The organism is Dehalococcoidales bacterium, assembly GCA_041656115.1.
Taxonomy (GTDB): domain Bacteria; phylum Chloroflexota; class Dehalococcoidia; order Dehalococcoidales; family UBA5627; genus UBA5627.
On record JBBAED010000001.1, the window covers coordinates 115032 to 172702 of the forward strand.

The following is a 57671-nucleotide window of genomic DNA, read 5'->3' on the forward strand; positions in this document are numbered from 1 at the left end:
AATTTTTACCGAAACAAACCGATTACGCTCTTAATGTTACCCCAAGTGCGCCTTGCAGTTTTTTCAGGATTTGCTCAAGGACTTTATCCACCGCGACATCGGTAAGCGTCTGCTCCGCGGATTGGAAAAGCAGTCTGTAAGCAACTGATTTTTTACCGGCCTCAACCTGCTTACCGGTATAAACATCAAAAAGGATTACTTCGTTTACCAAAGAAAACTTTTTAATGATATCGACAATCTGTTTATGGGTTACATTGTTATCCAAAACAAGGGCAATATCCCTAATCACGGACGGGAAACGAGCAATCGGTTTATAACCGCCGGAACGTAAAGCAAACGAGAGAAGCGTTGAAATATTCAGCTCAAACATAAAGATCTTCCCGGTAATATCAAAGGCCGCAGCCACCTTGGGGTGGACCTCTCCGAGAACACCGATTTTACTGCCGCTAACAACAATTTCCGCCTGATGTCCGGGGCGTAAGCTGTCGTCGTCACTTGCTTTAAAATCCGCTCTGACATACAAAGAGGAAAGCAGGCTTTCCGCAACACCCTTTACCGTAAAGAAATCAAACGGCGGGGTATTAGTCGGCCAAACCTTTTCCTGCTCGGGATTATACATCAGCCCACAAAGGATTTCGGGTTCATTCGGCAGGTTATTATCACGCTTAATATAAATGCGATTCAGTTCAAAAATGCGTACCGGGCCTTCTTCGTGCCTTAAATTGGATTCCAATATCGCTAAAAGCCCGCTTCGTAAATTGGTGCGCAGATATTCTTGCTCGGCGCTCATTGCGTTGTACAATTTAACCGGTTCTTTTTGCAAAGCGTTTGAAGCATAAGCCTTCGCCAGCATTTCTACATTGGTTAAAGAATAGTTAATCACCTCATCAAAACCAAAACCGACTAAGGTTTGCCGTACACGGTTTTTGAGGTCCATCAAATAGTTCGGCTCCTGATGAGCAATCGAACCGCTCAGAAGTGTAGTGGGAATATTTTCATAACCGATAATGCGTGCCAGCTCTTCGATAACATCAACTTCAATATTGATATCGCTGCGCCAGCAAGGGGCTTTAACCGAATATTCACTGTCGGATTCGATATTAACCTCAAATCCCAGCCCTTTAAGCGTGGCAAGCACTTGTTCGTTACTGAATTCAACACCGAGAATGCGTTTTATTTCACTGCGGCGCAAAATCAAGGGCTTTTGTTCGTATTTTTGCGGATAGACATCTACAATTCCCTTTGCCGCACAGCCGCCCGCGATTTGCAATATCAGCTGAGTTGCGCGTCGCAGGGCGTAAACGGTTAAGTCGGGGCGAATCCCCCTCTCAAACCGCATACTGGCTTCGCTCACAAGCTTTAGGCTATGACTGGTGTAATGAATACTTGCGGAATTGAAGTTAGCAGATTCGATTAGTATTGAAGCGGCATTTTCCGTTATATCGCTGTTTGCCCCGCCCATCACACCGGCAATCGCAACCGATTTTTCGCCGTCGGTAATCATTAATGTATTTTCGGTTAATTTACGCTCAACGTCGTCGAGTGTTCGGATAACTTCGCCACATTGGGCACGGCGAATAACTATTTTATTGGTTTTTATTTTATCGTAATCGAAACTGTGTAAGGGTTGCCCGTACTCCAACATTACGTAGTTTGTAATATCAACGATATTACTGATTGGGCGAATACCGCAAGCCGTTAAACGCTGCTTAAGCCATTCGGGCGATTCCTCTATTTTGACCCCGGTTATTAAACTTGCCGAATAGCGCGAGCATAAATCTTGGTCTGCGATTGATATTGAAACTTGCCCTTCTATCGCTTCACCGACTTCATCATAAGTTAAATCCGGTAGTTTCACTTTTTTATCGGTAATTGCCGCCACTTCCCAAGCAACACCGATTACGGACAGTAAATCGGGGCGGTTGGGGGTAACATCTATATCAAGAATAATATCGGAAAGAAACTCGGCTAAACCTTTCCCTAAAGGTGCTTCCGGCGCCAATACCAAAATCCCCTCATGTTCATCGGATAAGCCCAGTTCTCTTTCGGAACAAACCATACCGCAGGATTCAACACCGCGAATCTTTGCCGGTTTTAGAATCGATTTTTCTCCGGTATATCCGTCAATCAAATTAGCGCCAATCGATGCATAGGCAATTTTATCGCCGACGGTGAGGTTGGGGGCACCGCAAACTACTGTTTGCAGCCCGCTTCCGGTATCGACGGTGGCAAGTCTTAACCTATCGGCGTTGGGGTGGGGGTCAATAGCAGCAATTTGTCCGATAATAACGCCTTCCCAGCTTTCCCCGATATATCTGATTTCGGATTCGGTCCCCGACATTGTCAGCGCATGTGCCAACTCTTTGGGGGATAAATCTATATCTACATAATCTTTAAGCCACTTAATAGGTATCTTCATAATTAAAACTGCCTCAAAAATCTAAGGTCGTTGCCGTAAAAGAGCCGTATGTCGTCTATTCCGTAACGTAACATCGGAATCCTTTCAATACCCATACCAAAAGCAAATCCGCTGTAAACGGTCGGGTCGATTCCAACCCCTTCCAAAACCCTCGGATGAACCATTCCGGCACCGAGTATCTCCAGCCAGCCGCTGTTACTACATACGCGGCAGCCGACACCTTTACAAACAATACATTCGATTGACATCTCCACACCGGGTTCAACAAACGGGAAGAAATCGCAGCGGAAACGTGCTTTGCGATCCGAACCGAAATAACGGCGGACAAATTCGTAAAGTGTGCCCTTTAAGTCTGCTAAAGTAATCCCTTTATCGACTGCCAATCCTTCAATTTGGGTAAACATTGGGATATGGGTGGCATCAATCGCCTCATATCTGTAAACCTTACCGGGAACAACAATCCGCAGCGGCGGCTCGATTTGCTCCATTACACGGACCTGCATCGGCGAGGTATGAGTCCTAAGAAGCATCGGCCGTTCGCCCTGTTCGTTCTCATAATCCACCCAAAGTGTCTGCATATTATCGCGCGCCGGATGTTCTTTGGGGATATTAAGCATATCGAAGTTATAACGGTCCCATTCTACTTCGGGGCCCTCGACAACCTGAAAACCCATCGAAATAAATATGCGGCACATTTCATCGATAACTTGTGAAATGGGGTGTAGCTGCCCAATCGGCGGCTTGCGCCCCGGCAGTGAGATATCAATGGCTTCTTCGCCTTTGGCGGAAACCATTTTTTCACCAAGCACGGTTTCTTTTTCTTTTAAGATGGCTTCCAGTTCCTGCTTAAGCTGATTGGCGCGACCGCCAACGGTCTTCTTTTCTTCAATAGATAAGGCTGCCAGCCCACGCAAGACCTCATTAAGCCTGCTTTTTTTGCCCATATATTGAACCCGCCATAAATCCAGTTTTTTGTTGTCGTCTATGGCGTCAAGTTCGCAAACGGCTTGCTGTTTCAGTTCTTCCAGTTGTTCTAAAATACTCATTTTCTTTAATTCTTGCTTTGTTTTTATTTGAGGATTATATGCCATTGTGACTGGGAGGGTCAAATTCTGAGAGGTTTTGTTTAGAGTTATGTTGCTTTTTGTTGTCTTGGGCGCTCTTTTTATCATTCTGAGTACCATCTCATTTGTCTTTGCGAGCGCAGCGAAGCAATCTCTAATAAATCAAGAGGTATTCATTTGTTGGAGATTGCCACGTCACTCGCCTAAAGGCTCGTTCCTCGCAAAGACGTTACTATTATTGTCATTCTGAGCTTGTCGAATAATCTGGGGGTTAGCGGATAGTGTAGTGTTCGGTAACGTATTTTAGGACAGGACTATGTCTCTTTTTTGATTCTGAGGGTACCTCATAGTCTATATTTCTCGTCCTCTTAGATCCTTCATTTCATTCAGGATGACAAAGAGGAAAAGCAAGGTGACAAAAAAAGCCCGTTCGCCCTGAGCTTGTCGAAGGGTCCAACGAACGGGTGAAAACGAAGATTACCATCCGACCGCCGTTATGGTTCGACAGGCTCACCACGAACGGCTGAGGTATTTCTTTTTGTCTTTGCGAGTGCAGCGAAGCAATCTCTAATAAATCAAGAGGTATTCATTTGTTGGAGATTGCCACGTCACTCGCCTGACGGCTCATTCCTCGCAAAGACGTTTATAACTTGTCATTCTGAGCATAGCGAAGAATCTAGGGGTTAGCGAATAGTGCAGCGTTCGGCAATGGATTTTATGGTAGGACGATGCCTCTTTCGTAATTCCGAGGCAACCTAATAGCCTACATTTCCCGTCCTCTTAGATCCTTCATTTCATTCAGGATGACAAGGGCGAGATTGCCATGTCACTTGCCTAAAGGCTCACTCCTCGCAAAGACAGTATCGTTTCCTCATAAAAAATTACCCCCTCGTTTTCAGAGGGGGTAATTGATTTCGAATTCTAAATTCAGTTCGGGTTTTTAGTAGGAGCTGTAGGCCATTCTTCTGCCCAACCAGACAGCAAAGATAAATACAACCACAACACCGAGGCCAACCCAAAGCCATGTTAACCAGGCGGGGAATCCACCGCCGACTACAAACGTGTTCACCGCGGAAGGGGATGAAGCGTTACCGGCAGCATCGGTAGCAATCACTCTCCAGTAATAGTGCCCGTTATCAGCCAGTTTTGCCAGTTTTTCGGCATCGGTTAGGGTATAAGTTGTGTTTGATAAATTGCGCTCAATTACTTTACTGTTGAAATTGCTATCGGTTGCAATCTGCAAGGTATAAGTTATCGGCAGGCTCAAATCGCTAACCGCACCCCATTCAAAAGTAACAATCCCTTTCTGTTTGGTGGTGCTTAACGGAGACGTCAATGCCGGTGCGGGGGGCGGGGTTGTTTCCATATCAAAAGTTAATTCAACTGAAGCGATACTGTCGGTTACCCCAATTGCATTCTCACCGCCGTGGCTGGCCGGAATAATAAAGGCAACATTAAAATTGCCTGCGGAGCCAACAACAATCGGAGTGGATGATTGTAAGGCAGCACCATTGTAAGTAATGGTAACGCTCTTGTTGGGGGTAAAACCTTCACCCTTAATAGTAACCTGATTGCCAACGTTGCCGCCGGTCGGACTGATTGTAGCGCTGGCGTTAACCGTAAATTTGACAACTTTAGCGGTAGTCCCATCACTAATAATAAGGGTCTGTTCACCGCCGGCAATCGAAGGAATTATGAACCCGGCAGCAAAGCTGCCATCGCCATCAACAAGCGCTTCATTTACTTTATTGTCACCAATCATAAGCGTTGCTTTTTTGCCTGCCGCAAAATAAGAACCGGTAACGATAATCATATCGCCGACTTCACCTTGGTTGACATCTAAGGTAACGGAAGGCTCAACTATATTGAATTCAACGCTTTTTACGGAACCGGCTGTGACGGTTACATCGTATTTACCGGGGCTCTTTGCGGGAACAATGAAGTTTAACGAGAAACTGCCCTTTGCGCCGGTAGTCACGTCACCGCCGTTTATGTCGATATCGTTGTCTCCGAATTCCAAACCAATATTCGTACTGGCAGCAAAACCGTTACCTTCAACAGTAATTTTCATTCCACCGATACCCTCGGTTTTGTTTATATTTAATTTGGGTTCGACGGTAAAGCTCTTTTCGACGTTACCGACTTTAATTGAATGAACATTGCAAGTACTCTCGGGGATAATAATATCTTTGGTAAACTTTCCGGAAGTACTGACAGTGGCGGTACCGACAGATACGCCGTCAAACAGGATGGTAACTGTGCTTCCGGAAGTGAAAGTATTGCCGTTTACGGTAATTGTATCGCCAACGTTTCCTTTATTTTTACTTAATTCAATTACGGAATTTAAAAGGATTTCAAAATGCCCGGTATAATTAATCGAGCTTTTATTGCTATCCTCAGCTTTAATTGCATAAGAACCGGGGAGCGTAGTTTCGGGAATAACATAGGTAACGGTAAAAGAACCAAAATTATTTGTTCTTTTGTAGGTGCTGTCAACGAGCCATGTTATTTCGGTAGGGGATATAATTGTCCCGTTAAGGAAGAAATTTACACCGCTCCTGTAATCAAATCCTGTACCTTTAATGGTAAGCAATGTACCTGCTTGGCAAACATCGGGCGTTATCGATAAAGATGCCTTTACCGTGTACTTAAACTCAAAGGTTGCTTGAGAATCTTCACCGGTAACTTTAACTTTTTGTTCACCGTTTACTGCATCAGGAACTAAAAGTTCTAAATTGAATGAACCGTCGATACCCGTCCAAGGCTCTCCTATTTCACTGGTTATATCTCTGCCGGCAAATGTCACTATCAGGGCTTCGTCTTTGGCAAAGCCGGTACCGGAAATCACAACTTCATCACCGACAAACCCGCTGGTAGTATCGATTGATGCCGATGCAATGCCGTGCATATAAAATTCGGTAACATATAATATTTTAGTACCTTTGCTTTCCTCAACAACCCCGGATGCAGGCGTGTATTCTGTGACATAGAGATAATAAGTTCCGCCGTGCATAGTGTGCAGTTTGTCTGCACCGTCAGTTAAACTGCTGGGAATTGTTAAAGTGTTAACAAAGGCACTGTCACCGGGTGAAGTGCTTAGAATACCAACCCATTCTTTATAGGCTTTAACTTCGGTATCAATATCGTCCCCAACCTTGGCTTTCTGACTGGAGAAAAACAGAGAAAATCTATGTGCTTGGGAACCGGTTAGTGTAACCGAAAAATTGTCGCCTTTTACACCCTCCGATTTGTTGTAATAGGTGTTGTTGGTAGCATTCCCTTGAATATTTTTAATAACCAGACTGCTAACAGTCGCCGCCGAAGCAATAGAGGCCGGAAGAGCCGTCAGCATCAACGCCAACGTAATAAACACCCCCAGCACTCGTAACATTTTCTTTTTCACTAATTTCCTCCCCAATAAAATTCTCGACAATCAATTCTTGTGTTTTATATCTGTTTTTGTTGTTATACAGAATAAACGTATGAGCCTTTTTTGTCAAGCTAATCCATACGTAATTAATAACGTCCGCGGCTATAAAAAGTTACCTTTTTGGCAATAATATTTTTTGCCGTCCGCTTGTGACAGGACGTTATTGACCTATTTAGAACATTTGTGCTATTTTTATACCACTCGGCAAGATATGAGCTGAAGGAATAGATTACGGAGTTGTAAGTTATGGATATAGATTTACCCGCTAACGCTGAGTCGGACCCGCTCCCCGAAAATTACCATTACAGAGATGAAGGCTGCGAGCTCGCCAATTCCTGCTTAAACTGCCCTTTCCCGCAATGCGTTCTCGAGGAAACGGGCGGAATAAGGAAGTTTCTCAAGGAACAGCGAAACAATGAAATTATAATCCTCTATAACAACGAAAAAAGGGATGTTAAGGAACTGGCGGTTATCTTTAAATTAAGCGTACGCACTATCCAAAGGGCGCTCGCAAACCGACGGCAAGCACACCTGAGCACAACTCGAAAGGAGACCAATGACAAATAACAATTTTAACCCGCAGGTTTTGGAGCAAACGGATTTAACACGGGTTCATAACTATCGCCGAATGCTGGATTTCTATAACGGCAACCAATGGCAAACGGGGAATGCTTACGGTGAAAAACAGCTTTCTTTTAACTATGCGCGGGCGGTTATTGATAAGACGACCGCTTATATGATGGCCGGAGCCTATTGCAAAGCGGATGCTTCGGATGACACCAAAGAGGCAAGGGATAAAGCCGCCGCTGCGGAGAGGGTTTTGGGGCAAATATATGCCGATAATCGCTTGGAGCAGCTTGATTTCGATACCGAGACCGATTGCGCCATATTGGGAGATGCCTGTTATAAAGTAACTTGGGATACGGCAAATAAACGTGTAAGAATCACCGCCCCCGATGTATCCGGTATTTACGCTTGGTGGCCGGGCGACGACAGCTCCAAAATATGGCGTGTTGCCTCCCAATATAGCCTTAGCGCCGATGAAAGCGCCATGCTTTACGGCGTTAAGGTAAAAGAGAAAGCGGTAAAAATAACCGAAGTTTGGACGGAAAATCTCTTTGAATTATGGGTGGATAATAACCTGATTGAAAAGAAAATTAACCCCTACGGGTTTATACCGTTTGTTATTTTCCCAAACTTGCGCGAGCCCAAAAAGTTTTGGGGGAAATCGGATATTACCCAACTGGCGGAACCTCAATGCGAACTGAACCGTGCCATAAGCCAGCTTGCGCGCATACTGGAACTTTCCGGTAATCCGATTGCGGTTTTGGAGAATGTGGAGGAATCCGAAGATATTGCGGTCAGCCCGGGGGCGGTTTGGAACATTCCCGAAGAAGCCAAGGCTTACCTGTTGGATTTATTACAGGGGGGTGGAGTCAACTTGCATATTGAGTATATTAACCTGCTTTACCGTACTTTGCATGACCTCGGCGAATCGCCGCGCGCCACATTCGGCACTACGTCCGGCAATACCTCGGGGGTCGCATTGGAAATTGAAATGCAACCCCTTTTGCAAAAAGTCTGGCGTAAAAGGCTGATTCGCAACACCGTCTACTGCGAACGCAACAGGCTTGCATTAAAACTCTTTTCCAAATACACGGGAGAGGATTTCGGTAATTTAAACTTGCGTATGGTTTGGAGCCCCGTGCTTCCGCGCGATATGGCAGGACTGGCGGCAAACGAACAAATACTGGTTCAAAACGGAATCCATTCCAGGCGTACCGCAATGTCGCAAATCGGTATTAAGCACCCCGATTCCGAATTTAACGATTGGCTTACGGAAAGAGCCTCCATTCTAAAAATGAATAACGAAAACAATCCAAGAACCGCCGGCAAAACGCGAGAGAGGGCAATAAGCGCTGCAAATGAAGGATTTTAAGATTACAGCAGAGGTAAACAAATTGAGTAAATCAGACCAAATACAAACAGAAGATATCTTGCAAGAGGAATCCGAAAAAGATGATTTGAACGACCTAAAAGCAAAACTCGGCGAAGCGGAAAAGATATCCGCCGGAAAAGAACTCAAAATAAATGCGCTGGAAAGGGAAATTGCCGACTTGGCAAAAAGGCACCGGGAGGCTGAAAACAAACTGGCCGATGCGGTATCAAACTATAAAACTTTGGCAATCGGTAATCACGCCGAAATACCGGCGGAGCTGGTGGGCGGGGCAAGTATTGAGGAAATTAACAACTCCTTAATCAGCGCCAAAATATTGGTCGATAAAATCAGGCGCGGGCTGGAAAACGAGGTAATGGCAACGCAGATTCCGATTGGCGCGCCGGTAAGAAGGGATTTTGATATATCAGGTCTGTCGCCGATTGAGAAAATTAAATACGCAATGAATAAGAGTAAGTAAATCCGTTTGCGGAGCACGTTATGGATAGTCCGAAGAGGCTTAACAAATCTGCAGCGGTCAACAATAAATCAGTTAAAAAGGAGAAATAATTTAGTGGCTTTAACATTAACCGAAGCATCAAAATTATCAAATGATATGTTAATACGCGGAGTGGCGGAAACCGTTATTAAAGATTCGCCGATACTGCAAAAACTGCCTTTTATCGAAGTGATGGGTAACAGCTTGACCTATAACCGTGAAAACACTCTGCCCGGTATTGATTTTTACGATGTCGGGGAATCTTGGAAAGAATCCACTCCCACCTTTGAACAGAAGACTGCCACATTAAAAATAATCGGCGGCGATGCCGATGTGGATAACTTCTTAAAGGCGACACGCAGTAATATTCAAGATTTGGAAGCTGCCGTAATCGAAATGAAAGCCAAAGCGTTACGGCATAAATTCGAAGAAATTTTTATCTACGGGGATTCGGAGTTGAACGCAAAGCAGTTTGACGGTATCCGTAAGCTGATTGATACGGAAACAGAAAGTAATCGGGTAATTTCGGTATCGGCAACGGGCGGTTCCCTGACGCTGGACTGCTTGGATGAACTTATTGATGCCGTAAAGGGTGATAAGCCGGATATGCTGCTAATGAGCCGTCGTTTAAGGCGCAAAATCAATTCATTGGTGAGAGGCACCGGCAGTATGCTGGCAACCGAATCCGATAACTGGGGTAATTTTATTCAACTGTGGGACGGGATTCCGATTGGGGTTAACGACTGGATTTTAGATACGCATATCGTGGAAGACGGGGTGGAAACGGCAGTAATCGGCGGAGGGTGTTCTACTATTTATGCACTCCAATTCGGAGAAGGAGCGCTCTGCGGTCTTTCCGGGCCGGGATTTTTACAGGTGGAATCGCTTGGGCAGCTTGAAAACAAAGATGCCTCGCGCACACGCGTCAAGTGGTATTGTTCCATGGCGCTCTTTTCATCGGTTAAGGCGGCGGCTCTGATTGGGGTTAAGGATTAGGACAGAATTGTCTTTGCGAGGAACGAGTGTTTAGCGAATGATGTGGCAATCTAGCTCTTGTCATCCTGAACGAAGTGAAGGATCTAAGAGGACAGAAACACAGGCTATGAGGCGTCTTCTGCAACAAAAAAGAGGCATCGCTCTATCGTATAAAGAGTAACCGAACTGTACACTATTCGCCAACCCCTAGATTCTTCGGCAGGCTCAGAATGACAAAGGAGGAGTCTACAACGACAAAAAGGAAGCCCTAGCCGTTCGTGGTGAGCTTGTCGAACCATAACGGCGGTCGAACAGTAATCCTCGTTTCTTCCCGTTCGTGAGACCCTTCGACAGGCTCAGGGCGAACAAGTTTTTTAACGTCTTTGCGAGGAGTGAGCCGTTAGGCGAATGACGTGGCAATCTCGCTTTTGTCATCCTGAATGAAATGAAGGATATAAGAGGACGGGAAATATAGGCTATGAGGCATCCTCAGAATTATAAAAGAGGAATCGCTCTACCGTATAAAGAGCACCCGAACGGTGGACTATTCGTCGACTCCCAGATTCTTCGGCAAGCTCAGAATGACAATACTAGGAATGCCCCAGCCGTTCGTGGTGAGCTTGTCGAACCATAACGGCGGTCGAACAGTAATTCTTGTTTCTCCCCGTTCGTGGAACCCTTCGACAAGCTCAGGGCGAACGAGTTTTTTAACGTCTTTGCGAGGAGAGAGCCGTCAGGCGAATGACGTGGCAATCTCACCCTTGTCATCCTGAATGAAATGAAGGATCTAAGAGGACGGGAAGCACAGGCTATTAGGTGACCTCGGCAATAAAAAAGTGGCATCGCTCTATCGTATAAAGAGTAACCGAACACTGCACTATTCGTTAACCCCTAGATTCTTCGGCAGGCTCAGAATGACAATAGTAGAAACGTCTTTGCGAGGAGTGAGCCGTCAGGCGAATGACGCGGCAATCTCCTACGAATTTATTAGAGATTGCTTCGCTGCGCTCGCAAAGACAAAGGAAATTGCTCGTCTTTCCGGTCAGGAACGGACTCGCAAAGACACAGAAAACAGAGCGTCCGAAGCAGGAGAACTTGCAAAAACAAAGGAGGAAAACAAAACGACATTAACCAAACTTAAAGAATACGTCAGAATCGATTTGCACGATAACGACTCAAATAACTACCGCTGGGATGACAGCGAGATAGAAAGGCACATCTTACACGCCACAAACGACCTTTCAATCGCCATTCCGCTGCAACGAACAGCAACAATCCCAACAACCGGCGGCTCAAGAGATGTTGATATTTCGCAAATTACGGATAGGATTTCAATCTATGCGGCAGGATATCCGCTTCATCTCTTCCCGCGTTATTATCGCCGCTTTATAGTTAATACTAACGTACTCACGCTTACGGACGGGCCTGTTCCCAACGGTGAGAATATCTGCATCTACTATAAAAAAGCATATTCCGTAACCGAGGCAGAATCCGAAATCCCGTCGCATTTGGAAGAATTGGTTATTTGCGGCGCTTGCGGGTACGCCGCCGTGGAGCTGGCAATCTATTCCGTAAACCGGATTAACACCGGCGGCGATTATACCGCCAAAGAATTCCTGCGCTGGGGTGAAGCGAAAATCAATTATTTTCGAGGCGAGCTAAAGAAACGAGGCCATAACAACCGTTTACGCATAAACCGTTTGTACAGAGCCTATCAGTTACCTTTCCCGAAAATATCGGCGGTTAAGCAATTTTAACCGCCGACCGCTAATTATTTCTTTGTTGTAAATACAACGGCAAAGAGAATCATTACCAATATGACACAAAGGGCATTTAATAAACCGGCAATCGCATTGCCGCCGATAAAACTGTCGGCGAACAGCAGTAAACTGCCGGCTCCGTAAAAGATAGGCAGCAGTAAGTTAACCGATTTATCTTTCCTGGATATCACCTGATAAATCTGAACAATCCAACCGGCAAAGATAAACAAAAATCCAAAATATAACATTGTGTTGCCAACCTCCTTTTACGTATCCTAAAATCCGGCCGATATTCGGGATGTTCCAAATGTATCGGCCAGAAGCATTATATACAAAAACAATAATAATAAACAATTGCAACTAAAGGAAACTATTTTATGAATATTTATAAAGCAATTTGGAAGGTTATCGGCGGCAGGCCGTGGACATATATTTTGCGTGATATTTGGCATAAATACGAAGGCTTATGCATTATCGGGCTGGTGACAATCGGTATATTTCTGGGGCATTGGCTAAGGCCTCACTTACTTTGGATGTTTTTAACTTTTACATCGGGATATATTGCCGGACACCTCTTTTGGGGCAAGGAGTATATTCCCAATCAGAAAGGAGACGAACAAGCGGATGATAAATCTGACCGATAGCCTGTTAAGAGCCCAAAGAGAGCCAAGCCGCATCCCTTACATAAAGCTGGTCGCTTCCAATAAAATAAGCGGAGGATTAAATCTGAAATGGCAAAGGGTTTATAACGGAAACGAAACGGAATATTTTCATGCGCTGGCGGTAACCTCAGACGGTTCGTTAATCCGAGCGAGGATTACCCATCCCGCCGACTCCCGCAAACTTTATATTCAACGGATTGCCAACCCAAACGAAGAACCTGACTTTAGCTTGTGGCAATATACCGGCCAATACAATGCGGTTATTGTTGCCGCCGCGGCACTGGGGGATACGGTATCAGTCTTTTGGATTAAAAGCGACCGTAAAATCCAACAGATTGTAAGCAGCGATTGCGGGATAACCTGGTCGGAAGCCAATATTATCGATTACACCCCGACAACGGCTGTTAACGGCATTTGCGCCGCTTATAAACCGAACGGTGATTTGGCGTTATTTTTTGCCGATCAGACAACCCTTTATATCAAACAAAAAATTAACGGGGAATGGCAACCCAAAGCCGCATGGGATAAAACAAGCGGAGAACTTTCGGGGGTATCGGCGGTTTACGACAGCGATTGGAACATCTTTATTACCGGTAAGGATATTATCGGTAATTTTTGCCTCAGAAGCCTGGTTTACGGAGACGGCGGGGTGTTACCTGTTGGGGGGTGGGGAGAACCGCAAACAATTGCCGAAGCGCCGTCTGAGGGCAGTTTTGGCTACTACTATGCCTTTTTGGATAAGCCCGATCTTTTTAGGTGCTTTTATATTGAAAAATACAGCGGAATTGGATCTTATTCCCGGCCTTTCCATATCCAAACCGCGGAGAACTTCGGTGATAACCTATGGCAAGAGCCGCAACCTTTTGATATAACATCTGAATACGGGCTGGCAATAGCGCACGATAAAAACTATTCTTGGCTGTCTTGCGCTAACGGTGTTTGGAAAGCGCCGCTTAAAACAGAACAAATCGACCTTTCGAGCCGTATTGTTGCCCTTAAACAAAAGACAATTTGCGCCGAAGGCAAGCTAACCGTAGAACTTCTTGGCGGTAATACCGGTTTGGAATTAGAGCCCCCGCTTGAAATCGGCTGCCGGCTGGACTTAAGCCTCGGCTATCTAACCGCAAACGGGTTTGAAAGCGGTAAAACGGAATCTTTTACCCTGCAGGCCTGTGAGTTTATAAACTCCAACGGCTTGGCAAAATTGGTTTTGCATGCAACAAACGGGTGGGGAAAAATAAGCTGCTGGGCTGCCAAACAACAATACCGCTGGAATGCCGAAGGTTCGGAGCAAAATATTCTTGATTTGTTGAAATTTATATTGGCAAGGGCGGGAGTCCGCACCGCGGTTATTTCTGCATCAGAGGCAATCAAAAATTTGTACCCCGATTTTAATATCAACCCCGGAATGAAAGGGGATGACATTATAAACAAATTAATGTCGCTTGTTCCTGACCTGCTTTTTACGGAAGGCGATACCGCTTATATTGTTAATCCTTTAACAAATAGCGAATCATCTTATGTGTATTCCTTTCCTCAAACGGACGGCATTCATCCGATTAACCGTACCGGATACAAAATATCCGCCCCAAGATTTAATCATATTCGCGTTGAGGGGTTTAGTGGTTACAACAATTTGCCGTTAATTGGCGATTATTACGATTACGAAGATATAAAAAAGAGCGGCGAGGGTTTTCTTTCGATTCAAGACGGTAATATCGGCACTGTAAATGATGCCGAAAAGCGTGTGGAATACACTTTTAATAAAGATCGCAGTTTTAACGATTTAGGATATATCGAAGTGCCGACAAACTGCGGACAGCAAATTTACGATGTTATCGGCATAAACGACAGCGTTGCGGGGCTTATAAATGTCAAAAGGCGGGTTATCGGTCTTGAAACCGTTTTTGAAACCCGCATCGGAAAGTATAGCCAAACTTTGCTGTTGGGAAAGGTTTAATTTAGAGGGATATAATTTATGATAATAGGAAAAGCATTGTTAAAGAGTTTTAGCGCCGCAAACCATACCGCGGCGGTAATGCTAAGCGGAAATTATAAAACGATTACGGAAGGGATAAACGTAGCGCGTAATATTTCTGTTGGCGAGATGATTCCCGGAAGATACGTAGCCGTCCTTTTTTATGACAGTTACAGTGCCAAAGATGCACTGATAATCGCTGTTTACGACATACGGTAGAGCGATTCCTCTGTCTTGACTCCGAGGTAACCTAATAGTCTATATTCCCCGTCCTCTTAGATCCTTCATTTCATTCAGGATGACATTTTTCTTCCCGTTCGCCCTGAGCCTGTCGAAGGGTCTCATGAATGGGGGTGGACAAGGATTGCTATCAGCCCGCCGTTATGGTTCGACAGGCTCACCACGAACGGCTAAACTTTTGTCTTTGCGAGACCATTCCCGAAGGGAAGGCGAAGCAATCTCATATAGATAAAATTTGTTGGAGATTGCCACGTCACTCGCCGAAGGCTCCCTCCTCGCAAAGACGTTTCCCTTATTGTCATTCTGAGCCTGTCGAAGAATCTGGGGGTTGGCGGATAGTACACCGTTCGGTTACTCTTTATACGGTAGGGCGATGCCTCTTTTTCGTTTCTGGGGGTACCTAATAGTCTATATTTCCTATCCTCTTAGATCCTTCACTGCGTTCAGGATGACACTACCTTTGTCTTTGCGAGCGCAGCGAAGCAATCTCATATAAATCCGTAGGAGATTGCCACGTCACTCGCTGAAGGCTCGCTCCTCGCAAAGACGTTTCCCTTATTGTCATTCTGAGCGTAGCGAAGAATCTGGGGGTTAAGGGATAGTGCACGTTCGGTAACTCTTTTAAAAAATTATTGGAGAGATATCTGAATCTCCTTGACACGTTACTCGTTTATAACATAAAATTAAATGTTCTTTGCCGGTTCAGCAAAGAGGTGTAGTTGTTTCTACAATAATCAGAACACAAAGGAGGCTGATGCTAGTGGCCACAGTTATGAAGGCCAATGAGGGTGAAAGCTTCGACAGTTTGTTAAAACGGTTCAACAGGAAGGTCCAACAGGACGGAATTCTGTCCGAGGTACGCCGAAGAGGTCGTCACCAGAAACCGTTGACCAGGCGTGCTCGTAAAGAAGCAGCCAGCAGACGTCAAGCAAACAAAGCTGCCAGAGCAAGTAGAAGATAGGAGGCGTTAAGCGGATGTCAGCAGATTTAAAACAAAAACTTAACGACGATCTTAAACAGGCGCTCAGGAGCGGCGATAGGCTCTCGTGTTCTGTAATTCGTATGCTTCTTTCCGCCATTCACAACGCTGAAATTGCAAAGCGCGGTGAGTTGGAAGAAACCGAGTTAATCGGTGTGATTGCCAAAGATGCCAAACAGCATAAAGAAAGTATTTTAGCTTTCAAACAGGGCAATCGTCCGGATTTGGTGGAAAAAGAAGAGGCTGAACTTGCTGTAATTGAAAAATACCTGCCGGAGCAGATGAGCAGGAAAGATGTCGTTACTGCCGCCCGTAAGGTAATTGAAGAAGTCGGTGCTCAGACCCCCAGGGATAAAGGTAAAGTGATGGGGAAACTGGTATCGCAACTGAAAGGCAAAGCAGACGGACAGGTTATCAACGAGGTAGTGAACGAACTCCTCGAACAGTAGGTTTTAAGATTAGTTTAACAAAAAAGAGGGTGTAACAGCCCTCTTTTTTTATGCCCTTTCATTTGTCTTTGCGAGTCCATTCTCGATAGGGAAGGCGATGCAACTCTCCTTCGTCTTTGCGAGCGCAGCGAAGCAATCTCTAACAAATCCGTATGAGATTGCCACGTCATTCGTCTAACGGCTCATTCCTCGCAAAGACGTTTATAACTTGTCATTCTGAGCTTGTCGAAGAATCTGGGAGTTGGCGAATAGTGCACCGTTCGGCTACGGATTCTATAGTAGGACGATGCCCCTTCTTTGATGCAGAGGACACCTCATAGCTTGTATTTCCCGTCCTCTTAGATCCTTCACTTTGTTCAGGATGACAAACCACTCGTTCGCCCTGAGCCTGTCGAAGGGTACTCCGAACAAGGAGAAAACGAGGATTACTATTCGATTGCCGTTATGGTTCGACAGGCTCACCATGAACGGCTAACCTCTTGTCTTTGCGAGCGCAGCGAAGCAATCTCTAATAGATTAAATTCCTTGGAGATTGCCACGTCATTCGCCAGAGGCTCGCTCCTCGCAAAGACGTTTCTATTATTGTCATTCTAAGAAAAAAGAGAGTTTACTCTGAGATTTTACTCTATCTCAAACTCCTCCACCTCTTTCATTAACACATCCACAAAATCCTTCTCATCCACCGTACAGATTTTTTCGCCTCTTCTAAAAAGCACTGCTTTGCCTTTACCGCAAGCGATTCCGATATCCGCATCTTTGGCCTCGCCGGGTCCGTTAACAACACAGCCCATAACGGCAACTGTAATCGGTTTGTTTAATTTAGCCAGTCGCTCTTCGACTTGTTTTACAATCTCAATTAAATCAACCTCTGTCCTGCCGCAGGTAGGGCAGCTCACAAGTACGGCGCCGCGATGCCTCAAATCCAAGCTTTTTAATATCTCGTAGGCGGTAATTACTTCTTCAACCGGGTCGGCAGAAAGTGATACACGAATGGTGTCTCCGATGCCCATGTAAAGCAAGGGGCTTATACCGCAAGCGCTGCGAATAATACCGCTTCCGGAGGGCCCCGATTCGGTAATCCCGATATGCAAAGGATAAGGGATTATTTCGGCAATTTGTTTATAGGCTTCAATCGTAGTCGGAACATTAAAGGCCTTAAGCGAAACCTTTACCAAATCAAAATCTAAGTTTTCGAGTAGTTTGATATGCCTCATAGCCGCAACGACCATCTTTTGGGAAAGTGGGAGCTCAGGGGTTATGTCCTGAGGTAAGCTGCCGGCATTAACCCCAATACGAATCGGGACTTCCCTTTCTTTTGCGGCGTTAACAACGGCTGTCACCTTATCCGCTTCACCGATATTACCGGGGTTGAGGCGTAATCCGTCCACCCCCGAATTAATCGCTTCAAGCGCTAATCTGTAATCAAAATGAATATCGGCGACAAGCGGAATACTAATCTTCTTTTTGATTTCGGCGAGGGCGGTTGCCGCTTCCATATCCGGAACCGCACAGCGGATTATTTCACAACCGTGTTCTTCAAGTTCTTTAATTTGTTTGACGGTTGCTTTAACGTCACGCGTGTCGGTTTTGGTCATTGATTGAACTGCGATGGGAGCATCGCCGCCGACAGTTACATCTCCGATTCTGACTGCTTTTGAAACTCTGCGTTGTACCATTTTCTTATCCCCTTATTCGGCTATTATCCGTGCGATATCCTGAAAAGTGATAGCTATCATTAACATAATCAGCAATACGAATCCGAAGAAATGAATCTTGCCTTCGGTTTCGGGTGCAACCTTTTTACCGCGGCGAATCCATTCCAACAATACAAATATAATTCTCCCTCCGTCAAGAGCCGGCAGCGGGAGCAAATTGATAATCGCTAAGTTTAGGCTGAAAAAGGCGGTCCACTCCAAAAGGGGGCTGATACCCGCACGCGCAACCTGCCCGGTAATTTCCGCAATACCGACCGGCCCTACCAGGTCTGTTGTCGCTCCGGAAACGATAAACATACTAAGAATTCCGTTTTTAAAAAGCACCATTGTTTCAAATGCCTCAACGGTTCCCTTTTTAAACGAAACCCACGGGTTAAAACTTTGTTTTTCAATTATTGCGTTTTCGGTTCTGATAGCAAAGCCGACCGCACCTTGTCCTTCGGGCGGATTCCATCTGGGAACAACGGTTACTGTCTTTTGAGACCCGTCGGTACGTTCCAAAAGAATCTTCATTTCATTCCCAAGGTGCATTTGGATATAACGGCTGACATCGGTGTTATTATTAACGGTTTTACCGTTGATTTCGATTATTTGATCGCCCGCTAAAATACCGGCTGATTCCGCCGGTGAGTTACCGGCTATCTCAACAACGCTTACATTTCCTGTAACGACATTGTGCGGAACCATAAAAGCGATTGTAAGCAGTAAAAACGGCAATATAAAATTCATAATTGAACCGGCGCTTAAAACAAGCAGCCTTGTTCCGATACCTTTGCCGGCGAGGCTGCGTTCCACTTGCGGGTCCTCTTCTCCCGCTATTTTGGTAAAACCACCCAAAGGGACCAAGTTTAGCGAATATTCGGTTTCCCCGTATTTGAATGCCGCTATCCGCGGCGGAAAACCCAGCCCGAATTCTTCAACCTTAACCCCACAAGCCTTGGCGGTGGCAAAGTGTCCCAGCTCGTGCGCTAAAACCACAATTATAAGTACAAAGAAGAAGGCGGCGACGGTTGTAATTAGCCCCATCCCCGGAATTACTATTTCATAACCGGCAAGTTCGGTGGCGATTATCGCAATAATTGCGATAGCAAAATAAGCTAAGGCAGCAACCAGCACTACCGCCAGCGTTAGTTCTTTACGGTTAAAAAGGCGATGCTTATAAATTAAAGCTGCAATTGCCGCAATCGGCAGGAGCAATACAAAAGCGATTAGTATATTCATTATTTACTCAAATTCTCCGCAAGTTCGATGGCTGTAACCCTTGCCCAATCGTCGGCGGCAAAAATATTTTCAAGTGTCGGGTTGTTAATGTTTGCGTGTTTTTCTAAGGTTTTTTCAATTAATTCGGCAATATGGTTAAATTTTATGCGAGATTCCAAAAAGAGCGTCACCGCCACCTCATCCGCTGCGCAAAGTACGGCAGGCATGGTCCCGCCTTCTTTTCCGGCATCGATTGCCAGTTTTAAGCAGGGGAAAACATCGGTGTTGGGCTGTTCAAAATCCAATTTATTAATTTTTCGCCAGTCGATTCTCGGTATTGCGGGATTATCCGACCGCTTGCCGTAAGTAAGTGCATATTGGATTGGTAACCGCATATCAGGAATGCCAAGTTGCGCTTTAACCGACCCGTCTTTAAATTCCACCATTGAATGGATAATACTTTGCGGATGAACCAAGACGCTGATATCTTCGTAGGAAATACCGAATAACCAATGCGCTTCGATAACTTCCATCCCTTTATTAAAGAGGGTTGCCGAATCAATCGTAACCTTTTTACCCATTTTCCAAGAAGGGTGCTTTAAGGCTTGCTCCGGTGTTACCTCGGCCAGTTGCTCCTTTGAATAGCCTCTGAACGGTCCTCCGGACGCTGTTAAAACTATCTTGGCGTTTTCCCTGTCTTCTCCTTCAAAGCATTGCCAAATTGCGCTGTGCTCGCTATCTACCGGTAGAATCTCTGCCTTGTGCTTTTCTGCTTCCGACATAATAACGCTTCCCGCCGAAACCAGCGCTTCCTTATTGGAAAGGGCTATTTTTTTACCGGCTCTGACTGCCGCCAGCGTCGGTTTCAATCCGGCGCCTCCGGGAGTTGCAACCACTACGATATCGGCTTCCGGCAGAGCAGACATTTCCTCCATATTTAGATAACGTGAATCCGAGGAAAGTGTTAGTGCAGGTTTATCGGTACAGTAGTAATATTGGGGGCTAAATTCTTTGATTTGTTCTTTAAGAAGTTGGATATTTCCACCGGCGGCCAGCCCGATGACATTAAATCTATCGGGTAGGGCTCGTATTACATCCAGAGTTTGTTGGCCGATGGAGCCGGTAGAACCCAATATAACCAGATTTGTAATCGCATTAGTCATAGTACTAATATCATACAACAATTGCCGCTTTGAGGCTACGCTGGCGTTTGTTGATGCATGGTCTACCCCAGCCGTTCGTGGTGAGCTTGTCGAACCATAACGGCGGCCGGACAGTAATCCTTGTTTCCCCTCGTTCGTTGGACCCTTCGACAGGCTCATGGCAATCTCGCTCTTGTCATCCTGAACGGAGTGAAGGATCTAAGAGGACGGGGAATACAAGCTATGAGGCTACCTCAGAGTCAAAAAAGGCGACGCTCTACCCTAAAATCCGCAACCGAACGTTGCACTATTCGCCAACTCCCAGATTCTTCGACAGGTTCAGACCCTTCGACAGGCTCAGGGTGCTCGGAATTTGGATTGTCTTTGCGAGGAATGAGCCTTTGGCGAATGACGTGGCAATCTCTCCCTTGTCATCCTGAACGGAGTGAAGGATCTAAGAGACTGTGAAATATAGGCTATGAGGCTACCTCAGAGTCAAAAAAAAGGCATCGTCCTACCGTTTAAAGAGTAACCGAACACTGCACTATCCGCCAACCCTCAGATTCTTCGGCAGGCTCAGACCCTTCGACGGGCTCAGGGTGCTCGGAATTTGGATTGTCTTTGCGAGGAACGAGCCGTTAGGCGAGTGACGTGGCAATCTCCAACGAATTTAATCTATATGAGATTGCTTCGCTGCGCTCGCAAAGACAAAGGAGGATTGCTTCGCCTTCTCTATCAGGAAAAGTCTCACAAAGACAAAAGGGGGCGCCAGAATGACAAAAGGGAATGGTCTAACAAGGATAAAAGAGGGATGTCCCGAAAGATAAAGAAAGAAGAAGTAGCCCTCTAATTAACAAACAGCACTACAAAATAATAGACAATAACCCCGGCAAAGAGCAGACTATCAATACGGTCGAGGAAACCGCCGTGTCCGGGCAGGGTTTTTCCGGAATCTTTGATTGCCATATTGCGCTTAAAAAGTGATTCAAACAAATCACCGAATTGTCCGAATATGCTAACTAAAACAGCCAATAAAATGGCAACTCCGTAATTTATCGGTAATCCAAATAACCATACCAGCCCCAGCCCAATCAAGACAGCCCCCAAAACCCCTCCAAGAGCGCCTTCCGTAGTTTTCTTGGGGCTTACACTGGGGGCCAGTTTATGCTTACCCCAAGTTTTACCGATAAAATAGGCAAAGGTATCCGAGGCGACGTTAACCAACAGTGCAAAAAAGACCCATTCACGCCCCATTTCCAGATCCCTTAGTAAAACAAAATGGCTTAAAAGCCAACCGATATAGAAAATCCCCGCCAGCGTCCAGGCCCAACTCGCAAAGGCATCTCCTTTATTCTTGCGCATTAGCATTCCAAAAATCGGAACCACAACGGCAATTGTGATAAGAATCGGAAGCAGGTTATCGGTTTTGAAATGAGGGGAAATTATAAGAAGGACGGTCATAACTATGCCGAATGCGGTAAAAGGAATCGGTCCGGTAGCGGATTTGGAAACGGTTTTATAGAATTCGGATACGGCTAATGCCCCCCAAACGACAACCAGCACAGTCAGCCAAGGCAGCGGTTGGTCAAACCAAACGGCCCCAATAACCATAGGCAACAATACAAAAGCAGTTAAAAGTCTGGCTTTCAGCATTTAAACCCCGCCGTAGCGCCTTTCCCTTCGGCTAAAAGTTTCCAAAGCCTTTTTAATTTCCTTTTCGTTAAAATCGGGCCATAATACATCGGTAAAGTAGAATTCACTGTAAGCGGATTGCCACAGCAAAAAGTTTGAGATGCGAATATCCCCGCCGGTGCGGATAACCAAATCCACATCCTCTAAATTTTTGGTATAGAGATAACTCTCAAACAGTTCTTCGTTAATATCCTCAACGGGGATTTTATCCGCAACGATATTCTTTGCCGCATTTACAATCTCGGCACGCCCGCCGTAATCAAAAGCTAATGTTAAAGTCATTAAACTGTTATTTTCGGTAAGCTTGATTGCGTCTGTTATTGCTTCTGCGGTTTCCGTAGGGAGGTTGGCAAGGTTTCCGATATGGTTTAGTTTAACCCCGTTTTTATGCAGCTCCGGCAGTTCCTCTTTAATGGATTGCCCTAAAATTTCCAATATCCCCCGGATTTCTTCATTCGGGCGATTCCAATTTTCGGTGGAAAACGAATAGAGCGTAACGTATTTGATGCCGTATTTGGCAAGCGTTTTTATTAGGACAAGTATATTTTTAGTACCGGCGGCATGGCCGGCTTTTCTGGGGAGACCGCGTTTCTTGGCCCACCTTCCGTTTCCGTCCATAATAAAAGCAATGTGGTGGGGGAGTGGGGTGATATCTTTCGCTGCCAATAAAAATACCTCTATATTCTGAACTTAGCTCGCAATACAGAGGTATTATACACTAAAGATGATTATTTCGGAATAGGAATATTCTAAACTTCCATCAATTCTTTTTCTTTGTTGTCTCTGGCCTCATCGGCAAGTGCAACGGAATTATCGGTAATCTTTTGCACCTTATCCAATGCTCGTCTGAGATCATCTTGGGAAATTTCCTTATCTTTCTCTAATTTTTTTAGTTCTTCTGACGCATCTCGGCGCAGGTTGCGAATAATTATCTTTCCTTCTTCAACCCTTGCCTTAACGATTTTAATCAGCTCGAGTCGCCTTTCGTTTGAAAGCGGAGGGACTGCCAGCCTGATTGAAATACCGTCATTGTTGGGGGTAAGCCCAAGGTTGGATTTAAGAATCGCTTTTTCAATTGCCTTCAGAGTGCCGGGGTCCCAAGGTTGGATGATTAACAAATTAGAACCGGAAACGGAAATACCGGCGATATGACTGATAGGCATAGTGGTTTCGGCATATTCAACCCTGACATTTTCGACCATCGCCGGTGTGGCTCTGCCGGTGCGGATACCGCTTAGGTCTTTCTTGAGCACATCCAAGGTGGTCTGCATTTTTTGGTCCATTGTTAACAAAACTTCTTCTATCATATCACTACCCGTCGTTTATTAATGTACCGATGTGTTCTCCCATTACCAGCCTTTCCAAGCTGTTGGGGGCTTGAAGGTCGAAAACGATAATCGGCAAACCGTTTTCCAAGCATAGCGAAAGCGCAGTCGAGTCCATTACCTGTAAGCGCTTGTTAAGTACGTCCAAATACGTCAAATGATCAAACTTTTTAGCGGTTTTATCTTTGAGCGGATCGGCGCTGTAAACACCGTCAACATTATTCTTGCTCATTAGCAGAACTTCGGCCTCAATTTCAATCGCCCGTAGGGCGGCAGCCGTGTCGGTGGTCATATAGGGGTTGCCTGTTCCGCCCGCCAGAATAATAACGCGGCCTTTTTCCATATGCCGAATAGCACGTCGCATTAGGTACGGCTCGGCGACTTGTTCAATAGTAATTGCCGAAAGAGTTCTGGTAACAATCCCTTGCTTTTCCAGCGCATCTTGTAAAGACAGGGCGTTAATAACGGTTGCCAGCATACCGGCGTAATCTGCGGTAACGCGATCGATACCTTGTTTAGCGGCAGTGGCACCGCGCCAGATATTGCCGGCACCTATCACAGCGGCTACTTGGACGCCCATCTCAACAATGTGGCTAATTTGTTTTGCGACTCTTATAACGGTAGAGGCGTCAATGCCGTAGGCAGTGTTACCGCTGAAAGCCTCACCGCTTAGTTTCAGTAAGACTCTTTTGTACTTGGTATCACTCATTTAATACCTACTTATTCCGATAAATCAAATCGTGCTATACGACTAACCTTTATGTTTTCTCCCATTTTGGCGATATTGTTGACGATAATGTCATTGATTGTCAGGGAAGGGTCTTTGATATAGGCCTGTTTTAAAAGACAGACACTGTTTACATCCAATTCGGCTCGGTCCTCTTCGCACATATCGGCAGGGATATCTTCTTCGGAGATATATGCGGGATTCATAGCGGCAACTTGCATTGCGATATTGTGAGCAAGTTCTTTAAATTCGTCGGTGCGGGCAACGAAATCGGTTTCACAGTTAACTTCAACCATCGCTCCGATGCGTCCTCCGCAATGAATATAGGCCTCGACCAATCCCTGTTCGGTGGTTCTGTCGGCCTTTTTGGCGGCTTTGGCAAAACCCTGTTCCCTTAACAGTTCCAGTGCTTTTTCCATATCGCCTTCGGTTTTAACTAAAGCGGCACGGCAATCCATAATACCGGCACCGCATTGTTCTCTTAATTCTTTAATGCAAGCAGCAGAGACTTCCAATGTTTATCCCCCTAATTTTATTAGTTTTAAATTATTTAAGCTTCTTCTTGAGTTTCGGTTGCGACATCCGCGGCATCATCGGCAACAGCTTCTTCGGCTTCGGATGAGACGGGCATGTCACCGCTCCTGCCGGCGATAACGGCATTTGCAATCTTGCCGGTAATCAGCTTGATTGCTCTGATGGCGTCGTCGTTAGCGGGAATCGGATAATCGATTATGTCCGGCAGACAATTGGTGTCGACAACGGCAATAATGGGAATACCCAGTTTTTGCGCTTCGACAATGGCAATTTTTTCTTTAACCGGATCTATAATAAAGAGGGCATCGGGCAGGTTGGTCATTTCTTTGAAACCGCCCATGTTTTTGTTTAATTTTTCGATTTCTTCGCCAAGCTTAGAGGCTTCTTTCTTCGGAAGGCGCGCAAAATCACCTTTTGCTTGCTGATCTTCCAGCTTTACAAGATAATCGATTCTGGATTGAATTGCCGAGAAGTTGGTTAATACACCGCCAACCCAGCGTTGGTTGATGTAGTACATCTCACAGCGTTTTGCCTCTTCCTCAATGATGTCCTGAGCCTGTTTCTTTGTTCCGACAAAGAGGATTTTACCCCCGTCGGCAACCAGTTCTTTAACAAACTTGCAGGCCTCTTCCAGCATTGTCGCTGTCTGTTCAAGGTCGATAATGTGAATCCCGTTGCGTTTAGTGAAGATATATTTCTTCATACGCGGATTCCAATGACTTGTCTGGTGCCCAAAATGCGCACCTGATTCCAGTAATTCTTTAATTGTAGCAGTGTCCGCCAATTTTATCCCTCTTTCTAGTTATGCTTTATTAATATGTTAGTATAACATAATTAACTTTATGTAGTAAATATTCAAAACCGTTTGCCGTTCCAAGTTTACGGTATCCGTCTTTAGGCGCAAACGATTTTACAAGCCCGCTTATGATATACCACAAGAAAGAAATAACCGCAAGCGGTAGCTTTTGGAATGCCCTAGTTTTGCTTTACAAATATGCATTCAATAACCTAAAATATGGTGTCGGGCGATTAGCTCAGCTGGTTAGAGCGCTTGCTTCACACGCAAGAGGTCATTGGTTCAAGTCCAATATCGCCCACCATGTAGTTACAGTAGGGAGAACCTTTTTCCCCGCACTCACTTGAGCCGTTTTTGGCTTGGTTTGCGCATTACATAGCTTTTTTGCTAAACTATTACCTAACTTATGGGCCGTTAGCTCAGTTGGTAGAGCACCTGACTTTTAATCAGGGTGTCACAGGTTCGAGACCTGTACGGCCTACATTCAGATTCCCCTCTTTATTTTCCGTGTTGAAAATTGTGTCAAATTTTTCACGATATCTTTTCGGCTCTGCTTTGGTTATAATTCGTTTACCGGCTGTTTTAGGCTTTTTTACAAGATATTCTCTGTTTAGCAAAAAGATATTGCATCTTTGTGATAATAAGTGTAAATTATAGGCATCAATGAGCACAGAAGATTGGAAGAATAAATTATACTTAGGTGACAATCTGGACATACTCAGAAGATATGTCGCAGATGAGTCCGTTGATTTAATTTATCTCGACCCCCCTTTCAATTCCAACGCTACCTACAACATTCTTTTCCAAGAAAAGAGCGGCGAAAAATCCGCGGCACAAATTACGGCCTTTGATGATACGTGGCATTGGGGACAGGAATCTGAATTTGCTTATCAGGAAATAGTTCGTGATGGCCCAGAAAAACTAGCGAATTTGATTCAGGCTTTCCGTATGTTTTTAGGTCAGAACGATATGATGGCTTATCTGGTAATGATGGCTGAGCGATTAGTGGAATTGCACAGAGTATTGAAACCGACAGGGAGTATTTATCTTCATTGCGATCAAACTGCCAGTCATTACTTAAAATTACTATTGGATGCTATTTTTGGAGCAAATTGTTTCTTGAATAATATTGTATGGCCTAGAACCTACTCCTCTAAAGCACAGTCTAAAAGTCTAGGGCGTTGCCATGATATAATATTTTTATACAGTAAAACTAACACTTTTACTTGGTACCATCAATATGTTCCATATGATGAGGAATATATTAAAAAATATTTTAAATATCAAGACGAGACTGGTCGTAAATATCTTTCTCTAAGTCTTACCCAAAGAGGTGATGGACCTCCAAGAATATTTGGAGACAAACTTATAAAACCACCGTCAGGCATGCATTGGATATGGGGGCAAGAAAGAATTAATGAAGCTTTTAAAGCAGGGTATATTTTCTTTACTAAAAATGGTTTCCCAAGATACAAGAGATTCTATGATGAAATAGAAAATCCAGGAAAGCCAGTTTCTGACGTTTGGGATGATATAAAACCCCTAAATTCATGGCATACTGAACTGTTGGGCTATCCAACACAAAAACCTGAATCTCTGCTTGAGCGTATCATAAAAGCGTCCAGTAATGAAGGAGATTTGGTACTTGACCCATTTTGTGGCTGCGGAACAAGCATATCTGTTGCCGAAAGGTTACATAGACGGTGGATAGGTATAGATATAACTCATCTTGCTATTACCCTAATGCGTAATCGCTTACACGATACCTTTGGTAACGAATTAGCGCCATATGAAATAATCGGTCAGCCTGTCGACCTGGCTAGCGCCAAAAATTTAGCGCAGAAAAGCGAGCACTCGGGGAGATATCAATTCGAGTGGTGGGCACTCGGTTTAGTTGATGCTCGTCCTGCACAGGATAAAAAGAAGGGTGCAGATAAAGGCATCGATGGCTATATCAACTTCTTTGATGATAATTCAGGCAAAGCCAAAACAATTATAGTTCAGGTAAAAAGTGGGCACGTTAGTTCTAGCCATATAAGAGACCTTAAAGGTGTTGTAGAACGTGAAAAGGCACAAATCGGCGTTTACGTAACGCTTGAGGAGCCCACCAAGCCAATGAAAGATGAGGCGGTTGCAGCAGGTTTTTATGAACCCGAGTTCTTCCCGGGTCATTATTATCCAAAAATGCAGATATTAACAATTCAAGAATTATTAGATGGCAAAAAAATAGAATACCCGAGATATGCTCCGGAAGCCACATTTAAAAGAGCGCAAAGATTAAAAAAGGATAACGGCGAAGAGCAAGGCAAGATGTTTTAGTCGCTTTTTTGATAACATTTTGATAACGGATTTATCAAGACCATAAACACCCCGACATCACTCCACCCCCATCATCCGCAACACCTCCGGCAGTTGCCGTTCTTCTAATTCCTTCTCAAAGCGGCAAAAATCAGGCAAAGCGGAAAAGTGGAGTAAGTGCGATAAACATCGGCAATCGGAACTGCCAAATCCGGGAACAGGCATTTGTACGTCCGTTAATCCTTGCAAAATTGAGGTCCATTTACATTCCAGCTTGTCGGGGCTTAAAGAGTACCAAACTTGAATTACTTTATTTTGGCGGAGAAGGTAATCGATATGCCAATGCAGCTTCTTTTCCGCCTTTAAGTGGCGTCCCAGCCTGCTGTTTAGCCCGTTTAGCGCGCTGCCGACATAAATATAATAACCGGCGGGGAATTCATAGGTGCCTAACTTACCGATTGTAAGCAGAGAAGGCCTTTCGGCAAAAATCACCAGAGCGTACGTTCCCGCTTCATCCGTTGTCTTTTTGGGCAAAAGGTCTGATGCTTTACCGTCCATCCGCAAAAGATTATTCCTGCCCGGTACGTCCGATAATAGCATCAATTTCTATTTTAGCCCCCAGCGGCAGCTTGCCAACCTGAATTGCAGTTCTGGCCGGCGGTGCGTCGTTAAAATAGAGGGCGTAGATTTCGTTAAACCGTTTAAAGTCGTTCATATCCGTTAGATAGCAAGTAATTTTAAGCGCCCCTTTAAGAGAAAATCCGGCTTCCTCCGCAATAATCTTCAGGCGGTTTAAAGAGGCCGGGGCTTGTTCTTCAATCCCTCCCTGAACCAAGTCGCCCGTAATCGGGTCAAGCGGTAACTGCCCTGAGATATAAAGCGTTTCGTTATAGATTACTGCCTGCGAATATGGGCCGTTCGGCTGGGGGATTTTATCGGTGCAAAATACCTTTTTGTTCATTTCTATCTCCTAATTTACGGTATTATAACTAATATTTTGATACGTTAACCGTTGATATTTCTCCGCTGACGCTAAAGACAACCCGTTCGCAAATGTTGGTTACCCTGTCCGCAAAGCGCTCCATGTTGTGAGCGGCCCAAACGAGCCAAGTTACTTTGGTTATATCTTTGGGGTGCCCGATCATAAACAGAACAAGTTTGCGGAAGGTTTGGTCGTAGAGCTTATCGACTTGCTCATCACGGTTAGAAATAAGCTTGGCCTTTTCGGCATTGTTTTCTCCGAACGCTTCCAAACTGCCTTCCAGCATCTCAATAGCTCTGGTTGCCATATTATGCAGCTCGGCAGGTGATTTTAAATCGGGTTCTTTGCCAATCATTAACGTTATTTTGGCAATACCTTCGGCGTAATCACCCATTCGTTCCAGTTCGGTAACAATACTGAGCATTGCCACAATTTTACGCAAATCCTTTTCTTCCGGATGCCCCGTGCGGATAAGTTGCATACAGTTATTTTCTAAAACGTATCTTTGGTGGTCTATTTTATTGTCGTTTTTGATAACTTTAGTGGCAAGCGCAACATCTTTTTCTTCCAAACTCAGGGTTGCCTGTGCCATTGCCGTTTTAACCGTATTTCCAAAAGCTAAAACCGCTTGTTCTAAGAGTCTTAATTTATTATCGAAGCTTTCAATATCGCTTAGTGTATCGGCTACCTGAAGCTCATCTCCCGAAAGCCCATCCTCGACGGCTTCGTTGACGCGTGTGCCGGATTCGTCAATCTCTTTGCTGACCGCTTTTAATCTGAACTTTAAGGTTACGCGGTCGATAATCTCAAAAAAGATCCATTTGATTACGATGCTCCCCGCCACAAGGTAGAAAAGGACGAAAATTATGTAAGGGGGCTGGGGCCATATTAAATACATTATCCAGCTCCAGACCAAAGAAAAAACAACCCCCAAAACGACTTTCATAAAATTGATATCGAGCTTGATTTTAAGTGCTTTCATAACTTTTACTCCCTTGTTTGAACTTGAAGTTTTACCGTAATTTTGCACCGGTATCGGTATATTTTGAAAAAGAGGCGTTAGCCTGTCTCTTTTATTATTCAACTAATTTAAAGCGGGTTACATCTACCAGCCCCATATCCGTTAGCCTGAGTTCCGGAATTACGGGCAGCGCCATAAAAGAGAGCGTTGCGAACGGGTCAGCAAGTGTCGAACCCAGTTCGGCGGCAATCTTTTTTAAATTCTGCAGCTTTTCCGCTACCGTTTCTAACTGTTCCACCGACATTAATCCCCCGATAGATAGTTGCAGGCTCCCCAATACTTTACCGTTTTGAGCTACCGCTATCCCGCCCTGTAACTTCTCTATTTCTTTAACTGCCGCATAAATATCTTCGTCGTTTGTTCCGGCGGCAATGATATTATGCGAATCGTGGGCGACGGAGGTAGCGAGTGCACCTTTTTTAAGCCCCAACCCTTTAATAAGCCCTTTACCGATATTGCCGCTGGCTCGGTGCCTTTCGATTACCACCAGTTTTAAAAGGTCTCTTTTGGTATCGGTGCAGATATAGCCATCTTTGGTTTGAACCGTTTCCGTTTTCATTTTGGTAACGATTTGATCGGGGACAATTTCAATTACAAGGCTATCTTCGCCTTTGCTTTTGAGCTTAAGATCAGATACGTCAAACGGTTTTATTCTAATCGTATCCGTTAAAGATTTTGCCGCGGGCTGTTTGATATCAAATAAGGCCTTTCCTTTTTTTGCAACGTTTCTCCCTTGATAGAAAACCATATCTATATCAAAATCGGATAGGTTATTAACGGTAATCAGATTAGCAATATATCCGGGGGCGATGGCTCCGATTCTTTTAAGCCCAAAGTATTCGGCGGGGTTAATGGTTGCAAGCTGAATTGCCCTTATCGGGTCGAGCCCTAATCTAATTGCTTTACGTACTACGGCATCGATATCACCGTCGTTTAACAAATCAAAACAACTGCGGTCATCAACAACAAACATACATCTTTTATAAGTTTTATCGGTTACTAATGGTAACAGTTCTTGCAGATTCTTTTCGGAAGAACCTTCCCGAATCATTATATGCATTCCCCGCATCAGCTTTTCTTTGGCCTCGGCCAAGGTTACCGATTCATGGTCGGAATAGATTCCGGCGGAAATATAGGCGTTTAAATCGTTACCTGTTAAATTGGGGGCATGTCCGTCTATCAATTTATCCCGATACAAACCGATTTTATCCAAAACATTGGCGTCTTTGAAGATGACACCCGGAAAGTTCATCATTTCGCCCAGCCCGATTGCATTTTTGCGGCGCATAACTTGCTGTAATTCTTTAGCGGTAATATTTGCTCCGGAGGTTTCCATGTTGGTTGCCGGGATACAGGAAGGGGCCATAAGAAATAAATCCAGAGGCAGCTTTTTGGCCGCACTAAGAACATAATCGACAGCGTCCAATCCGCAAACGTTGGTTAGTTCGTGTAAATCGGTAATAACGGTTAGTGTCCCCCTCGGAACTACCGCACGGGCATATTGCCCGATATCCAACATAGAGCTTTCAATATGGGTATGTCCGTTGATTAAAGCGGGTAACAGGTACTTGCCGTTAAGGTCGATTATTTTTCGGGATTCGGAATAGTTTCCGATACCGGCGATTTTGCCTTTATAAACAGCTACGCTACCGAGTTCAATCTCCCCCGAAAAAACATTTACTGTTTGGGTGTTGGAAAAAATCAAATCGGCCGGTGTTTCGCCTCTGGCTACCGCTATTAATTCGGATAAATTAGCAGTCATCTCATCTCACTTTGCTGTTTTGGTTCGTCTAAAACACAAATGTCGGGCAGGTTGCGAAACTTCTGATTAAGATCAAGCCCGTATCCGACAATAAATTTGTCAGGGACACTAAATCCAAGATAATCTATATCTACGGCGCATGTGCGCCGTGACGGTTTATTTGTTAAAGCGCACACTCTTACCGAGGCAGCCTGTTGTTCTTCCAGCATATCTTTTAGGAATTTAACGGTTAACCCGCTGTCCACAATATCTTCCACTATTAGCACATGCCTGTTTTTAACTTCAAAAGAAATATCTTGTACGATGTTAATTTTCCCGGAACTCTTTGTGTCCTCGTTGTAACTGGAAAGCCTGACAAACTCTATTTCCAGCGGAAAGTCCAATTGCCGGGCTAAATCTGCCATAAAGATAAAAGACCCTTTGAGAACCGACACAAAGAGCGGGTTTTTGTCTTCATAATCCTGCTTTATAACTTGCGCTAACTGCCTGACTTTGAAGTCTATTTCGTTTCTGCCGTACAGAACGGTTAGGTTTTCTTTGAAGCTCATATTAACTGAGATTATAAACCCTGTTTTTGGTATTGTCCACACGCCGAATCCGGATTTTAAAAATTAAGGCGCAAGTTCTTTTGTTTTTAGAAAAACTTCATAATTCGGGGTATAATAAGCCGCCGGGTTTATAAAACAAGCGGAAAGGAAATCTTAAAATGGATAAGCCTATGTTGGGAATTATTACACCGATGGAGGATGAATTCCGTTTGCTTTTTGACGGGATAACAAACCCCGTGCAGTATCAATATTCGGAAATCCTGCTTGTTTCCGGGGTGCTTGGCGGTATGCCGGTTGTAATTGCCAAAAGCGGCATGGGTAAGGTTAACGCGGCACTTGCCGCCCAGATTATGATTGACCGCTTTAATATTGAGAGGCTTGTAATGCTTGGTGTGGGTGGTGTGCTTAACAGTGAACTTAACATTGGTGATGTTGTCGTTTCCCAAGATGTTCTCTATCATGACTTTGATGCCGTCGGGATGGGTTTTAAACCGGCGGAAATTCCTTATTTTGGCAAGAGCATCTTTAATGCGGATAAGGCACTGATAGAGTCGGCACTTTATGCTTCGACAGAGGCATTATCCAAACTGCAGGGTAAGTACCCGGCAATGCTAAAACTGAATGAATGTCAGCCCAAAGCGGTTCTCGGCAGGATTCTTACCGGTGATCAGTTTATTGCCGGAGTTGAGAAAAAAGAACAACTTATTGCATCATTCGGCGGGGATTGCGTTGAAATGGAAGGGGCGGCGGTTGCTCATACGGCCTATGTTAACGGGAAACAGTTTGTTATTGTCAGGGCCCTTTCGGATGAGTGCGGAAGTGATGCGGAAATAGATTTCTACGAATATTTAAAAACAATCGCCCCGCATCTGCTGTTTGAAATTGCGGTGTGCATGATTGACCGTTTGCGTAACGAATAAAAATAACGGCGCCAATCTTATTTGCGTACTTACATTTTTACTTCTAAGCTATTCGTCTGCTTGCTGGCTTTTCCTGTCCAGCATTGCTTTAAACAGTTTCAGGCGTGTTTTTTCTTCTCTGTTGCGTTCTTCAAACTTCATTGAAAGGAACTTAATAGTTTCTTCAAGGTTGGGGATTATAATATTATCAAGGGCGTTAACGACGCGCTTAATCTGGTTTATCTCATGCCCCAGCGTATCCATGGTGCTTTGTAATTCGGCGAGTGCCACCAGCGTTTCCAGGCATTTTTTGAATTGGTCGGTGGTTTTATCCAAAACAGCGGAGGTATCTGTCATGCTGTAACTGTAACTGCCGTAATCAATCCCGTTTAGTTCAAGTGAGGGTACTCTGGTTCCGGCGATGTAACGGCAGCCTGTTGTTAGCGAAAGGTTACTGTTTGCGGTTGAGGCAATAAATTCTTTTTCAAGGGCGGTATAGCCGTTAAAACCGGCCGAAACCGAAAGCATTTTATATGCCAGCGGAAATTCATCAATCATTCTTTTCCGAACTTCAACGGTTTCGCGAACGGTTTGCAGAAATTCAAGCATTAAAATAGATAAACGGTCCTTAATAATCCGCTTAATCCTTTTTGCCAGTACATATCTTCTTTTTAGGCGGATAAGTTCAATTTTTGTCGGTCTTACCGTAAGAATTTGCGCCATAATACTGTTTTATCCTTACTGTGCGTACTTGGGCAGGTATTTCTTAATCAATCTTTCATTAATCAGTTTTAAGTCTTCCTCGGGTAATATCGAGAAAAGGTTCCATCCGGTGTTAAGTGTATCAATTACGCTTCTTTTTTCCTGTTTGCCTTGGGTAATAAATTCTTTTTCAAACCTCTCGGCAAATGATAAGTAAACCTTATCGCGTTCGCTAAGGGCTTCCGTGCCGATAATCGTTGAAATTTCCCTGAGGTTATTGCCCTCGGCATAGGCGGCGTAAAGCTGCATAAATACGTTGTTGTGGTCTTCGCGTGTTTTACCGGCGCCGATTCCTTCTTTCATCATGCGCGAAAGAGATAAGAACACATCAATCGGCGGATAAACGCCCTTTCTTTCTAAGGCTCTTGATATTACGATTTGCCCTTCGGTGATATAACCCGTAAGGTCGGGGATGGGGTGCGTGATATCGTCATCGGGCATGGTTAAAATCGGCAGCATGGTAACCGAACCCTTTCGGCCGATAATTCGGCCGGCTCGTTCGTAAATGCTGGATAAATCCGTGTACATATAGCCGGGGTAACCGCGGCGCGATGGAATTTCTTCACGCATCGCCGAAAGCTCGCGCAGCGCTTCGCAATAGTTGGTCATATCGGTTAAGATTACCAAAATATGCATATCATGTTCCCAAGCCAAATATTCAGCAGCGGTAAGCGCCATTCTCGGGGTTGAGATACGTTCCACGACCGGGTCCGAAGCGGTGTTAATAAAGGCAACCGTTCTTTCCCTTGCGCCGGTGGCATCAAGGTTTTTAATAAAATAGGCTGCATCATCGTAGCTGATACCGATTGCGCCAAAGACGATGCCGAATTTTTCGTCGGTACCGCTTACGGTAGCCTGGCGCATAATTTGGGTAACAATCTGATTATGAGGCAAGCCCGAGCCGCTAAAAACAGGCAGTTTCTGACCCCTTACCAGAGCGTTGAGCCCGTCAATGGCGGATATGCCGGTTTCAATAAATTCTGACGGAGGCTGTCGGCTGGCAGGGTTAATCGGCATTCCGTTAATATCGAGATAACCTTGCGGCACAACCGCCGGGATATCGTCAATCGGTTCGCCCATACCGTTAAATATGCGCCCGAGAATATCCGGCGAAACTCGAAGGCGCAGCGTTTCGCCGCTGCTGCGTAGGGTGCATCTGGCAAGGTCAACCTCGCTGACACCCCCGAAAACCTGGATAACGGTGGCATCTTTACTGACATCAATCGCTTGCCCCGTTCGTATTTCTCCGTTAGCGAGTTTTACGCTAACGATTTCCCCGTATTTGATATTGGGAATGCTTGCCGCAACGATTAAAGAACCCTTAGCGCGGGTTATATCTTTTGTTTCTCTGATATATGTTGAATCTTGTGACATTTTATACTCCCTTTACCAACGCCAGGTCGGATTCCATTTCACTCCACAAAACGCCGAGCCTTTCCTCAAACTCCTCGTTGGGGATATCTTTCATACGGGCGATTTTGTAGATTAAAGGCGAATTACGCAGTTCTGCAACCTTAATTTCCTCATTGGAAATCTTATTTCTGGCAAGTTCGTTAAACTTAATAATCGTTTTAAGCATCATATGGGCCCGTTTGGGCAAGCAGTAAGTATCAATTTCATTATAGGCACTCTGCTGAAGGAAATCTTCGCGAATCATTTTGGTTGTCAGGAGTGTCATTTTATCGCTTTCGGGCAGTGATTCGGGGCCTACAAGCTTAACAATTTCTTCAAGGTCGGCTTCTTGCTGCAGTAATTGCAGCGCTTCACTGCGAATTTCCGCCCAGTTCGGATCGATATCCGCCCACCACTCCCGCACCGAATCGGCATACAGGCTATAACTGGAGAGCCAGTTGATAGCCGGGAAATGGCGCTTGTTCGCCAGTGATACATCAAGGGAGTAGAGCGCCTGAACGATACGCAATGTATTTTGGGTTACCGGTTCGCTAAAATCGGCTCCGGGGGGGCTTACGGCGCCAACCACGGTTACCGAGCCCTGTCTTTCGGGACCGCCGACACACTGTATGAGACCGGCTCGCTCATAGAAGGAAGAGAGCCTTGAGCCGAGATAGGCCGGAAAGCCTTCTTCACCCGGCATTTCCTCTAAACGTCCGCCGATTTCACGCATGGCTTCCGCCCAGCGTGATGTGGAATCCGCTACAAGCAGTACGTCGTAGCCCATATCGCGGTAGTATTCCGCCATAGTAATACCGACATAAATACTTGCCTCACGCGCCACCACCGGCATGTTGGATGTATTGGCGATAAAAACCTCTTTTTCCTGTAACATCCTGCCGCTGTTGGGTTCTTTTAATTCCTTAAAACTGTAAAGGACATCGGCCATTTCATTACCGCGTTCACCGCAGCCGACATAAATATTAAGTTGGGTTTGAGACCAGCGCGCCAGCTGTTGCAGGGTTACTGTTTTGCCGGTACCGAACCCGCCGGGAACACAGGCCTTGCCGCCGAGCGCCAGAGGGAACATATAATCCATAATGCGCATACCGGTAACCAAGAGCTTGGTCGGGTCATATCTGGTAATGTAGGGGCGCGGTTTTCTTACCGGCCAGCGATGAATCATGGGAATTTCCAGGATTTTACCGTCTTGTTCGATTTTTACTACCGGTTCTTCGATTGTAAATTCGCCTTTGCCAATACTTTTAACGGTCCCGCGGATACCGTGCGGAATCATAACTTTATGGTCAATCAAATGGGTTTCGGGAACAATACCGATGATATCGCCCGGTTTTACTTCGGCGCCGATACTAACGGTCGGCGTAAAATCCCACTTTTTCTCACGGGATAATGCGGCCGCTTTAACGCCCCTGCGTAAAAAGGAGCCCTCTTCCATCATAACGGACAGGGAGTTTTGCAGCCCGTCGTAAATTGAGCCGACAATACCGGGCCCCAGTTCGACCGTTAAAATGGCACCTGTCGGCCTTACTATTTCTCCGACACCGATGCCCTCGGTTCCCTCATGAGCCTGAATTACGGCTTTATCGCCGACAAGCCCGATTACTTCGCCGACAATTCCTTCTTCACCTATTTCAACAATTTCATATACCTGTGCCCCGGTCATTCCTTCGGCAATGACTACGGGCCCCGATACTCTCCACGTTTTTCCCATTTTATACAGACTACCTCCCCAAAAGATACCTATATTTCGATATCAAATCCGGTAAACTTTCTGACATAATCCTTATAATATTTGTTTACGTCTTCGGTGTGTTCGCCGCGCTTCGACGGCACTTCAATAATTACCGGCGTCAGAATTTTGTTATCCCGTTGTTTTTCAATCAGATCCCGAACAAATTCGGTATAAGTTTCCTGAATCGCAATTACACCGACCTTCGGGTCTTCCAAAAAATTCAAAAAAGATGTGCGAACCTCTTCTTTAGGCGGGGAATCGTTTTCCGGTACTACATAATAACGCCTAACCCCGGCAAGGCGCAGTCCGCTCACCAAATCCTTGTCTCCGATTACCGCTATTTCCAAACCTATATCGGACATTATCCCACCGTTACCAAGTAATCTTTAATATTTTCCAAAGGAATGCCGTCAAATACCGCTTTATAAATAATGCGGACATTACGCATTTCCGTTTCCTTAACATAGAGATACCAAACGACATCAGACGCTGTCATAACACCGGATGATAAAATATCTTTTAAAAACGCAAAGCTCTTTTTTTCAAAAAAGACATCAATTGCGGCAACGTCTTCGTCTTTATTAAATTCGGTAATTATTTCCTCAATCAGCGGCTTATATTGCGTGCCTTCCAGTTTAGCCGGTAACTCGTTCAGTTTAAGCGACAACATTTCGTTTGCCGCCGATTTGGATATCAGATACCCGCCCCCGATTGTTTTATCGGCTGTGTCGCTAACAGTGCGGGCAACGATTTTTCTTATAACCGTCTTGAGTACCTTTAAATCGGCCATTGCGCCGAATACCCCGGCTAATTTATAACCGCCGTCAATACTTCCCGAAATGGCTAACAGTTCGCTGTAATAAGCCTCGCTAAAGGCGATTTCTATTTCGTTTAAAGCCTCTTTTTTGTCGAGTGTTTCGTAGTTTTTCAAAATACCGGCATAGCTTAAAAGGTTAGCGTCAACCAAAATATCAACAACCTGCGATAAATCTTTGGCGCTTTCAAGTTCGGGCAGAAATCCGCCCCAATTCATAACCCCCGCAGGAATCAGCGGAATCTTTTGCCCTGTTTTTAAGGCGCGCAAAACACCGTTGATATTCATAAGGTCATACTTCGTAACATAAGCCTGCAAAAGCATTTTGATTTCATTGGGGACGGAGTTAAACCAGTAAATGCGCTCGACGGATTTATTAAAATACGCCCATAATTGTCGGTCCGCCTCGTCAAAATCGGCCGGCGAAACCCCTGCCAGATATTCCCCGATTTCGGTATCGCTAAGGGCGTCCGCAATATCCTGAACACGCGCAAGCCTCGCTGTTTCCGGTATCGGTCGATAGACGGCTGTTCCGGACTCCGCGCTTTTAAGAAAAGCAGCTATAAATGCGTATTCACCACTTACCATTTTTTAGCTCCGATTATTCCAATAAATCCTTGCTTATTTGAGGGAGAATTGTCGGCATTAGCATTCCAAGCCGAGCATCATAGGTATTATCAATCAGGTTTCTCCCGTCCAAGCTTTCAATTTTTATCCCGCCCAAGCAGTCGCAGGTTCTAATCTCTTTGACTTTGCCCTCAAGTTCTTTATCTTCGGCGACAAGCTGTTTGGCAATAGGGGCGTCACTTTCTTTAACATAAAGAATTACGCTATCCGTTCCCATCTCTTTGGCGGCGTTTTTTGCAAGCAGACGGAAGTTTGCCGAATCCGGCTTTAAACCGGATAGGTTCTCTTTAATTTTGCTTATTATCAAATCAATGGCTTTGGCTTTGGCAATCGATAATTCTTTGCGCACTTCAATTGCCGCATTAGCCTTAATCAAAGCCGCTTCCGTTTCAGCTTCGGCGATAATCGCATTTCTTGCTTCTTCAAACGCCAATTGTCGTTTTTTGGCGGCAATTGCCCGTTTTTCGGCCGCTTTTAATTCGGCGCCGCTTACTATCTCTTTAGCCTCAAGCCGAGCCTTTTCCAGAATTGTTTTGCTGATATTGTCGATTGACATAATCTTCTTCCTATATTAAGCCTAACATGCTCAGTGTCATTATCGAAAAAACCAAACCGAGTACGCCTAAAAGTTCCACAAACACAGCCAGCATCATCGCGTTAACCAAAATTTTGCCGCGGGTTTTAATCAGTAACGATATACCCGATGCGCAGATTTTGCCCTGATAAATGCCGGAGAAGCATTCGGCGCCTGCCGTAATAATTCCGGCACCCAAGACAATAAGCCCGCTGCTGACGCCGGAAATAGTGGGGACAACCGAAGTAATGATAATAATCAAGACAATCAAGCCGTAGAAGGTTTGTGTCATCGGCAGCGATGCCAAAAGAATCACGTTTCTTAATTGCCCCGAATCTTCGGATAGTGTCGCCGCGCCCGATGAACCGGCAACCCCGATTCCGATAGCCGATCCTATCAAACCGCCTACCAATGCCAGTGCCCCGCCTAATGTTGCAAGAGATGCAGCATCGAATTCCATTGTTTCCTCCTTAACTTGTCTGCCAAATTATTTAGCAGAGATGTTTTATACGGTAACTCTTTTCTTTATTTTGAAGGGTTTGTACTGATAGCCGCCACCCTCATAAAATTTAAACAGAAACTCCACAAAGCACAGGCGCAGGGAGTGGATAAATCCGGTAATTCCGCCAAGTAAAAGGTTGATGGCATGTCCGAAGACAAAGAACAACAACCCGATTATAGCTCCGATAACCGTGCCGACAGGCCCGCCGAATAAATCCCCGAACGTGCCGGTAAGCATATTAAATGTGGAGGCCAAGTAGAAAGTTGCCATTCCCACACCGGCTAAACGGGCGTAGGACATCACATCTCCCAACAGCCCCGTCAGGTCAAAAATCCACATAAAAGAGCCGAGCCCGCGGTTAATGGCCAGGTTGCTGGCAATAATCAGTGCGATTCCGGCTAGCATTACATAGCTTAATATCGAATAAAGCGCGGCACTCATACCGGGGATACTGACCTTTAAGATCGAGTTAATAATTACCGGAAGGCCAAACTGGAGTAAAAATATGCCGACTTTATTAACTGCCGTCCAACGGTCTTTATTTTTTACGGCTTTTACAAGCGCGAGTGCATATCCGATATTAACGTGTACCAAACCGATTCCCAGTGAAATAACAATAAAGGTTACCGGGTCTCCCAGCAAGTTTTTAATTGTTGTGCTTAAAGCAAAATTTTCCAAACCGAATAAAAGGTAGACGTCTCCGAGGTATTGTCCGACCAGCAGCCCTGCGATTAAGCCCGCTCCGCAGCAGGTGTAAATAAGCCGCTGGAACGTTTTAAACTCATCTGTTTGAGGGTCGTCAACAAATTTCGGCAGTAAAAACTTGGCAAGCAGCGCAATACCGATAGCGTAAATAACATCGCAAATCATTAACCCAAAAAAGAGCGCAAAGGAATAGCTTATAATCGGGGTTGGGTCCCACTCTTGGTATTTGGGTCTTCCAAAAAGGTTGACAATGATTTCAAAAGGACGGAATCCGCCCTTATTTTTTAGTTTTGTCGGAGGTTCTTCCCCATCTGCGGGGTATCTGACATCCAGATAAATATTTTGGATCTTATCTTTTAGCTCGTGAACGACTGTTTCGCGGCTGTCATCCGGTACCCAGCCGGAAATCATAACCGCATATTTGGATTCAACGGCCTTTTCCAAAACCGCAAGCCGCTCTTTTTCCGAAACGAGCGCCACATATAACATCGAGAGCTTGGAAAAGTTGTTTTCAATTTTTTTCTTTAACTTGGCATTTAAGGAATCAACCTCATCGGTTAAGTCGGTGATATTTTTAACGGAGTTATCAATAAAGTCCTTAATCGAAATATTTTCGTTTACGGCGGGAACGTTTATTCCGCTTGCCTCGGTAATCAGTGCTTCAAAAGCGGATAAGTCTGCGGCGCTGCCGACACCGTAAATAACGGTATTATCTTCGGATATTGCAATAACGGGTTCAATAAGGTACTGCTGTATTTTTTCGCTGTACTTGCGATAAGCTTCGTTATTTAGAGAAAAAGTTCTTGCAAACAGGTATTTACCGGTATAGTGCAAATCAGACATTAAGATGTTTTGGTTTGTGCTTAAAGGGGTAACGTAACGCACCGTTTCTTCGGTGTTTTTTAATTTTTCGGTTGCCGCAACACCGGTTTCATATAATTCTTCAAAGTCTTGATAAAGTGCGTTAACTTCTTCGGCAAACTCGGCGTTGGTGCGGGTGTAGATGATTTCGGTGTCTTTGTCGGTGGTTATTGAGTTTGCCTTATCGGCGTAACTTAGCATTTTGGAGACGTTTGCAAGGAGGGAGTTTATATTTTCTTTTTCGTTTTCAATCAGGTTTTTGTCAACGGGGGTCAATTCATCACTGCTTTCGACATGCAGAACGCCGATTTTTTGCAGCAACCGCAACACCGTATCGCGCTCATCCTTAACGGCTAAAACCTTTAACTTTAGCATCGATTCCGGCTTGTTGACGATGATGGGTATCACTTAATTTGATCCCCCAGGATAATGCCGACAACCCTTTGAGCGATGTCGTTAATCTTTTGGGGCGGCAAATCGGATATGCTTTGGGCTTTTAAATTTGACTCTGCGATTTGGCGGTTCGCAAAGCTGCGCGCTTCATCAACTATCTTTTTGGCTTCCGCCCGAGCTTCGTCGAGGTTGAAATTATCTGTTTTTGTAACAGCGCTGTCTGAGTCCGCTTCGGAAATTATACGTTTAGCCTCGTATCCGGCGGATTCAAGGATTTTTTCCGCTTCATCTTCAATTGACTTCAGCTTCCCGATCATGCCTTCCATATGTAATCCTCAATTATTCTTTAGACGTTATAAAAAACAAAAGCACCCAAACCTTTTCGGTCGGTATGCAAATTATTAACAATTTAAAGAAGGCTCTGAGTTTTAACTATTAAAGACACTAAAAAACGGTAGCGCAGCCACCGCCCTTTAGCGCCGTTATTTCTTTTCGAGAAACATAACCGGCTTGCAGCCCATTTAAGACACCTCTTTCAGGCTAACGCCTCATAGTATAGCGAATAATTAAGTAGTTAGCAAATTAAGGATTTATTGGCCGAGATTGCGAAGATTTAATAGAGGATGCTTTCGATTTTGAAATATTTAAAAGAAACGGAAAGTTGATGATAAATAAGACATTTATGCTGGGAAAAGCAGTTCTGTGTTATGCGAACGATAAGAAAAGACCTGGGTGTAATATTTATTAAATGCAATAGATTGTGCGATATTATAATCTGAGGTTGAACAAGTAAAATGGTGTTTTCTTGTAAACGAAAATCTAATTATTCAACAGTTTCTATGTTATAACCCAATGTTTCCCCTAGTATTATACATCCCTCCAGTAAATCATTATATTTATTTTCTGACAATGTTATGCCTTTTTTTGAAGGAAAGTATTCTTCTCTGTCTTTTCCCATAAAGAAGATTCGAATATCAATATATTTTGTACCTTTGTATTCATTTAGCATTATTCGAATCTGTTCCTTGGAATTCTTTTGGAATGAATGGATTAAAATCCCAAACTCTTCGCTTTCCATTTCACATCCTCCACATAAAACAATAGTGGGGAAACATCCCCCACTATTGTACCACTGGCTATACTGAAACTCTAGTTGGTGATACTGCCAGAATCCCTTAATTTTTCGGACATATCATCTGCTATTAAATTAAATCCTTTCATTGATCCTGCCATAGCCGCTCCGTCAGCATTATCATTTCTCCAATAATCCGGCGATATAAACTCTTCAAGATTCGTGAGAATATTTTTGATATCACTTATGGAAGGATCGCTTATTCCATTTACCCTTAATTCTTCTAAAATATCAAAAGCCAGTATATGAAAACTAAAAACACCCGGTGTTTTTTGTATAACATATTCATTTGGTGTCTCAAATGCTTCTGGTATTAATTCCTGTAATGCTATCCAAAGATATTTTATTTTTTCGGCCAATCTAGTTGGTGTCCATGTACTATACGGGCGCTGATTTAAAATGGGTTTTAAGGATGTGCTAAAAGATAATTCCCTCACGATGTGGCCACTTTCCTTTCTGCTGTTTGGTGGCTGTATTTTGCCCTTCCACGGTGAATCATGGTCCATTCCGAGTATTTTGATTATTTCGGCCGACGTTGCTTCCCAAACCCTGCCAGATAGCCTTATTGCTCTTCTTCCTTCTGGCGAGCCATCTGAATATTTTAAGGCCAGTAATCTTCGAGCTAAATCTGTACGCACCTTCTTCATGGTTTCATTGATAATTCTAAATTGATTGGCCTCATCTTCTGATTCCATATTTTCTATTATCACTATTGGCAATTCGTAGTCCAACAGCCTGTCTAATCCAAACTCTTCAATTGCTCTTTTAATACCATACACCCTGTGTTGCCCATCCACTATATAAATCTCTGAATTAGCGGGGATGTCAATAAACTCTCCCTCTTTTTCCAACTGCCCCCTGTAACTCAACAATATACTTGTGGGTAATAAAGGGCGGGATTCATTTTTTAAATAACTCGCCACTTTTTTTGTTCGAGCAGGTTCTGGCATTCTTTGATACCCTTTATATTCCCCGCCTTCCTCTCTATAAACATCCACTTCGCAAGCATCTACCAAATCCCCCGCTTTTACTACTCCGGAATACAATTGAACGCCCTCTTGTCTAAACGGAATAACCTTAATTCTCATTTTATCCTCCTGATCAACATATTATTTTTTTAGATCAAGATTATTATATAACTGATCATTAGGTTTGTCAAGTATTAAAGATCATTTTTTGAACAAATTTTCAACATTGAAAAGAATTTGTCACTCTAATTAGTTAATTGGCCGGAATTGCGAAGATTTAAAGGTATAACTTAAACCATTACAGTTTTGAAAATAATCTGACGGCTTCCAAAATCCGCCCGCCTCTTTTCTCTTATAAAACCCGATTTTTGATTCAAAAACCCTAGAACTCGCCCCAATCTGTTGTTATAATGTAGGGGGATTAGAGGCTCTAAACGGCAATAATTCCGATAGGAGGATACAGTGAACGAGATAGAACGTACGGACAGTAAAGAGATAATCCACCCCGGCGAATTTAATCTGGAAGAAAAGCAAATGCTGGAACAAATCTATGCCGGAGCGGGGCTTGAGCCTGTGGTTGAGGCCGGAATTAAGGATTACGATGAAAAGATGCAAAAGGAGAGCAAACTCCTTAACAAGGTTTTGGGAACCCGCGGGAGCGATATTAAGGGTTACGGGGAAGCGGTAGCCAAGAGGGTTGCCTTTGCCGTTTACCAGACGTTAAACCGTCAGTACGGCGGTAAAATGGGCGATTTGCGAATCCATATCAACGCCCTTCAGGACGAGCGCGATCGCGCCCGAGATAAATATGATGACCTAATGGGGCGTGTGGTAGGCATTCTCGGTGAAGAATACAAAAACCTGCGCACGGATTCCAAAGAATATATGGTAAAACTAACCACTATTCTGGATTCGGACCTCAAGGAATCGCGCATAGATCAAAAAGCGTTAGCGGAAACGCTTGCCGATATCGACGGCCTAAGAGACCAAATCAAACGGTTGGAAAACGAAAAAGAAGCCTTAATTAAAGAACACGCCGATAAAGAGACGGCACTGATAAAAGAAAGCGACAGGGTCGCTGCCGAGTTGAAAAATGAAATCGCCGGTAAGCAAGAAGAAATTGTAAAGCTTGAACAACAATCGGAAACCCTAACCGGAGAGCTTGCGGTTTCTCGCGGCCAATACGAAAAGCTGGCAACCAGCGCCAACCAAGTGGCAGTAGCTATTAACTATGAAGAAATCGGTGCGGCGCATGCTGAAAGCCTTTATAAATATCTGGTTGAGGATTCCAAAGTCCCGAAGTTTGTTCTTGAGGGCGTTGGCAAGTTTATCGATTTTAATAAGTACCTTAGAACGGCGGTTGCTAAGGGAGCGGAAGAAGCCACCGTACAAGCCGATGCGATACTTAAGGACGGTATGGAGGGGTAGGGAATAGATCTGTTTTTGATTGTAAAAGCTTTTTGTTAAATTTTTTCGATGTAATTTTGTAATGTTTCTACATCGTAAAGAGATACATTTCCATTGTTGCAGACCAGATAGAACTTAATGTCCAGTTTATGCCAACCAAAACCGCACAGATTTTTTCTAAGGACTTTTATGTAGTCTTCGGTTAGCGGGATTGCCAATGCGTGGCTTGCATTTGTGTCTGTCATTCGACTGATAATTTGTCCAACACCTATTAAAAAGTTCATTTCCGCAGATACGTATCCACCCCTGTCTTCTCCTTTTATTTCGACTATTGTTTTTTCTCCGTTTTTTTCTATAATCAGGTCAATTTTACCGCTTTTACATGGAACTTCCGTACTTATTTTGTAATTCTGAGTTTTAAAGTAATTGGTCAGCATATATTGGATTGCGCTCTCTGTAAAAGGATTCTCTTTGTCTTCATTGGGGATATTGGAATCTTTGCGAGAAACACATTTGCAACATATCCAACCTTCCCCCTCTTTTCCGCGTTTTGCACTTAACCATGACAAAGCCTCATTATGGTCGTCAAAAAATATTTTATTAACGTTTACGTTTGTTTTTTTAATCCAAGAACATGAGGCTGCGTGTAATTTATTATTTGTTGTAGGTTTAATACCGCCCGCAAAGTCGTTGTAAATAAACCCTATTCCTCTACCATGTAAATAGTTCAATCTTTCATTTGTTTTTATTATTTCCATTTATGTAGTTCTCCAATCATTTATTTTTGTTAACATTTTCGTTTTCAAATTCTTGAAGAATTTTGTCTATTTCATTTCTGGTAAAATTATCACCGTGGTCTTCTTCAATCGTATTGGTTTTAGGAGTAAATTCCCAATTACCAACGTGTTCTACTTCAGGATTAAAAAATGTTGCCATTGTTAAGCTTTCTTTGGTTATTAGCTTCCTATATTTTCCAATCTCGGCTTCAATAACTATGAACTTTACGGGTTTGTTAGTAATTGAATATTGTTTTTTCACTATATTTGCGATTGTTTTCATCAAGGTTTCCTTTGGGCGCTCGTACCCCCATTCTTCAAGAGCATAAGTCCCCTTTATCCCAACCCAAACTATACCTTTTCCTTCACGTCCTAGGGTAGCATGGATATTTTTTTCGGAATAGCATGCATCGGGGAATAAATCTAGTAACTTATTGCTTATTTTTGAAAAATGTGAAGGCTCGCCCAATTGTTTTAATGTTAAAAATATTTTTTGCCATAGATTTAATTTTTTTATTATATTAGTTACGCTTTCCTTTATAATTGTTTGACGATCACCTTCAATTAAGGGGCAGTCTTCTCTAAAAATAATATCCTCCAGGCAATTGTTTTGGCAAAAAATGTGTTTCCATGCTTCAAGGGAAGAATCATTCGATGTAAATTTTCCAATCATTTTGATATTGGTTTTAGGGAATTTATTAATCGGTATATCAAGGAGCTTAAATAAAAACATTATTTCATTTTTTATTTTTGAATCTAATATCAAACTACACTTTTTGTTCAGAATATAAATAAGTAGGAGGGACAATAACAATTTTTTATTTGGTACAAGGCTGATTTTCTTCCATGCTTTTACTTGTATTTGTCTTATTCGTTCTCTTGTTCTGTTATATAGGAGCCCTATTTCTTCAAGGGTTAATTTTTTTTCTCCAAATAAACCTTCTCTATAAGAAATGACCGCCCTTTGAGTGCAAGTTAGCCCATCTATCATGTCTTTTAAAGTATTAAATATTATATCTTCTGTAAAGGGTGAATAATTTTTTAAATAATACCTATTTAATATGTCTATCTGTACAGATTCTAGTCGATTTTTATCTATAAACGACAAGATGTATGCTAATGGAAACGTGTAGTTATCATTCGAGTAGGTTCGCAGGTTGATTAAGCCGTAGGCATTACCAAATTCAATAAATTCAGTGGGTATTGTAGTCCATTGGCTCTGTAATCGAAGATTGTTAATTTCGAATAGCAATTGCTCGGAGGATAAAGAGTGTAATCTGAGTGATGCTAATCGAAAGTTGATTCGAATAAACCTTTTAAAAAGAGTATCCTTTGATATGAAGACTGATGGGAAATCGGTTGTATGCCAAATGAATAAGTTACTGTTTTCAATTTTTACCAAAATTTCCTCAATATCATCTTCATAAAAGTGTACAGTTATATCTTCGGCTTGGAATGCATGAGGTAATTCTGCAAGTGTCCTTATAATGTAATTTTGTTGGTCATTATTCATGCCCTGTGTGGTATAGTCCCCCCACTTATTTGCTCTGCGATTCGGCGAGTCCCCTTTTCACAGCTGCCCCAATTTAAATCTACTGGAATCATTTCAATTTTTGGTATATATCTGCGTAAAATAATTACTTTTTCCAACCATTTTCTTTTAACCCCCAAATCTCTTTCTAAATGATTGTATATCCCATCTATTTCTACTTCCAGTTTTTTTAGATCATCAATAAATTTAAAAATAATGTCTCCCAGTTCCCATATTTTTCTTGCGGGTAATTTTATTCGGTTATGTCTAAAATATTCGATTTCGGTTAACTTGGTCTTCATATTAAGTATTGAGTCTTCATATGCCGAAGACGCTTTTTTAAGTAGTGAATCGAAATCATCGTTTTTTAAAAGAAAATCTTTCAAGTTAATTGATGCAATATACCCTTCGGCAGTTTTGTCAAAAGAAACGAATACAATTTCTTCCTTCATTATTTTCTTCCCCAGACTGATATTAATTTGTCCACAAAAGATAAATCATTTGTGTCGCCGACAAAAAGAAACTTTTGCATAGCGTTAGCTATTGCGTACATACAATGTGTCCTTTTTACTTGTGAATTTGTGGATGCTCTTTTGTAAGCAGGGTTCCCTGAATTAATAACGATATTATATCCATCAACCCAAGACAGCTCTTCTCTTTCTGGGGATTCATAAAATGATATTCTAGGTCCTCTTTTACTTGTTCTGCTAATGGGCCCCGCTTTTTTGTCTTTTGCCCCCGCGTTTTCTACTAATGCCTCTCCCGAAGCATCTCCTGGTCCTAATATTGGGTTCTTAGTGTTAATTTTCCCTGTTCCTGAGGGGAAAGTTTGTTCCACACCGCTTTGGAGTCCCGCATCAACTTGGCCGTCCTTTTGTTCTTGCAAAACTTCTTTTTGTAGGGGCATGCCAAAAAACTCACTTAATTCTGGTATTTCATCAATTAATTTTTTAATCTCTTTTTCCAATTTAATCGCTTCGTCGTCAGGAGGAATTTCCGATGATTTAATGCCTAGTTTTTTTAACCAACTTTTAAATTCTTGTCTAATGGGATTGTAAAGCGTCTCAAATTCTTTGTGTTTACCTCTTCTCATAAAATCAGTTTTGGAACTTGTAAGGAAATTAATTAGATCAGGGATTTCAACAACACCAACTATTTTGGGACCTAAGTCTCCCGGAAATTGATTGAATAGATCCGATTTTATAACTTTACCATGAGTACAGAGTAACACCCCACATTGATTTTCCCCCATTGGGTATTCTTTAGAGGATATCCCCAAAATGCCGTATCCGATTTTCCCTCCTTTGCTTGTAGGATAAAACTCATGAATATCGCTTAGGTCAAATTCCGTTTTAAAATTGAACTCTGATATTTCTTTTTTATTTACAATAAAGCGAAGTTCCTTTTTATAAAAATCCAGCTTTTCATATAAAGGCAAAAAATTCAAATCAATTAGTGGTAAATAGTGTTGTTGTATTAAAGTGACGATGTCAGTATGGTTGTTAAAGGGGATGTTAACCTCTTCTCTGAAGATAACTTTTACTTTGGTTCCATATTTAAGATTGTTGGGAGAGGGGATATCTTCCCAAATTAATTTTTTTTCTGTATTAAAATACCAATTTGACCCCCCCGAGAAAGATTTGCTTCGAGTTTCCGTTATTACCTGATTAGCGATATTAAAACTAATTTTTGCGCCAACTCCAGCAAAACCAATTCCTGAACCTCTTGTTTTTAGACCAGCTGCAAAGTCATGATACTGTGCAAAACTCTCTTTTGTCATTCCTGTTCCGTTATCGATGACGGTTAGGGATTTTTCTTTGGAATTATACTCTACCTCGATTGAATTAGCTTTGGAATCCAGTGCGTTTGCTAATAATTCAACAAGAACTACTATTCCGACATCATATGGATACATATCCGCTAAATCTTTAATTAGATTTTCAAAGTTCACGGAACTTTCATGAATCGCCATTTATAACCTCCCGCGATTTGCAATCCAAGTACTCGTAACAATTATAAAATTCATTTTAAATCATATATTATAAATACTCTCTCAATTTCTTAATCAACAATATACGCAACAAAGCTCCCTTTCATCAAAAAGTGGCTGAAAGTTCCCGCAAAACTGGTCGATGAGCTTAATTTGCCCTTAAATGTTATAACGCCTTCGGAGTCCCCGTCCTCGTCAATCGGCTCAAATTGCATGGTAACTTTATTGTTATTGACGGCCATAGTCCCTTGCCATGGGGATTCATCAACATCGATATCTTCCCTGTTGGTATAAAGCGGTGTCAGGACAACATTAAAGTCTGTTTCTCCATCAAGCGGCGGACTAATCACAACTGCACAGGTTACCTCTGTTCCCTTTAGGGTTATATTGATGGAATCGGGGTCGCTGTCGGTGCCGAAAATCGAATCTATTATACTGGTGATTGCCCTGCTGATAGCGGTAATGATGGCATCCAATAATTTCGATTCTTCAACCGTATATTTTAGTTCCCATGTGGTGCAGAGATTGATTACATCGACAGTTGTGAGCGTTTCGGCGTAAAGACGGCCGTCCTTGGTCGAAACGGCTTTAAGGGTTAATACATAACTTCCTTCTTCTTGATAGATATGGTCGGCAACCGGTTTTTTGGTTTCTTTTAGATCCGTACCGTCTCCGAAATTCCAGACGTACTTGGTATCGGACGGAACATCTTTGCCAAGCGCTTTAAATTTGGATTCCACCATTGCAAAGGCGCTGTATTCGTCTTGTTCGAATTCCAAAGAAGCTTTTTGATCATAAATCACTTTTATGCGTTTGAATTCGGAATAACCGTAGTCGATGGAACCCCCTTCCGGATAGCCGAACTCGGTCAGATAGCCAAGGTGGTTTTCTCCTTGCTTTAGAGGCACCTGATAAACCAACGAACCCATATTGGCTCTGACTCTTAAACTGCTGGATACTACCGGCGCAACACCGGTGTAAAAGCTGGTGTACTGGTTGCCGTACCCGCTTTCGACTTTAATTACGACTTTGCCGCGCAGGGACTCGTGGACTTTGGCTGTTTTATCCCCATTGGTTTCCAATATATCCGGACATTTTTTCCATTTGTATTCATCGGTTATCGGATTATAATCGGTGGCGATTTCGTAAGTAATCGGTTCATAGAGATCGTTACCGATGGTGCCCTTTAACATTTGATTATATAAAGTTGCCATCTCATCCCAGTCAACCATCGCGGACTTTGCCATATAACGGATTTCGTTAAAACCGATTGCCCCTTCTGATTCCAAGTCTGCGGCGTTTAATGCCGAAGAATAGGTGTTGAATTTTCCGCTGTCGTAGTTAAGAACTTTGGAAGCTCCGGGGAAATTGGGGTCGGCGGTATAAATTGTTGAGCCGTCAATGCGGTAGGCGATAACAGCATGTCCAGCGACTCTTTTTCTTTTTCCGTCCGCACCGATTTCCGTTTTAGCGACGGCGATATATTGCGGTTCTCCGGTTAGCATCATTGAATATTGGAATGCGGCAAGGGTGTAGTAATCATCAAGCCCTCCCACGTAAGTGCTAAAGGTACGCATTTTAGAATCCCAATCCATTTTTGTTTGGACAACCGAGGCAAAGCGGTAAGCCCAACTGTCGTCTTGCCAGAAGCCTTTGGTGTTAATCCCGTACCGATTATTATCAAAAAGGTTGAATAGTCTGCGGTCTTCGTTTTTTAAATAGCGTTCAAAGTAATACCACATTGCCGATACGCTCTGCCCGGCGCAATGGCCGCCCATCGCAATATGGGACCCCCAATTCGGGAACTGCCAATCGTCCAGCCCCGGCATGAAACCTGTATCGATTGTCGCCCCCTCAAGTTTTGATTTTTTAACCGAGGTTGCCACAAGTTCCGAAAAATGTTGTGTTGCCACTACTATCTCGTTATCGGTAAGCGAAACAAGGGGCAACCCCTCTAATTTTTCGGTCTTTTCATCGTAGTAAAATACCATTGCAAACGAATCATCGGGCAGGTTAATCGGAATTGTGACAAGCATCATCTCATCGGCAAATTTATGGCCGTTATCAACGGTGATTAGGGGTGTCAGAGGGTTAAAATTACCCCCCAGCCGATGGCTTTCGATTTCGCGCGTGGATATTTTAAAGTTTGTATTTTTGTCCATTGCCCCCGCGGGGACATCTATTTGCATTCCGTTTATCGGGCTGTCTTTATCTTCAACAACTATTTTTCCGCCGGAAGAATCCACCGATTGTTTGGCAACTTGATGGCGGCTCCCCAGGTTTAAGGCCTGGCTGGGGTTGCTAAGTACAAAATAGGCGGCCGTTCCGGCCAGTAAAGCAATAACCACCAGTATACTTATTAAGCATCCGCGTCCTTTTTTGCGGGGCGCTTTCGGTTTTTTAGCGGGGGCTTGTTGGTAAGGGGGTGCCGTTTGGTGGGGTGGTGGTTGCTGAATCGGTTGGCTATACCAGCGGCTGCGAGCTTCTGCCAAGGGAATCCAATTCCCGGTACTCGGGCCGTAAAATAAATCGCTTTCAAAGAGCTGCCCGCTGCGATCCATTTCCGCAAGCTGGTTTAACGAATACGGTCCGTTTTGCTGTCCATCTCGATATAAAAACCAATCATTCATAATCCTCTCCAATCGTGGTAATCCCCATTGTTATTATGTTGTCGAGTTGGCTAAAGACAGCTAATAATATCTTTGACTGTTACGTACAATGATAACGTTATTAAGTATAACCATCATAACAGATAGAAATGTGTACGACAATACCTTTTTGAGTTTTTTGGGCCGGATTGTGTGAATAAGTTATTTATATGATTGGCTCCCGCCTTTGATTATTGCAATATTCGCCTCTCTGTTCTAAGATATATCTGTGTTTTAGCGCTTTAAAAAATGCTGCTTGCTTATCGCATTTCAAAATGTAAACTTTTTCTGATTTAAGTCTTATCGGAATAAATTTCGGGAGGATAAAAATGAATTTGGGGAAAGTAGATAGGATTATTCGCGGGATAATCGGCCTGGCGCTTTTGGGCGTGGCTTTATTTGTTTTGGATGGGGCTTGGCAGATAGTTTTAATAGTGCTCGGCGGGGTAATGATTGGTACCGCGCTTAGCGGTTTTTGTCCGCTTTATGTGCCGTTCCGATTTTCAACTAAAAAATAGAAATGCTTTGTATTAGCAAGAAAAACGCTTAAATAGCGTTATTTTAGGCGATTTTTGGGGCCTGCGGATGTTGACAAAAATCGGTGGGCTTTATAAAATGTGTTTTAGCAATCCGGCAAGTACATTGCTAATATAGTATTATAAATCCAGAGGAGGTTGGTAAATGGAATCAATTACAAAGATCGGCGAAGTGCAGCTTGAAGTAACGGGCGAAGTTAAAACCTCAGAAGAATTAAAGGTTATGTTACTTTGGGGTTGGGGCGCCGAAACAACCGGAAAGTTGTCTTTTAATCCGTCCGAGGACTTAAAAGTCGGCGACGGACTAAAGGTTACCATTGAAAAAGTGGTTATTATTCCCGATCCGATAGAAGAGGAACCCGAAGAAGTCGTAGCGGAAGCCGGCGAGTGCCAAGAAGCGGTTGCTGCCGGAGAAGGCGCAGAACCCTCTCCTGAAACCGAAGGCGTGGTCGGAGTCATCGCGGACACCGAGCCGATTCCCGAATGCGAATGCAGTTGTACTTGCACTGCCGAGGAAGGCGAGCAGGCCACGATTGGCACCGAAGGTACCGACAAAACAGAAACCGTATAAATTATAATAATTAGCTAATATTAGGAGGCGTTGAAATATGGAACCGATATTAATCGGACAGGTTGAGAGAAAAGTAACAACCGATGTTCCTGCCAGTGATGAATTAAGGGCATTGTTAAGGGTTGTTTGGACTGCGAAATCCGGGGAAGTTGTGTTTAATCCCGCCGAAGATTTGAAGCGCGGAGACATTATTCGGGTGACCGTAGAAAAGGTTTCCGAAGCCCCCAAAGCGGACTAGTTTTCAAAAAACGCGACAGGTTTTTTATAATCGATTTAATAAAACCCCGGAGGGATCTGGGGTTTTATGGTTTGTTTTAGAAGGAGGTACAGTATGCCATCGGTAGATGTAGTAAGCAAGGTTGATCATCAGGCTTTGGATAATGCCGTTAATAATACACTGCGAGAGGTTGCGACTCGTTATGATTTTAAAAACGTAAAAACCGAGATAACGCTAAATAAAAAAGACAAACTGATTCACATTGTTACCGGTGATGAAATGAAGCTCAAGGCTGTTATCGAGATGTTAAAGGGCAGTTGTGTTCGTTTGAATATAGATGCCAAGTCGCTTGCTCCCAAAAAGATGGAACCGACCTCCAGCGGTATGGTTAAGATGGATGTTCAGATTAATGAGGGAATATCGGCGGATACCTGTAAAAAAATAGTTAAACTAATTAAGGGTACTAACCTAAAAGTACAGCCGGTAATCCAAGACGAGCAGGTTAGGGTTAGCGGTAAAAAAATCGATGACCTTCAGCAAATAATGCAGTTATTGCGAGAGCAAGATTACGATGTCCCTTTGCAATTCGTAAATATGAAAAGAGACTAAGCTAAAACAGGAGGGGGGACGCTCATAAGCGCGCCCCCTTTTTAACCTTGGGGAAAATCCGATTCAAGCACATCCGTTATTTTCTAGGTTTTTTTGACCTCGTTGGATTTGTTTGATATTAAAAATGCCGAGATTATACCGATAATACAAAACAGGACTGCCACTTGCATTGCTGTATTTAAGCTTTCGGCAAACCCCGAAAAAAACATTCGCATTATTTCTGCTTGGAATTCTTCCGGTATACCGCTTAAATCCACCCCGCTGCTGAACCCGCCTTTACCCATCGTATTTATAATTATGTTTTTCATTTCTTCCGTTAGTATCGCGCTGTTATTTAAAGCTGTCTTAACATAACCGATAAGATGGGTTTGTAAAACAGCACCGAGGACGCCGATGCCTAAAAAGCTTCCTATTTGTCTTGTTGTCGACATAATCCCGCTGGCTGCTCCGGATTTTTCCAGCGGGGCGGCTGCCATGATTACTGTGCTGACAGGCGCCATTACAAGCCCCATGCCGATACCGGAGAGTGTCAACGGGAAAATCAGCGATTGCCATGTTGTATCAAGCGATAGGTGCGAAAGTAAAAATATTGAAATGCCGATAATTGCCATTCCGGTGGCAAGTATCCAGCGCGAGGTCTTTTTATCGGCAAATTTACCGGCAAACGGTGCGATCAGTAAAACAGCAAGGGGCATTGGCAGGATTACAAGACCGGTTTTAATGGCGCTAAATCCAAGTACAATCTCAAGGAAAAGCACCAGCAAAAAGAGGATTCCCATTAAGCTAAACATCAACAAGGCGTTTAAAACATTGCCCGCCGAAAAAGAGCGGTTAGTAAAAAGTTTTAAGTCGATTAACGGTAATTTGGAGCGTTTTTCAATCAGAATAAAGGCTGCAAAACCCAAGAGGCTTACTATAAACAGGGAGATAATCAGAGGTGACGACCACCCAAATTTTTGACCTTCAATTAGGGCAAAAGTAAGAGAGAATAAAGCAACGGTTGCCGCAATAATACCCGGGAAGTCAATGTAGCGGCTAACTAAATGCTCCTTGGATTCTTCTATAATAATTAACCCCAGAATTATTGCTATGATTCCCAAGGGGATGTTTACAAGGAAGATATATCCCCACGAAAGATGGTGAACCAGTAAGCCGCCGACAATCGGTCCCAGTGCGCTGGCGGCACCGCTTACAGCGCCCCATATTCCCATTGCCTGCCCGCGGCCACCATCCTTAAAAGCGACATTAATTAATGCAAGAGTAGTTGGCATCATTGCCGCACCGCCCAAGGCCTGGAACACCCTTGAAATAATTAACATTTCGATGCTTTGAGATACACCGCAGAAAAAAGAAGAAATTGTAAAAACGATTAGACCGATAATAAAAAGCCTTTTGCGCCCAAATATATCACCGAGCCTGCCCAGTGTAATCAGGGTGACCGCAAACCCGAGGATATAAACGTTTACAACCCATTCTATATCGGCCAGAGATGCTTTAAAATCATCCATGATGGCCGGCAGGGCGATATTAACAATTGTAATATCAAGGTTAATCATAAAAAGTGCGATTGACAGTACCGCTAGAACAAACCATTTATTGTATTTCCGTTTTGTGGGCATAAAAAATCCTTTTTTGGTTATTCGGTTTCTTTAACTAACGAAGCCAGTTGCGCAAGTGATTCAGAAAGCGTTTTTATTTGATTTGAGTCCATTTTAGCGAGGTTTTCCGTAAAATAATTGCGAACCAAATCGTAATAACCGTTAAGCATGGTTTTACCGGAGTCGGTGATATTAATCAGTATTTTTCTTCTGTCGCTTGAGTCAATTTGTCGTTCAACCGCTTTTTCTTTAACTAAACCATCAATAAAATTCGTCATCTGGGGTTTACTTAAAGACAGCCTTTTGGCAATCTCCGAGGAATTCATAGCTCCTTCGTGTGTCAATAAGGTTAAAATTGCCAGCCGATGATGGGCTATTTTATTTGCCGGAATATAAACGAGGTAGCGGCGCAGGTAATGCATAACAACGTACGCATCATTAATAATATTATCAGTATCGTCAGAATGGTTAAAAAATGAATAGTTCATAAATTAACCAATATTATGGAATATCAATCGGTTGATGTCAATTCCAAAACATAAAATAAGAGTTCGTTTACAAAAACTGTATGAAATATGATCTGTATTGTGTATAATGTTTATATGTATGTTTATTAGGAGGATAGTATGGCTTTTTGCAGTAATTGCGGTAAACAGTTAATTGGTGACCCTGATATGTGTGTAAATTGCGGGGTTTCACTTAAAAAAGGAGGGGTGTCGCAAACGCAATATCAAACTCCGCCTCAGTATCCACAGCAGCCTTATCCCCCGCAGCAGCATTCTCAGCAACCGTATCCGTCTCAATACTCTCAGCAACCTTATCCCCAACAGCAATATCACGGTCAACAGTATCCGCAAAATCAGTATGCCGGGGCTTACGGAGGTGTTTCGGATAAACAAAAGATGGTTGCCGCCCTTTTGGCGTTCTTTCTGGGGACTCTCGGAATTCACAGGTTCTATACCGGAAAAACCGGAACAGGCATAGCAATGGCGGTTTTAACCGTTGTTGGTTGGATTACAACGATTTTCGTGTTTGGTTTTGTTTTGGTTTACGGCGTGGCGTTGTGGGCCCTTGTCGATTTTATTATGATATTATTAGGCAAATTTTCAGATAAATACGGCAGACCGATACTAAACTAGAAAGCATTTGAAATAAAAATTATCCGGTAGTAAAATTAATTGTGTGCCCGGTATTAACGCCGGGCACTTCTCTTTAGATTATTACAATAAAAATTAAAAAGGAGAATTTGAGTGACTCCCAAAATCTTAAGAAAAATCATTAAAATCGATGAAGAAAAGTGCAATGGCTGCGGTGTTTGCGTGCCTGCGTGTGCCGAAGGCGCTCTTCAAATTATTGACGGTAAGGCTAAACTTGTGAGCGAGGTTTATTGCGACGGGCTTGGGGCTTGTCTCGGTGATTGCCCTCAAGGCGCTATTTCAATCGAAGAAAGGCTTGCTTCGGAATTCGATGAAGAGGCTGCTATGGCCTACGTTGAAAGCAAAAAATCGGCGGAAAAGGAAGTTTTTCGAGGTTGCCCGTCCGCTGTTGCTTCGATTTTTGAAAAGAAGGAACCGATAGAACAGCCTGCAATCACAGCGGAAGGTCAGCAATCGATGCTTGGTCATTGGCCGGTTCAGCTTACTCTGGTGCCGCCCAAAGCGCCCTTTTTAGATAATGCGGACGTATTATTGGTGGGGGATTGTGTTCCTTTTTCAATGGCCGATTTTCACACCCGCTTTTTAAAAGATAATGTCGTCTTGGTTGCCTGCCCGAAACTGGATGATTTTCAGGCACATGTTAACAAATTAACCGATGTAATAGCCTCTTCTAATATCAGAAGTTTTACTGTAATTAAAATGGAAGTGCCTTGTTGTTCCGGGCTTGTCAGTATGCTTGAGCAGGCGATGGCAAAAGCCGGTAAAAGGATTCCCTATAAGGAAGTTACGGTTGGTATTAGGGGCAATCTGAAGACGTAAAGGGCGTTCCTATATTTGTCTTTGCGAGACCATTCCCGCAGGGAAGGCGAAGCAATCTTATATAGATAAATTCCTTTGAGATTGCCACGTCACTCGCTAAAAGCTCGTTCCTCGCAAAGACGTTTATAACTTGTCATTCTGAGCCTGCCGAAGAATCTAGGGGTTAAAGAATAGTGCAGCGTTCGGTAACGGATTTTAGGGTAGGGCGATGCCCTTTTTTTGTTGCCGAGGTATCCTCATAGATTATATTTCCCGTCCTCTTAGATCCTTCACTTCGTTCAGGATGACAAACCCCTC

55 protein-coding genes and 2 tRNA genes are annotated in these 57671 nt (G+C 43.6%); 21 read left to right on the forward strand and 36 right to left on the reverse strand.

The genetic code is table 11. From position 1 onward, the window contains the following. Positions 1-22 precede the first annotated feature (22 nt). The 3 genes from pheT to WC958_00545 all read right to left on the reverse strand — a co-directional run bounded on the left by pheT (position 23) and on the right by WC958_00545 (position 6886). Positions 23-2419, reverse strand: coding sequence for a phenylalanine--tRNA ligase subunit beta (pheT, locus tag WC958_00535; GenBank protein MFA5628741.1), 2397 nt, complete (start codon positions 2417-2419; stop codon positions 23-25). A gap of 2 nt (positions 2420-2421) precedes the next feature. Further along, positions 2422-3465, reverse strand: a complete 1044-nt coding sequence (gene pheS, locus WC958_00540) for a phenylalanine--tRNA ligase subunit alpha (GenBank protein ID MFA5628742.1) — start codon at positions 3463-3465, stop codon at positions 2422-2424. A 958-nt stretch (positions 3466-4423) separates the two neighbouring features. Then, positions 4424-6886: a hypothetical protein gene (locus WC958_00545; GenBank protein MFA5628743.1), complete on the reverse strand. Its 2463-nt coding sequence runs from the start codon at positions 6884-6886 to the stop codon at positions 4424-4426. 273 nt (positions 6887-7159) lie between these two features. Between WC958_00545 and WC958_00550 the strand changes: the two genes are divergently transcribed. The 5 genes from WC958_00550 (at position 7160) to WC958_00570 (ending at position 12080) form a co-directional block, all read left to right on the forward strand. Then, positions 7160-7480, forward strand: coding sequence for a hypothetical protein (locus tag WC958_00550; protein MFA5628744.1), 321 nt, complete (start codon positions 7160-7162; stop codon positions 7478-7480). Next, positions 7470-8852, forward strand: a complete 1383-nt coding sequence (locus WC958_00555) for a phage portal protein (GenBank protein ID MFA5628745.1) — start codon at positions 7470-7472, stop codon at positions 8850-8852. Before WC958_00550 ends, WC958_00555 begins: the two co-directional genes overlap by 11 nt. Positions 8853-8874: 22 nt before the next feature. Continuing rightward, positions 8875-9330 carry a hypothetical protein gene (locus WC958_00560; GenBank protein MFA5628746.1) on the forward strand — a complete coding sequence of 152 codons (456 nt, stop codon included), beginning with the start codon at positions 8875-8877 and terminating at the stop codon, positions 9328-9330. 93 nt (positions 9331-9423) lie between these two features. Next, positions 9424-10344, forward strand: coding sequence for a major capsid protein (locus WC958_00565; protein MFA5628747.1), 921 nt, complete (start codon positions 9424-9426; stop codon positions 10342-10344). A gap of 893 nt (positions 10345-11237) precedes the next feature. Then, positions 11238-12080: a hypothetical protein gene (locus WC958_00570; GenBank protein MFA5628748.1), complete on the forward strand. Its 843-nt coding sequence runs from the start codon at positions 11238-11240 to the stop codon at positions 12078-12080. 14 nt (positions 12081-12094) lie between these two features. On the opposite strand, the gene WC958_00575 is transcribed toward WC958_00570, so the two are convergent. After that, entirely contained in the window at positions 12095-12331 is a 237-nt protein-coding gene (locus tag WC958_00575) for a hypothetical protein (GenBank protein MFA5628749.1), read from the reverse strand. Positions 12332-12460: 129 nt separating this feature from the next. Between WC958_00575 and WC958_00580 the strand changes: the two genes are divergently transcribed. The 5 genes from WC958_00580 (at position 12461) to WC958_00600 (ending at position 16391) form a co-directional block, all read left to right on the forward strand. Continuing rightward, positions 12461-12727, forward strand: coding sequence for a hypothetical protein (locus tag WC958_00580; GenBank protein ID MFA5628750.1), 267 nt, complete (start codon positions 12461-12463; stop codon positions 12725-12727). After that, entirely contained in the window at positions 12708-14705 is a 1998-nt protein-coding gene (locus tag WC958_00585) for a hypothetical protein (protein MFA5628751.1), read from the forward strand. Before WC958_00580 ends, WC958_00585 begins: the two co-directional genes overlap by 20 nt. Positions 14706-14723: 18 nt before the next feature. Beyond that, on the forward strand, positions 14724-14942 hold the full coding sequence (locus tag WC958_00590; GenBank protein ID MFA5628752.1) for a hypothetical protein: 219 nt from the start codon (positions 14724-14726) through the stop codon (positions 14940-14942). Between the two features lie 793 nt (positions 14943-15735). Next, positions 15736-15924 carry a 30S ribosomal protein S21 gene (rpsU, locus tag WC958_00595; GenBank protein MFA5628753.1) on the forward strand — a complete coding sequence of 63 codons (189 nt, stop codon included), beginning with the start codon at positions 15736-15738 and terminating at the stop codon, positions 15922-15924. Positions 15925-15938: 14 nt separating this feature from the next. Further along, positions 15939-16391 (forward strand): GatB/YqeY domain-containing protein, encoded by a 453-nt coding sequence (locus WC958_00600; GenBank protein MFA5628754.1) that lies wholly within the window; start codon positions 15939-15941, stop codon positions 16389-16391. A 620-nt stretch (positions 16392-17011) separates the two neighbouring features. Here the strand turns inward: WC958_00600 and ispG are convergent. The 9 genes from ispG to rpsB form a co-directional block, all read right to left on the reverse strand. Further along, complete coding sequence (ispG, locus tag WC958_00605; protein ID MFA5628755.1) at positions 17012-18067, reverse strand: flavodoxin-dependent (E)-4-hydroxy-3-methylbut-2-enyl-diphosphate synthase; 1056 nt, start codon at positions 18065-18067, stop codon at positions 17012-17014. 12 nt (positions 18068-18079) lie between these two features. Beyond that, complete coding sequence (gene rseP / locus WC958_00610) at positions 18080-19327, reverse strand: RIP metalloprotease RseP (protein ID MFA5628756.1); 1248 nt, start codon at positions 19325-19327, stop codon at positions 18080-18082. Beyond that, a complete protein-coding gene (locus tag WC958_00615) occupies positions 19327-20469 on the reverse strand; it encodes a 1-deoxy-D-xylulose-5-phosphate reductoisomerase (GenBank protein ID MFA5628757.1) in 1143 nt (380 codons plus the stop codon). The genes rseP and WC958_00615 overlap by 1 nt, the downstream gene beginning before the upstream one ends. An 825-nt stretch (positions 20470-21294) precedes the next feature. Continuing rightward, a complete protein-coding gene (locus tag WC958_00620; protein MFA5628758.1) occupies positions 21295-22101 on the reverse strand; it encodes a phosphatidate cytidylyltransferase in 807 nt (268 codons plus the stop codon). Further along, positions 22102-22806, reverse strand: coding sequence for an isoprenyl transferase (locus tag WC958_00625; protein ID MFA5628759.1), 705 nt, complete (start codon positions 22804-22806; stop codon positions 22102-22104). A gap of 83 nt (positions 22807-22889) precedes the next feature. Beyond that, positions 22890-23447, reverse strand: a complete 558-nt coding sequence (gene frr, locus WC958_00630) for a ribosome recycling factor (GenBank protein ID MFA5628760.1) — start codon at positions 23445-23447, stop codon at positions 22890-22892. Positions 23448-23451: 4 nt separating this feature from the next. After that, positions 23452-24174 carry a UMP kinase gene (gene pyrH / locus WC958_00635; GenBank protein MFA5628761.1) on the reverse strand — a complete coding sequence of 241 codons (723 nt, stop codon included), beginning with the start codon at positions 24172-24174 and terminating at the stop codon, positions 23452-23454. Positions 24175-24185: 11 nt separating this feature from the next. After that, entirely contained in the window at positions 24186-24707 is a 522-nt protein-coding gene (gene tsf / locus WC958_00640) for a translation elongation factor Ts (protein MFA5628762.1), read from the reverse strand. A 35-nt stretch (positions 24708-24742) separates the two neighbouring features. Next, the gene (gene rpsB / locus WC958_00645) at positions 24743-25510 is read right to left on the reverse strand and encodes a 30S ribosomal protein S2 (protein ID MFA5628763.1); all 768 of its coding nucleotides are present in this window, start codon (positions 25508-25510) and stop codon (positions 24743-24745) included. A gap of 239 nt (positions 25511-25749) precedes the next feature. Between rpsB and WC958_00650 the strand changes: the two genes are divergently transcribed. From WC958_00650 to WC958_00660, 3 genes are all read left to right on the forward strand, one after another. Further along, a tRNA-Val gene (locus WC958_00650) sits at positions 25750-25826 on the forward strand. Positions 25827-25930: 104 nt separating this feature from the next. After that, positions 25931-26003: transfer RNA gene (locus WC958_00655), tRNA-Lys, on the forward strand. A 182-nt stretch (positions 26004-26185) separates the two neighbouring features. Further along, on the forward strand, positions 26186-27841 hold the full coding sequence (locus WC958_00660; protein ID MFA5628764.1) for a DNA methyltransferase: 1656 nt from the start codon (positions 26186-26188) through the stop codon (positions 27839-27841). Between the two features lie 57 nt (positions 27842-27898). Here WC958_00660 and WC958_00665 read toward each other — a convergent pair whose 3' ends face one another. The 5 genes from WC958_00665 to hpt form a co-directional block, all read right to left on the reverse strand. Then, positions 27899-28378: a GIY-YIG nuclease family protein gene (locus WC958_00665; protein MFA5628765.1), complete on the reverse strand. Its 480-nt coding sequence runs from the start codon at positions 28376-28378 to the stop codon at positions 27899-27901. Positions 28379-28388: 10 nt separating this feature from the next. Then, complete coding sequence (locus WC958_00670; GenBank protein ID MFA5628766.1) at positions 28389-28781, reverse strand: Rid family detoxifying hydrolase; 393 nt, start codon at positions 28779-28781, stop codon at positions 28389-28391. 28 nt (positions 28782-28809) lie between these two features. Then, on the reverse strand, positions 28810-29784 hold the full coding sequence (gene phoU, locus WC958_00675) for a phosphate signaling complex protein PhoU (protein MFA5628767.1): 975 nt from the start codon (positions 29782-29784) through the stop codon (positions 28810-28812). A gap of 94 nt (positions 29785-29878) precedes the next feature. Continuing rightward, positions 29879-31585 carry an adenine deaminase gene (gene ade, locus WC958_00680; GenBank protein MFA5628768.1) on the reverse strand — a complete coding sequence of 569 codons (1707 nt, stop codon included), beginning with the start codon at positions 31583-31585 and terminating at the stop codon, positions 29879-29881. Further along, the gene (gene hpt / locus WC958_00685) at positions 31582-32133 is read right to left on the reverse strand and encodes a hypoxanthine phosphoribosyltransferase (protein ID MFA5628769.1); all 552 of its coding nucleotides are present in this window, start codon (positions 32131-32133) and stop codon (positions 31582-31584) included. The genes ade and hpt overlap by 4 nt, the downstream gene beginning before the upstream one ends. 158 nt (positions 32134-32291) lie before the next feature. Here hpt and WC958_00690 point away from each other — a divergent pair, with 158 nt between their 5' ends. After that, positions 32292-33053 (forward strand): 5'-methylthioadenosine/adenosylhomocysteine nucleosidase, encoded by a 762-nt coding sequence (locus WC958_00690; protein ID MFA5628770.1) that lies wholly within the window; start codon positions 32292-32294, stop codon positions 33051-33053. A 48-nt stretch (positions 33054-33101) separates the two neighbouring features. Here the strand turns inward: WC958_00690 and WC958_00695 are convergent, their stop codons facing one another. From WC958_00695 to WC958_00745, 11 genes are all read right to left on the reverse strand, one after another. Next, on the reverse strand, positions 33102-33755 hold the full coding sequence (locus WC958_00695; protein ID MFA5628771.1) for a V-type ATP synthase subunit D: 654 nt from the start codon (positions 33753-33755) through the stop codon (positions 33102-33104). A gap of 15 nt (positions 33756-33770) precedes the next feature. Continuing rightward, positions 33771-35168, reverse strand: a complete 1398-nt coding sequence (locus tag WC958_00700; protein MFA5628772.1) for a V-type ATP synthase subunit B — start codon at positions 35166-35168, stop codon at positions 33771-33773. Between the two features lies 1 nt (position 35169). Then, entirely contained in the window at positions 35170-36918 is a 1749-nt protein-coding gene (locus WC958_00705; GenBank protein MFA5628773.1) for a V-type ATP synthase subunit A, read from the reverse strand. Positions 36919-36947: 29 nt separating this feature from the next. After that, positions 36948-37301: a V-type ATP synthase subunit F gene (locus WC958_00710; protein ID MFA5628774.1), complete on the reverse strand. Its 354-nt coding sequence runs from the start codon at positions 37299-37301 to the stop codon at positions 36948-36950. Beyond that, the gene (locus WC958_00715) at positions 37301-38341 is read right to left on the reverse strand and encodes a V-type ATPase subunit (GenBank protein MFA5628775.1); all 1041 of its coding nucleotides are present in this window, start codon (positions 38339-38341) and stop codon (positions 37301-37303) included. The genes WC958_00710 and WC958_00715 overlap by 1 nt, the downstream gene beginning before the upstream one ends. Before the next feature lie 13 nt (positions 38342-38354). Continuing rightward, complete coding sequence (locus WC958_00720) at positions 38355-38936, reverse strand: V-type ATP synthase subunit E (GenBank protein MFA5628776.1); 582 nt, start codon at positions 38934-38936, stop codon at positions 38355-38357. 10 nt (positions 38937-38946) lie between these two features. Further along, positions 38947-39414 carry a hypothetical protein gene (locus WC958_00725; protein ID MFA5628777.1) on the reverse strand — a complete coding sequence of 156 codons (468 nt, stop codon included), beginning with the start codon at positions 39412-39414 and terminating at the stop codon, positions 38947-38949. 45 nt (positions 39415-39459) lie between these two features. Then, positions 39460-41430: a V-type ATPase 116kDa subunit family protein gene (locus WC958_00730; protein MFA5628778.1), complete on the reverse strand. Its 1971-nt coding sequence runs from the start codon at positions 41428-41430 to the stop codon at positions 39460-39462. Continuing rightward, positions 41427-41741: a hypothetical protein gene (locus WC958_00735; protein ID MFA5628779.1), complete on the reverse strand. Its 315-nt coding sequence runs from the start codon at positions 41739-41741 to the stop codon at positions 41427-41429. The genes WC958_00730 and WC958_00735 overlap by 4 nt, the downstream gene beginning before the upstream one ends. A gap of 497 nt (positions 41742-42238) precedes the next feature. After that, the gene (locus WC958_00740; GenBank protein MFA5628780.1) at positions 42239-42493 is read right to left on the reverse strand and encodes a transcriptional coactivator p15/PC4 family protein; all 255 of its coding nucleotides are present in this window, start codon (positions 42491-42493) and stop codon (positions 42239-42241) included. A gap of 71 nt (positions 42494-42564) precedes the next feature. Then, positions 42565-43635 (reverse strand): DGQHR domain-containing protein, encoded by a 1071-nt coding sequence (locus WC958_00745; protein MFA5628781.1) that lies wholly within the window; start codon positions 43633-43635, stop codon positions 42565-42567. Between the two features lie 342 nt (positions 43636-43977). On the opposite strand from WC958_00745, the gene WC958_00750 reads away from it, so the two are divergent. Continuing rightward, on the forward strand, positions 43978-44943 hold the full coding sequence (locus WC958_00750) for a hypothetical protein (protein ID MFA5628782.1): 966 nt from the start codon (positions 43978-43980) through the stop codon (positions 44941-44943). Between the two features lie 35 nt (positions 44944-44978). Here the strand turns inward: WC958_00750 and WC958_00755 are convergent, their stop codons facing one another. The 5 genes from WC958_00755 to WC958_00775 form a co-directional block, all read right to left on the reverse strand. After that, the gene (locus tag WC958_00755) at positions 44979-45680 is read right to left on the reverse strand and encodes a hypothetical protein (protein MFA5628783.1); all 702 of its coding nucleotides are present in this window, start codon (positions 45678-45680) and stop codon (positions 44979-44981) included. Between the two features lie 16 nt (positions 45681-45696). Further along, positions 45697-47211, reverse strand: a complete 1515-nt coding sequence (locus tag WC958_00760) for a sigma factor-like helix-turn-helix DNA-binding protein (GenBank protein MFA5628784.1) — start codon at positions 47209-47211, stop codon at positions 45697-45699. Beyond that, entirely contained in the window at positions 47208-47681 is a 474-nt protein-coding gene (locus tag WC958_00765; GenBank protein MFA5628785.1) for a hypothetical protein, read from the reverse strand. The genes WC958_00760 and WC958_00765 overlap by 4 nt, the downstream gene beginning before the upstream one ends. Next, positions 47681-49201 (reverse strand): ATP-binding protein, encoded by a 1521-nt coding sequence (locus WC958_00770; protein MFA5628786.1) that lies wholly within the window; start codon positions 49199-49201, stop codon positions 47681-47683. Before WC958_00770 ends, WC958_00765 begins: the two co-directional genes overlap by 1 nt. Positions 49202-49290: 89 nt before the next feature. After that, a complete protein-coding gene (locus WC958_00775) occupies positions 49291-51849 on the reverse strand; it encodes a GYF domain-containing protein (protein MFA5628787.1) in 2559 nt (852 codons plus the stop codon). Positions 51850-52196: 347 nt separating this feature from the next. On the opposite strand from WC958_00775, the gene WC958_00780 reads away from it, so the two are divergent. From WC958_00780 to WC958_00795, 4 genes are all read left to right on the forward strand, one after another. Further along, the gene (locus WC958_00780; protein ID MFA5628788.1) at positions 52197-52385 is read left to right on the forward strand and encodes a DUF2892 domain-containing protein; all 189 of its coding nucleotides are present in this window, start codon (positions 52197-52199) and stop codon (positions 52383-52385) included. A 163-nt stretch (positions 52386-52548) separates the two neighbouring features. After that, positions 52549-52974: a hypothetical protein gene (locus tag WC958_00785; GenBank protein MFA5628789.1), complete on the forward strand. Its 426-nt coding sequence runs from the start codon at positions 52549-52551 to the stop codon at positions 52972-52974. 37 nt (positions 52975-53011) lie between these two features. After that, the gene (locus tag WC958_00790) at positions 53012-53212 is read left to right on the forward strand and encodes a hypothetical protein (protein ID MFA5628790.1); all 201 of its coding nucleotides are present in this window, start codon (positions 53012-53014) and stop codon (positions 53210-53212) included. Between the two features lie 93 nt (positions 53213-53305). Beyond that, a complete protein-coding gene (locus tag WC958_00795; protein MFA5628791.1) occupies positions 53306-53800 on the forward strand; it encodes a YajQ family cyclic di-GMP-binding protein in 495 nt (164 codons plus the stop codon). Positions 53801-53883: 83 nt separating this feature from the next. Here WC958_00795 and WC958_00800 read toward each other — a convergent pair whose 3' ends face one another. Further along, entirely contained in the window at positions 53884-55419 is a 1536-nt protein-coding gene (locus WC958_00800) for an MFS transporter (GenBank protein MFA5628792.1), read from the reverse strand. 17 nt (positions 55420-55436) lie between these two features. After that, entirely contained in the window at positions 55437-55886 is a 450-nt protein-coding gene (locus WC958_00805) for a MarR family transcriptional regulator (protein MFA5628793.1), read from the reverse strand. A gap of 138 nt (positions 55887-56024) precedes the next feature. Between WC958_00805 and WC958_00810 the strand changes: the two genes are divergently transcribed. Beyond that, positions 56025-56537, forward strand: coding sequence for a TM2 domain-containing protein (locus tag WC958_00810; protein MFA5628794.1), 513 nt, complete (start codon positions 56025-56027; stop codon positions 56535-56537). 111 nt (positions 56538-56648) lie between these two features. Continuing rightward, complete coding sequence (locus WC958_00815) at positions 56649-57374, forward strand: 4Fe-4S binding protein (protein ID MFA5628795.1); 726 nt, start codon at positions 56649-56651, stop codon at positions 57372-57374. The last annotated feature ends 297 nt before the right edge of the window (positions 57375-57671 follow it).

Bases quoted from the DNA above. Each gene is read 5' to 3' on its own strand.
- WC958_00765 (MFA5628785.1), bottom strand. From the start codon at position 47,681: ATGAAGGAAGAAATTGTATTCGTTTCTTTTGACAAAACTGCCGAAGGG.
- WC958_00790 (MFA5628790.1), top strand. From the start codon at position 53,012: ATGGAACCGATATTAATCGGACAGGTTGAGAGAAAAGTAACAACCGAT.
- WC958_00690 (MFA5628770.1), top strand. From the start codon at position 32,292: ATGGATAAGCCTATGTTGGGAATTATTACACCGATGGAGGATGAATTC.
- WC958_00725 (MFA5628777.1), bottom strand. From the start codon at position 39,414: ATGGAATTCGATGCTGCATCTCTTGCAACATTAGGCGGGGCACTGGCA.
- WC958_00575 (MFA5628749.1), bottom strand. From the start codon at position 12,331: ATGTTATATTTTGGATTTTTGTTTATCTTTGCCGGTTGGATTGTTCAG.
- WC958_00620 (MFA5628758.1), bottom strand. From the start codon at position 22,101: ATGCTGAAAGCCAGACTTTTAACTGCTTTTGTATTGTTGCCTATGGTT.
- rpsU (MFA5628753.1), top strand. From the start codon at position 15,736: ATGAAGGCCAATGAGGGTGAAAGCTTCGACAGTTTGTTAAAACGGTTC.
- WC958_00710 (MFA5628774.1), bottom strand. From the start codon at position 37,301: ATGTCCGATATAGGTTTGGAAATAGCGGTAATCGGAGACAAGGATTTG.
- pyrH (MFA5628761.1), bottom strand. From the start codon at position 24,174: ATGAGTGATACCAAGTACAAAAGAGTCTTACTGAAACTAAGCGGTGAG.
- hpt (MFA5628769.1), bottom strand. From the start codon at position 32,133: ATGAGCTTCAAAGAAAACCTAACCGTTCTGTACGGCAGAAACGAAATA.
- ade (MFA5628768.1), bottom strand. From the start codon at position 31,585: ATGACTGCTAATTTATCCGAATTAATAGCGGTAGCCAGAGGCGAAACA.
- WC958_00660 (MFA5628764.1), top strand. From the start codon at position 26,186: ATGAGCACAGAAGATTGGAAGAATAAATTATACTTAGGTGACAATCTG.
- WC958_00810 (MFA5628794.1), top strand. From the start codon at position 56,025: ATGGCTTTTTGCAGTAATTGCGGTAAACAGTTAATTGGTGACCCTGAT.
- pheS (MFA5628742.1), bottom strand. From the start codon at position 3,465: ATGAGTATTTTAGAACAACTGGAAGAACTGAAACAGCAAGCCGTTTGC.
- WC958_00615 (MFA5628757.1), bottom strand. From the start codon at position 20,469: ATGACTAATGCGATTACAAATCTGGTTATATTGGGTTCTACCGGCTCC.
- frr (MFA5628760.1), bottom strand. From the start codon at position 23,447: ATGATAGAAGAAGTTTTGTTAACAATGGACCAAAAAATGCAGACCACC.
- WC958_00780 (MFA5628788.1), top strand. From the start codon at position 52,197: ATGAATTTGGGGAAAGTAGATAGGATTATTCGCGGGATAATCGGCCTG.
- WC958_00570 (MFA5628748.1), top strand. From the start codon at position 11,238: ATGACAATAGTAGAAACGTCTTTGCGAGGAGTGAGCCGTCAGGCGAAT.
- WC958_00555 (MFA5628745.1), top strand. From the start codon at position 7,470: ATGACAAATAACAATTTTAACCCGCAGGTTTTGGAGCAAACGGATTTA.
- pheT (MFA5628741.1), bottom strand. From the start codon at position 2,419: ATGAAGATACCTATTAAGTGGCTTAAAGATTATGTAGATATAGATTTA.
- WC958_00580 (MFA5628750.1), top strand. From the start codon at position 12,461: ATGAATATTTATAAAGCAATTTGGAAGGTTATCGGCGGCAGGCCGTGG.
- rseP (MFA5628756.1), bottom strand. From the start codon at position 19,327: ATGAATATACTAATCGCTTTTGTATTGCTCCTGCCGATTGCGGCAATT.
- WC958_00695 (MFA5628771.1), bottom strand. From the start codon at position 33,755: ATGGCGCAAATTCTTACGGTAAGACCGACAAAAATTGAACTTATCCGC.
- WC958_00805 (MFA5628793.1), bottom strand. From the start codon at position 55,886: ATGAACTATTCATTTTTTAACCATTCTGACGATACTGATAATATTATT.
- WC958_00755 (MFA5628783.1), bottom strand. From the start codon at position 45,680: ATGGAAATAATAAAAACAAATGAAAGATTGAACTATTTACATGGTAGA.
- WC958_00665 (MFA5628765.1), bottom strand. From the start codon at position 28,378: ATGGACGGTAAAGCATCAGACCTTTTGCCCAAAAAGACAACGGATGAA.
- WC958_00590 (MFA5628752.1), top strand. From the start codon at position 14,724: ATGATAATAGGAAAAGCATTGTTAAAGAGTTTTAGCGCCGCAAACCAT.
- WC958_00770 (MFA5628786.1), bottom strand. From the start codon at position 49,201: ATGGCGATTCATGAAAGTTCCGTGAACTTTGAAAATCTAATTAAAGAT.
- WC958_00785 (MFA5628789.1), top strand. From the start codon at position 52,549: ATGGAATCAATTACAAAGATCGGCGAAGTGCAGCTTGAAGTAACGGGC.
- WC958_00550 (MFA5628744.1), top strand. From the start codon at position 7,160: ATGGATATAGATTTACCCGCTAACGCTGAGTCGGACCCGCTCCCCGAA.
- WC958_00745 (MFA5628781.1), bottom strand. From the start codon at position 43,635: ATGAGAATTAAGGTTATTCCGTTTAGACAAGAGGGCGTTCAATTGTAT.
- WC958_00760 (MFA5628784.1), bottom strand. From the start codon at position 47,211: ATGAATAATGACCAACAAAATTACATTATAAGGACACTTGCAGAATTA.
- WC958_00705 (MFA5628773.1), bottom strand. From the start codon at position 36,918: ATGGGAAAAACGTGGAGAGTATCGGGGCCCGTAGTCATTGCCGAAGGA.
- WC958_00720 (MFA5628776.1), bottom strand. From the start codon at position 38,936: ATGTCAATCGACAATATCAGCAAAACAATTCTGGAAAAGGCTCGGCTT.
- WC958_00670 (MFA5628766.1), bottom strand. From the start codon at position 28,781: ATGAACAAAAAGGTATTTTGCACCGATAAAATCCCCCAGCCGAACGGC.
- WC958_00740 (MFA5628780.1), bottom strand. From the start codon at position 42,493: ATGGAAAGCGAAGAGTTTGGGATTTTAATCCATTCATTCCAAAAGAAT.
- WC958_00715 (MFA5628775.1), bottom strand. From the start codon at position 38,341: ATGGTAAGTGGTGAATACGCATTTATAGCTGCTTTTCTTAAAAGCGCG.
- WC958_00795 (MFA5628791.1), top strand. From the start codon at position 53,306: ATGCCATCGGTAGATGTAGTAAGCAAGGTTGATCATCAGGCTTTGGAT.
- phoU (MFA5628767.1), bottom strand. From the start codon at position 29,784: ATGAAAGCACTTAAAATCAAGCTCGATATCAATTTTATGAAAGTCGTT.
- WC958_00585 (MFA5628751.1), top strand. From the start codon at position 12,708: ATGATAAATCTGACCGATAGCCTGTTAAGAGCCCAAAGAGAGCCAAGC.
- WC958_00735 (MFA5628779.1), bottom strand. From the start codon at position 41,741: ATGGAAGGCATGATCGGGAAGCTGAAGTCAATTGAAGATGAAGCGGAA.
- WC958_00800 (MFA5628792.1), bottom strand. From the start codon at position 55,419: ATGCCCACAAAACGGAAATACAATAAATGGTTTGTTCTAGCGGTACTG.
- ispG (MFA5628755.1), bottom strand. From the start codon at position 18,067: ATGGTACAACGCAGAGTTTCAAAAGCAGTCAGAATCGGAGATGTAACT.
- WC958_00775 (MFA5628787.1), bottom strand. From the start codon at position 51,849: ATGAATGATTGGTTTTTATATCGAGATGGACAGCAAAACGGACCGTAT.
- WC958_00700 (MFA5628772.1), bottom strand. From the start codon at position 35,168: ATGTCACAAGATTCAACATATATCAGAGAAACAAAAGATATAACCCGC.
- WC958_00600 (MFA5628754.1), top strand. From the start codon at position 15,939: ATGTCAGCAGATTTAAAACAAAAACTTAACGACGATCTTAAACAGGCG.